General features: G+C 40.2%; 44 protein-coding genes and 1 pseudogene. 14 read left to right on the top strand and 31 right to left on the bottom strand.

The window, feature by feature from the left end; translation table 11 throughout:
- Positions 1-567 (top strand): penicillin-binding transpeptidase domain-containing protein (locus K8S13_RS02600; RefSeq protein ID WP_291460202.1); only part of this gene is annotated, 567 nt, incomplete at its 5' end.
- A 10-nt stretch (positions 568-577) separates the two neighbouring features.
- Here the strand turns inward: K8S13_RS02600 and K8S13_RS02595 are convergent.
- The 7 genes and pseudogenes from K8S13_RS02595 to K8S13_RS02565 form a co-directional block, all read right to left on the bottom strand.
- Positions 578-1,624 (bottom strand): annotated as a pseudogene (locus K8S13_RS02595) (dipeptidase).
- Positions 1,625-1,696: 72 nt separating this feature from the next.
- A complete protein-coding gene (locus tag K8S13_RS02590; RefSeq protein WP_291460200.1) occupies positions 1,697-2,734 on the bottom strand; it encodes an elongator complex protein 3 in 1,038 nt (345 codons plus the stop codon).
- Positions 2,735-2,793: 59 nt separating this feature from the next.
- Positions 2,794-4,356, bottom strand: coding sequence for a ribonuclease III (rnc, locus tag K8S13_RS02585; RefSeq protein WP_291460199.1), 1,563 nt, complete (start codon positions 4,354-4,356; stop codon positions 2,794-2,796).
- A gap of 29 nt (positions 4,357-4,385) precedes the next feature.
- Positions 4,386-4,748: an RNA polymerase-binding protein DksA gene (gene dksA / locus K8S13_RS02580; RefSeq protein WP_291460198.1), complete on the bottom strand. Its 363-nt coding sequence runs from the start codon at positions 4,746-4,748 to the stop codon at positions 4,386-4,388.
- A 138-nt stretch (positions 4,749-4,886) separates the two neighbouring features.
- Positions 4,887-6,053, bottom strand: a complete 1,167-nt coding sequence (hemA, locus tag K8S13_RS02575; RefSeq protein ID WP_367172513.1) for a glutamyl-tRNA reductase — start codon at positions 6,051-6,053, stop codon at positions 4,887-4,889.
- A 133-nt stretch (positions 6,054-6,186) separates the two neighbouring features.
- Complete coding sequence (gene ccsB / locus K8S13_RS02570) at positions 6,187-7,020, bottom strand: c-type cytochrome biogenesis protein CcsB (protein WP_291460196.1); 834 nt, start codon at positions 7,018-7,020, stop codon at positions 6,187-6,189.
- Positions 7,017-7,685, bottom strand: coding sequence for a bifunctional precorrin-2 dehydrogenase/sirohydrochlorin ferrochelatase (locus K8S13_RS02565; protein ID WP_291460194.1), 669 nt, complete (start codon positions 7,683-7,685; stop codon positions 7,017-7,019). The genes ccsB and K8S13_RS02565 overlap by 4 nt, the downstream gene beginning before the upstream one ends.
- Before the next feature lie 97 nt (positions 7,686-7,782).
- Here K8S13_RS02565 and K8S13_RS02560 point away from each other — a divergent pair, with 97 nt between their 5' ends.
- Entirely contained in the window at positions 7,783-8,622 is an 840-nt protein-coding gene (locus tag K8S13_RS02560; protein WP_291460192.1) for an amidohydrolase family protein, read from the top strand.
- A 163-nt stretch (positions 8,623-8,785) separates the two neighbouring features.
- Here K8S13_RS02560 and K8S13_RS02555 read toward each other — a convergent pair whose 3' ends face one another.
- From K8S13_RS02555 to K8S13_RS02475, 17 genes are all read right to left on the bottom strand, one after another.
- Positions 8,786-9,907 (bottom strand): ATP-binding protein, encoded by a 1,122-nt coding sequence (locus tag K8S13_RS02555; RefSeq protein WP_291460191.1) that lies wholly within the window; start codon positions 9,905-9,907, stop codon positions 8,786-8,788.
- A 142-nt stretch (positions 9,908-10,049) separates the two neighbouring features.
- Positions 10,050-11,222 (bottom strand): HAMP domain-containing sensor histidine kinase, encoded by a 1,173-nt coding sequence (locus K8S13_RS02550; RefSeq protein ID WP_291460190.1) that lies wholly within the window; start codon positions 11,220-11,222, stop codon positions 10,050-10,052.
- Positions 11,223-11,278: 56 nt separating this feature from the next.
- Positions 11,279-11,857 (bottom strand): hypothetical protein, encoded by a 579-nt coding sequence (locus K8S13_RS02545; protein WP_291460189.1) that lies wholly within the window; start codon positions 11,855-11,857, stop codon positions 11,279-11,281.
- 5 nt (positions 11,858-11,862) lie between these two features.
- Entirely contained in the window at positions 11,863-12,552 is a 690-nt protein-coding gene (locus K8S13_RS02540; RefSeq protein ID WP_291460188.1) for a response regulator, read from the bottom strand.
- An 86-nt stretch (positions 12,553-12,638) separates the two neighbouring features.
- Entirely contained in the window at positions 12,639-13,286 is a 648-nt protein-coding gene (gene phoU, locus K8S13_RS02535) for a phosphate signaling complex protein PhoU (RefSeq protein WP_291460186.1), read from the bottom strand.
- 12 nt (positions 13,287-13,298) lie between these two features.
- Complete coding sequence (pstB, locus tag K8S13_RS02530; protein WP_291460185.1) at positions 13,299-14,060, bottom strand: phosphate ABC transporter ATP-binding protein PstB; 762 nt, start codon at positions 14,058-14,060, stop codon at positions 13,299-13,301.
- Between the two features lie 4 nt (positions 14,061-14,064).
- Positions 14,065-14,922 (bottom strand): phosphate ABC transporter permease PstA, encoded by an 858-nt coding sequence (gene pstA, locus K8S13_RS02525; protein ID WP_291460184.1) that lies wholly within the window; start codon positions 14,920-14,922, stop codon positions 14,065-14,067.
- A complete protein-coding gene (gene pstC / locus K8S13_RS02520; protein WP_291460182.1) occupies positions 14,922-15,809 on the bottom strand; it encodes a phosphate ABC transporter permease subunit PstC in 888 nt (295 codons plus the stop codon). The genes pstA and pstC overlap by 1 nt, the downstream gene beginning before the upstream one ends.
- A gap of 18 nt (positions 15,810-15,827) precedes the next feature.
- Entirely contained in the window at positions 15,828-16,643 is an 816-nt protein-coding gene (locus K8S13_RS02515; RefSeq protein WP_291460180.1) for a PstS family phosphate ABC transporter substrate-binding protein, read from the bottom strand.
- A 139-nt stretch (positions 16,644-16,782) separates the two neighbouring features.
- Positions 16,783-17,934, bottom strand: a complete 1,152-nt coding sequence (locus K8S13_RS02510; RefSeq protein WP_291460178.1) for a YibE/F family protein — start codon at positions 17,932-17,934, stop codon at positions 16,783-16,785.
- Between the two features lie 146 nt (positions 17,935-18,080).
- On the bottom strand, positions 18,081-19,598 hold the full coding sequence (locus tag K8S13_RS02505; RefSeq protein WP_291460176.1) for an alkaline phosphatase: 1,518 nt from the start codon (positions 19,596-19,598) through the stop codon (positions 18,081-18,083).
- Between the two features lie 112 nt (positions 19,599-19,710).
- Positions 19,711-20,433 carry an MBL fold metallo-hydrolase gene (locus K8S13_RS02500; protein WP_291460173.1) on the bottom strand — a complete coding sequence of 241 codons (723 nt, stop codon included), beginning with the start codon at positions 20,431-20,433 and terminating at the stop codon, positions 19,711-19,713.
- A complete protein-coding gene (locus K8S13_RS02495) occupies positions 20,420-20,776 on the bottom strand; it encodes a hypothetical protein (protein ID WP_291460171.1) in 357 nt (118 codons plus the stop codon). Before K8S13_RS02495 ends, K8S13_RS02500 begins: the two co-directional genes overlap by 14 nt.
- 68 nt (positions 20,777-20,844) lie before the next feature.
- On the bottom strand, positions 20,845-21,051 hold the full coding sequence (locus K8S13_RS02490) for a hypothetical protein (RefSeq protein ID WP_291460169.1): 207 nt from the start codon (positions 21,049-21,051) through the stop codon (positions 20,845-20,847).
- Positions 21,052-21,293: 242 nt separating this feature from the next.
- Positions 21,294-21,743 (bottom strand): ATP-binding protein, encoded by a 450-nt coding sequence (locus K8S13_RS02485; protein WP_291460167.1) that lies wholly within the window; start codon positions 21,741-21,743, stop codon positions 21,294-21,296.
- A gap of 4 nt (positions 21,744-21,747) precedes the next feature.
- On the bottom strand, positions 21,748-22,869 hold the full coding sequence (locus tag K8S13_RS02480; RefSeq protein ID WP_291460166.1) for a PP2C family protein-serine/threonine phosphatase: 1,122 nt from the start codon (positions 22,867-22,869) through the stop codon (positions 21,748-21,750).
- A 27-nt stretch (positions 22,870-22,896) separates the two neighbouring features.
- A complete protein-coding gene (locus K8S13_RS02475) occupies positions 22,897-23,205 on the bottom strand; it encodes an Hpt domain-containing protein (RefSeq protein WP_291460164.1) in 309 nt (102 codons plus the stop codon).
- A gap of 178 nt (positions 23,206-23,383) precedes the next feature.
- Between K8S13_RS02475 and K8S13_RS02470 the strand changes: the two genes are divergently transcribed.
- The 4 genes from K8S13_RS02470 to K8S13_RS02455 all read left to right on the top strand — a co-directional run bounded on the left by K8S13_RS02470 (position 23,384) and on the right by K8S13_RS02455 (position 26,353).
- Positions 23,384-23,629, top strand: coding sequence for a cytoplasmic protein (locus K8S13_RS02470; protein ID WP_291460162.1), 246 nt, complete (start codon positions 23,384-23,386; stop codon positions 23,627-23,629).
- Between the two features lie 146 nt (positions 23,630-23,775).
- On the top strand, positions 23,776-24,606 hold the full coding sequence (locus K8S13_RS02465; RefSeq protein ID WP_291460161.1) for a substrate-binding domain-containing protein: 831 nt from the start codon (positions 23,776-23,778) through the stop codon (positions 24,604-24,606).
- An 8-nt stretch (positions 24,607-24,614) separates the two neighbouring features.
- Positions 24,615-25,301 (top strand): ABC transporter permease, encoded by a 687-nt coding sequence (locus tag K8S13_RS02460; protein WP_291460159.1) that lies wholly within the window; start codon positions 24,615-24,617, stop codon positions 25,299-25,301.
- Positions 25,298-26,353 carry an energy-coupling factor ABC transporter ATP-binding protein gene (locus K8S13_RS02455; protein ID WP_291460157.1) on the top strand — a complete coding sequence of 352 codons (1,056 nt, stop codon included), beginning with the start codon at positions 25,298-25,300 and terminating at the stop codon, positions 26,351-26,353. The genes K8S13_RS02460 and K8S13_RS02455 overlap by 4 nt, the downstream gene beginning before the upstream one ends.
- 61 nt (positions 26,354-26,414) lie before the next feature.
- Here K8S13_RS02455 and K8S13_RS02450 read toward each other — a convergent pair whose 3' ends face one another.
- Both K8S13_RS02450 and K8S13_RS02445 read right to left on the bottom strand, forming a co-directional pair.
- Positions 26,415-27,419: an SWIM zinc finger family protein gene (locus K8S13_RS02450; RefSeq protein ID WP_291460155.1), complete on the bottom strand. Its 1,005-nt coding sequence runs from the start codon at positions 27,417-27,419 to the stop codon at positions 26,415-26,417.
- Positions 27,420-27,435: 16 nt separating this feature from the next.
- The gene (locus tag K8S13_RS02445) at positions 27,436-30,078 is read right to left on the bottom strand and encodes a DEAD/DEAH box helicase (RefSeq protein ID WP_291460153.1); all 2,643 of its coding nucleotides are present in this window, start codon (positions 30,076-30,078) and stop codon (positions 27,436-27,438) included.
- Between the two features lie 248 nt (positions 30,079-30,326).
- Between K8S13_RS02445 and K8S13_RS02440 the strand changes: the two genes are divergently transcribed.
- A complete protein-coding gene (locus K8S13_RS02440) occupies positions 30,327-31,640 on the top strand; it encodes an AAA family ATPase (RefSeq protein WP_291460152.1) in 1,314 nt (437 codons plus the stop codon).
- A gap of 116 nt (positions 31,641-31,756) precedes the next feature.
- On the opposite strand, the gene K8S13_RS02435 is transcribed toward K8S13_RS02440, so the two are convergent.
- The 5 genes from K8S13_RS02435 to K8S13_RS02415 are packed head-to-tail and all read right to left on the bottom strand — an operon-like array spanning position 31,757 to position 35,634.
- Positions 31,757-32,974 (bottom strand): MltA domain-containing protein, encoded by a 1,218-nt coding sequence (locus K8S13_RS02435; protein WP_291460150.1) that lies wholly within the window; start codon positions 32,972-32,974, stop codon positions 31,757-31,759.
- Positions 32,964-34,139, bottom strand: coding sequence for a DNA recombination protein RmuC (locus K8S13_RS02430; protein ID WP_291460148.1), 1,176 nt, complete (start codon positions 34,137-34,139; stop codon positions 32,964-32,966). Before K8S13_RS02430 ends, K8S13_RS02435 begins: the two co-directional genes overlap by 11 nt.
- 4 nt (positions 34,140-34,143) lie before the next feature.
- The gene (gene moaC, locus K8S13_RS02425; RefSeq protein WP_291460147.1) at positions 34,144-34,626 is read right to left on the bottom strand and encodes a cyclic pyranopterin monophosphate synthase MoaC; all 483 of its coding nucleotides are present in this window, start codon (positions 34,624-34,626) and stop codon (positions 34,144-34,146) included.
- Between the two features lie 12 nt (positions 34,627-34,638).
- Positions 34,639-35,007, bottom strand: coding sequence for a molybdenum cofactor biosynthesis protein MoaE (locus K8S13_RS02420; RefSeq protein ID WP_291460146.1), 369 nt, complete (start codon positions 35,005-35,007; stop codon positions 34,639-34,641).
- Positions 35,008-35,025: 18 nt separating this feature from the next.
- On the bottom strand, positions 35,026-35,634 hold the full coding sequence (locus tag K8S13_RS02415; RefSeq protein WP_291460144.1) for a molybdenum cofactor guanylyltransferase: 609 nt from the start codon (positions 35,632-35,634) through the stop codon (positions 35,026-35,028).
- A gap of 200 nt (positions 35,635-35,834) precedes the next feature.
- On the opposite strand from K8S13_RS02415, the gene K8S13_RS02410 reads away from it, so the two are divergent.
- The 7 genes from K8S13_RS02410 (at position 35,835) to K8S13_RS02380 (ending at position 40,906) form a co-directional block, all read left to right on the top strand.
- Positions 35,835-36,338, top strand: coding sequence for a MogA/MoaB family molybdenum cofactor biosynthesis protein (locus K8S13_RS02410; protein ID WP_291460143.1), 504 nt, complete (start codon positions 35,835-35,837; stop codon positions 36,336-36,338).
- 3 nt (positions 36,339-36,341) lie between these two features.
- On the top strand, positions 36,342-36,746 hold the full coding sequence (locus tag K8S13_RS02405) for a hypothetical protein (protein ID WP_291460142.1): 405 nt from the start codon (positions 36,342-36,344) through the stop codon (positions 36,744-36,746).
- A 128-nt stretch (positions 36,747-36,874) separates the two neighbouring features.
- A complete protein-coding gene (locus K8S13_RS02400; RefSeq protein WP_291460141.1) occupies positions 36,875-38,581 on the top strand; it encodes a bifunctional sulfate adenylyltransferase/adenylylsulfate kinase in 1,707 nt (568 codons plus the stop codon).
- Between the two features lie 3 nt (positions 38,582-38,584).
- A complete protein-coding gene (gene rfbA, locus K8S13_RS02395) occupies positions 38,585-39,451 on the top strand; it encodes a glucose-1-phosphate thymidylyltransferase RfbA (RefSeq protein WP_291460139.1) in 867 nt (288 codons plus the stop codon).
- Positions 39,452-39,498: 47 nt separating this feature from the next.
- On the top strand, positions 39,499-40,065 hold the full coding sequence (gene rfbC / locus K8S13_RS02390; RefSeq protein WP_291460137.1) for a dTDP-4-dehydrorhamnose 3,5-epimerase: 567 nt from the start codon (positions 39,499-39,501) through the stop codon (positions 40,063-40,065).
- The gene (locus K8S13_RS02385) at positions 40,062-40,646 is read left to right on the top strand and encodes a sugar nucleotide-binding protein (RefSeq protein WP_291460135.1); all 585 of its coding nucleotides are present in this window, start codon (positions 40,062-40,064) and stop codon (positions 40,644-40,646) included. Before rfbC ends, K8S13_RS02385 begins: the two co-directional genes overlap by 4 nt.
- Entirely contained in the window at positions 40,646-40,906 is a 261-nt protein-coding gene (locus K8S13_RS02380) for a sugar nucleotide-binding protein (protein ID WP_291460133.1), read from the top strand. Before K8S13_RS02385 ends, K8S13_RS02380 begins: the two co-directional genes overlap by 1 nt.
- The last annotated feature ends 156 nt before the right edge of the window (positions 40,907-41,062 follow it).

The following is a 41,062-nucleotide window of genomic DNA, read 5'->3' as shown; positions in this document are numbered from 1 at the left end:
AACCTGGGCTACCTGATTGAGCCTGTATTTATAACAAAAATTTATGACCGTGACGGGAACATGCTGGAAACCTCCAAGTTGATACGAAAAAAAGTCATTGATATGAGTACGGCCTATATCATGACCAATATTTTGGAAAGCGTTGTAAAATCAGGAACAGGCTGGAGGATCAAAGCTCTTAAACGCCCTGTTGCAGGGAAAACCGGAACAACAAACAACCTTTTTGATGCCTGGTTCATGGGATATACACCCAGATACACCACCGGCGTCTGGGTCGGACTCGACCAGGAGGCACCTCTAGGAAAAGGAGAGACAGGATCCCGGGCTGCCAGTCCCATCTGGCTCGAATTTATGAAAAATACATTGGAAGGAAAACCTGCCAGGACCTTTAATGTTCCTGAGGGCATTGTTTTTGCCAAAATTGATGCCAAAACAGGACTGCTTCCCATCGAAGAATCTGAAAAGACAATCTTTGAGTGCTTTAAGGAAGGCACCATGCCAACTGAATATACATCAAAATCGGATACGGCTTCTGATTCCGAAGATCTCTTTAAAGAAGGAATTTAGCTTGCCAGCGCTATTTTAATATATCCTGAAAGTATTGATAGGCGTTTTCATAGCAGATTTTATCGATTATTCGGGATGAAATCCCTTGTTTTTCCATTTCCCGGATCAGGTTAGGAAGAGATTGAACCCCTGATATGGTTTGGGGAAGGCTGTCAACACCGTCAAAATCGCTTCCTAATCCCAGGCAGTTTTCACCACCGACATTCAGGATGTGCCTGGCATGATCAACCAAAAGAGAAAGGGAAGCATCCGTTAAGTTTGACAAAGCTTTACGGCTTATTTTTCGGGCATCCTGGAGTGTGATGGTCCTGTCCTTGAGACCTTTAAGAATTCTGTCCCGGTTCACTTTTTCATGTTTATAATATTCCGGGCTGATGAATCCAGACCCGTAAGTGAGGCCAATAATTCCTCCCCTGTCTGCAATCACTCTGATCATATCATCACTGAGGTTCCGGTCATTCGGACAAACTTGTCTGGCATTTGAGTGACTTGCCGCAAAAGGAATTTTTGTCATTGACGCAATGTCATAAAATGCCATGTCAGATGCATGGGACACATCGACAATAACACCCAGGTCATTGCAATACCGGATGAGTTGTTCTCCAGGTTTTGTCAGACCGCCTTTATTTCCAAACACTGTCCCGCAAAATTCATTATCATCCCAGGCAATGGTAAGAAGCCTTACACCACGCTGATAAAAATGCTCAAGCATTTCGGGTTTCCCCTTTAATGGTGTTGCTCCTTCAATAGCAATGATTGCAGCTGTTTTCCCTTTTGATTCTATGGCTTAAGCAAGATGTTGGAAAGACGTGGCCGGGACAAAGCGGTCTTTATGGGTTGCGATCAAGGTTTCAATAGCATCAATATAGGCATTGCAAACTTCAAAAGCCTGATTTGGATGATGGGTCTCCAAAATAAAACAGGCAAAGACCTGTGCAATGGTATTGGATGAAATAATTCCCGGCAAATTGACGTGAAGTTCACCAGATGTTGCAAAATCATGATCTTCTTCAACTATTTTTTGTATTGTATCACAGTGGAGATCAAAAAATTTCATATCCGATTTCTTTTATTACTCATTAGTGGTTGAATGAAAAATTGGCGGTTTTCGATCGGGCACTCATTAATTTCATTGGATGATGCCTACCTCATCAACTGACAGTGTTGCATCCAATCGAATTGAAAACTTTAAGGATGGATATCGCCGACCAAGCCTTTTTAAATTAGTGTTTTTGTCTCCTCGCAGTCGCGAGTCTGATCTTGGATGAACAATCAAGGCAAGCCTCTCTGATTTTAGCAGGTCAGGTGACCGGTCTATCTTATTGCAAACTCTATCATAAAAGAGCTCAGAGAAAACAAGATGACCAAAAGCCGGATGCCAGGGACCGGCCAACACCATTGATTCATCTTCCATCATGTCGGAAGCCTGTAGTCCCATGCGGATCACATCGACCTTAGCCGCTTTAAATATTTGAACCATTCCTTTAACAAGCCGGATACTCTCTTCCAGGCTTAACGGCTGATATCTGCCCTGGTTATACCATTGTTCCATAAGGCTGCTTTTCAAGACCATTAATGGATAAATTCTGGCAAAATCAGGGGTAAGTTTTACCAATTTTTTTGTACTTTTAAACAATGAATCCTCATGGTCACCCGGCAATCCCACCATAACCTGAACACCGATTTTAAATGGATATCCTTTCAGCAAATCTATGGCTTTTATTGTATCCATACTGGTATGACCCCTTCTTGATTTTAATAAAACCTCATCGTTCATGGACTGGACACCCAGTTCAATGGCAGATATTTTGTAGGGTTGGACGAGATCAAGCGTCTGTTGGGTAATGGTATCCGGTCGGGTAGAGAACCGTATGCCGTCAATTTTTTTTGTATGGATATAGGGCTGGACCATATCAAGCAATTGGATGATGGTTTCATGTGCCAGTCCCAAAAAATTCCCTCCGAAAAAAGCAAGTTCCACGTATTTTCGAAGGCCTTTATACTGTAAATACTGTGTCACAATTTGATGAAGGGCTGTTTTGCCCGGCAACTTTGGCAAGCTTGATTTTTGATTAGTAATAATGGATTGATTACAGAATGCACATTGATGAGGACACCCTGAATGGGGAATAAATACCGGTATAACAAGAGGTTTTGTCTGATCCATAAATGAAGCCGCCTTCCAGATTTTATTTTCCCGGGTTTTATTTTTCCAGATTTTATTTTTCAGGACTTTATTTTTTTAAGAATCTTCAAGGCTTTTTTAGCAGAATCCTGCTCTGCTGCTTTTTTTGTTTTCCCAAGACCTTTGGACTCGATATTAAAAAGATTTAAACTGATCTCAAAAATTTTATCATGATCAGGGCCGGTCTCATTGAGAACCACATATTGAGGTGTTATTGCACCCTGTTCCTGAACAAATTCCTGCAACATGCTCTTATAATCAACAATCTTTTCATTTGACAGAATTTTCTCAAGGGTTTCGCTGAAAAGATCATGAATCAGCCGGTATACTGTATCAAATCCTGCATCCAGATAAACCGCTGCAATAACGGCTTCAAAGGTATCCGACAGTATGGAATTTTTATCAAATCCCCTGGAAAGTGTTTCTCCTTTTCCAAGCCTGATAAATCTGCCAAGGTCAATAAGCCTCGCCATATCGGCAAGGGCAGGTTCACTGACAAGATTGGATCTTAGCTTTGAAAGCTCTCCTTCCTTTTTTAACGGACTCTTTTCCATTAATACATGTCCGATGCATAGCCCTAAAACAGCATCCCCTAAAAACTCAAGCCGCTCATTATCAGAAGCGCATGAATTCTGATTCTCATTTAAATAAGACCTGTGACACATTGCATTATTCAACAATGATTGGTTTTTAAATGAATATCCAATATTATTTTCAAGAATGGTTAAATTTGTATATTTTTCTTTGCTTTCTTCCAAACGTACATTTAAAGCCTGAAATAAAGAATAGTCAATATTGAGATTATCTTTACCCGAACCAAGGCAAACACCTTCATTAAACACTCCATGGAAATCCGAACCGCCTGTCATTATCAGGTCCTTTTGGTTTGCAAGCTTTTGATAAAAAGATGTCATTGAAACGTCATGGTCGGTATAATAAACCTCCATGCCGACAAGACCATAGGTGATAAGCGTATCAAGAAAATTTTCAATCTGATGACTTTTATTAAACGCCAACAGCCCGGGATGCGCCAGCACCGGGAGACCACCCGCTTCAAGAATCGTTTGAATTGCCTGTTGGCAGGATACCTTATATTTCTCCACGTAAGCCGGCTTGTCTTTGCCAAGATACTTTTCAAACGCTTCTTTGAAAGTTTGTATATATCCCAGTTCTTTCATGAGTTCAGCAATGTGAGGGCGACCGGTCTGGTCCGCACTAAAGCGCTCTTTAACCTGTTCAATACTGATGTTGAATCCAAGGCTGTTTAATTTTTCAATTATTTTCGGATTTCTTTGGGCCCTGGCCTTTTTTGCATTATCAAGAATAGCATTAAGATTTTTATCATAAACACTGAACCCATATCCCAGCAGATGAATACTACCCATATCTTTGAATCCAGATGGCGGATCGCAACTGATTTCAACTCCGGTAATAACTTCCGGACAAGTTGTCAGGGGATGTTTTAAAATTTCCTTGATACCGTTTATGGTATCATGATCTGTTATGGAAATGGCTTTGATTCCGACCTTTTTCGCCAGAGTCATAATTTCTAAAGGAGAAAATGAACCATCCGAAGCTGTAGAATGTACATGAAGATCAATCAACGAACTATCCTGACACTATCTTGCGCCGGCTAAACACCAAGAGCTTTCTCCATATCCTCTTCACGTGTTTTACAATCAATGCACTGGGTGGTAACCGGTCGTGCCTTAAGCCGTTTAATGGAAATATTTTCCTCACAACCCTCACATATTCCAAATGTTTTGTTTTCAACACGGATAAGCGCTTTTTTAATTTTCTTGATCAATTTGTGTTCACGGTCTCGGATACGAAGTTCAAAATTCCTCTCCGCTTCATGGGAAGCCCGGTCCGTTGGATCGGCAAAATTCTCTTTTGGTTTGGTCATACCGGTTACAGTATTGTCAGCATGCGAAAGCAGCTCCTGAAGCCTGTCTTCTAAAAGATTTTTAAAAAATTCCAAATCTTCTTTTTTCATTATGTTTGCCCTTTACCTTAATTTACAAAAACATTCGAACTAAAATAGTATACCAAATTTTAATAAAATGTAAAGAATTAAATGGCACGACCATGACATGATCCGACCTGATTATAAAGTAAATAACAATATCTTTGGCTATTGTTTTTCAGGTATGTCTATATTAAATAATTGGCGGGTGACATTAAGATAAAGGGAATCATCTCTATGGTCACCGGTATTGCGTAAAAAAAGGATGGGGTCATGAATGGTTCTGCTTGCAATGGCCTGTGTCATACGTTTAATTGCCTGGATATCTTCTGGTGAAAGATGCTTTAAATTAGAAAGGGTTTTATTAAATTCAATGTCAACTATGGAAGATATTTTATCGTTCAAAGCCTTGATAGTCGGCACAATGGCAAGGCCTTCCAGCCATTTGCGAAATTTTAATACGGCTTCTTCGATAAATCTTTGGGCCTTAACCGTCTCTTTTCCCCGCTGTTCAATATTTGACTCGACAATATTTTTCAAATCATCAATATCATAGACATAGGCATTGGAAATTGTGTTAATTTTCGGGTCAATATCCCGTGGAACGGCGATATCAATGAAAAAAAGCGTATGATGATGTCTTTTTTTCATGGCCCGCTTGACCTGGGCCTGGGTCAACACATAATCTGTTGCACCGGTTGAGCTGATAATAATATCAACCTCTTTTAATGCATCTTCCCTTTCTTCAAACTTGACAGCCTGTCCATTAAATTTTTGGGCAAGATCCACTGCATTTTTAAAGGTTCGATTCGCCACTATAATATCTTTAACTTTATTGGATATCAGATGCTCCACAGCCAGTTCCGCCATTTCACCGGCACCCAGCAGCATGACGGTCTTTTGGGATAAATCCGAAAATATTTTATTGGCAAGTTCAATGGCCGCATAGCTGATGGAAACCGCATTATCCCCTATCCCTGTTTCTTTTCTGACTTTTTTTGCAACACTAAAAGCCTTGTGCATCAGTCGATTCAGCAGCACGCCCGAGGCATTGTTTTCCACGGCAACCCTGTAGGCCTGCTTTATCTGACCTAAAATCTGTGGTTCCCCCACCACCATTGAATCCAGGCTTGACGCGACCCTGAACAAATGCCGAATCGCATCATCTTCTTTATAAATATATAAAGAACTTTTAAACTCGGAACTGTCAATTTTTCTTTGATGTGAAATAAACTCAATGATTTTATCAACCTGATCATTGGTCTGGTCACCGGCCTGGGGGATATATAAAACTTCTGTCCGGTTGCAGGTGGAAAATATAAGGCTTTCTTTAATGTCTTTGTCCTGTTTTTAAAATTCAAGTGCGACGATTGCCTTTTCACCTGAAAATGAGAGTTTTTCCCTGAGTTCAACCGGTGCGGTTTTATGATTTATACCAATTAAAATAATTTTTGACATTGTTCTTTCTTTATTTTGTAAAGGCCTGGTGATGCCCGCCTAACAGCATATTGACCCCAAGAAACGTAAATATGATAATAAAAAAACCGATAATGGTCATTATGGCTGATTTTCTGCCACGCCATCCCGAATAAAGACGTAGATGCAGTAAGGCCGCATAAACCATCCAGGTTCCCACAGAGAATACTTCTTTGGGGTCCCAGCTCCAGAATCTGCCCCAGATAGTTTTTGCATAGATAAACCCTGTGACAAGTCCGATGGTAAGCAAGGCAAACCCTGTGGTCAAACAGGTATACCCGACATTATCCAGAAAATCCAATGATGGCAGCCGTTTGAAAAAAAAACCGGGACTTTTAGTCTTAATCCCTTTTTCCTGCAACAGGTATAAGATCCCTGCCCCGCATGCGAGAGCCAGGGCAGCCTCTCCTGTAAATACCAGAAGGATGTGGGAATAAAACCAAAATCCCCTTAATATGGCATTCTTCTCAACTGGTGCATCCGGAATCATCACTACTGCCAGCATGATGGCAGATAACAAAACCGAAACAAATACTCCGAGAATTTTGAGATTAAATTTGTATTGGAAAAATAAAAACATGCTGCCCAGGGCAAATGCCGCAAGTGATAAACTCTGGGATAAATTCTGTATGGGCACATGCCCGCTTGCTATCGTGTAAATCACCATACTGATAAAATGAAATACAATGGCTGTTGTAATCAAGTAAAAGGCAGTTTTTTGACAGGCCGATTTCTGATTAAATAAAAACAGCAAGTACCCTGTCATGCTTGTAAAATAGAGCACAGTTGTTAGCACTAACACCATGTCGGCTGTTTGAAGATTCATTCATCACTCCTCGAAGAAACAAGATCTTGATACGAATATTTCCTTCCAAGAACATCACATAAGACCGCGTTTATGTTTATTTCATCATTTGCTTTAATCAGTTCAAGAATCCCCTTCTCAATGAGGGTATGAAAGATTGCTTTGTTTTCATTTGAGGCTTGCCCGGATGATAAAAGCTTTTTACGTATATTTCCCATCAAACCTAACAATTGTGCGTACTCAGGCCCAAAATAATTTTCAAGATCCTGCCGGATTTTCTTTGCCATTGCAGGACTTGATCCCGAGGTTGAAACAGCCACGATCAGATCCCCCCTGTCCACTATCGAAGGAAGTAGAAAATCACTATTATCAGGTGCATCGGCCACATTACAAAGGATATTGAGCATTGAAGCATCGTTTTTTATCTGCTGGTTCAAATCAGCATTATTGGTGGCGGCAAAAACAAGAAACATCCCTTTCACATCTTGTTTCTCATATTCTTTTTTTTCAAGACAAATAGTTGTTTTTTTTAAATCATCAAACCTGGGCGAAAACCGATCACTGATCACTTTTACATTTGCACCGCATTTTTCAAGGGTTGCAGCCTTTCTTGCACCAACACTTCCGCCCCCCACAACAAGACAATCCTTGCCTTTTAACTCAAGAAATATAGGGTAATATTTCATTGTTATCCTTTATTCAACCCTTGTTTGCATAAAACAATTAATATATATTGCCCTAGCATATTTTTCAATATCTAACTATTATTTAGGGATAATTAACATGATTATTGATTCACACGTACATATTTTCCCGGAAAAGATCAAACAGGACCGTTCCGGATATTTTGATAATGAACCTGAATTCAAACTGCTTTATAATTCACCAAAAGCTAAAATCAGCACTATTAATGATTTAATAGAATCAATGGACGAATATCAGGTTGATATCTCCATCATCTGTGGTTTCCCCTGGCGAAACCCGGAGTTTACAAAACAAAACAATGACATCATCATTGAATCCGTCCAAAAACATCCGGACAGAATCAAGGGTCTTGCCTGTTTTGATGCAGCCTGGGACGGCGCGCCCCATGAAACCCGAAGATGTATCGAGGCAGGTCTTTGCGGTGCAGGGGAACTGGCATTCTACCTTTCCGGAATTGACAAAAAGGCCTTGTCATGCCTTGATCCTGTCATGGCTGTTTTAAGGGACAAAGGCAACCTGCCCTGCATGATCCACACAAATGAACCGGTGGGACACAAATATCCCGGTAAAACTCCCATTACCCTGGAACAGATATATAGGCTTGCCAAAACTTTTCCTGACAATAGAATTATTCTGGCCCACTGGGGAGGAGGAATCTTTTTTTACAACATCATGAAAAAAGAGACAAAAACCACCTTAAAAAACATCTGGTATGACACAGCAGCCTCCCCGTTTTTATATGATTCACAAATCTATGACATTGCCGTTAATGCAGGAGTAGCAGATAAGGTTCTTTTTGGAACTGATTTTCCATTACTGCCACCTGGCAGGTATTACAAAGATATTGATAATTCAAATATCAATTCCCTTCAAAAGGAACAGATACTGGGTAAAAATGCTGCCTTATTGTATGCCTAAAGTGCCATGGCATTATGAAAATCTGCTTTCACATGATCCAAATCTGTTTTTTGTTTACCGTTTAGTCTTTGGTTGGCGGATCATGCAAAATAAGGTGTAGAGCAAACGGCTTGCCCGGTTTTAACTCAATAGACGACCAGAATTCTCAAATAGATTTGTTTTGTTACGCATTCAGGGCGAGCCACTTTTTTAAAAACAAATCTTGAATTACATATTTTCCATTCTTTACTAATATTTCTTTTTCAAACAGAGTTTTCAAACACCGTGTGACAATGGATGCAGTTTTTATATTTACATCGACTAACGCCTCTGCTGCAAAAAGATTTTGGCCATTATTAATTAATACCAGTTTCAGGGTTTTCTTCTGGTTGATAGACAAATTATCCCACAGGGTTTGATATTCCAGATGTTTTTGGTCAATCATCGCTCTTTCAATCATATTGATTGTTTGATCATTCCAGGAGTTGTGCTGTAATTCCCGCCATAGAAAAAAACAGAACAATTGAATATACATGGGATGATTTTCAAACCGTTCAACGATTCCTTGAATAATCGCTTTTTTAATGGATAAATTTCCGCTGTTAAACAATTTGATCATCCAGGGGATATAGTGTTTTGTTTCGATCTGTTTAAGCGGGTAACTCGCTGCCTGTTGATAAAACGCTCTGTCCTGGGACTGAAACATGGCTGTCAGCAAATGCTGTTGACTTCCGGAAAAAATATAACAGATATTTGACTGTTGCTGGATATAGGATCTTAACTGTTTTTCAAATGAAGTCGCATTGACATATTTTGCCACTTCCTGGAATTCATCCAGAGCAATGACTATTTTTCGTTTCCTGGAAAATTTTTCAAGCAGTTCCATAAGGTTTTTTAAAATCAGGTTCTCATCTGTTGATTTGAATGCGGGTGTAATGGTTGGTGAATTTGTAGCCGGATCCATACTGATTTGAAAAGAAAATTTGTCAATGCTGCTTTTTAACAGCTTTAAAAGCTTGTCTGTATTTGTCTCCAAGATATTCAATTGTTGAAAAATCCGAGTAATAAATTCTTTTTCAGATGTTGTACCGTATAGATCAATGTAAAGCGCTCCAATATCAGGCGATTGCTGTTTGATATTGAGAAACACCTGCTTGATCAGTGAACTTTTTCCGGTTCGTCTGTGGGAATATAGCAAAACATTTTGTGAGGCCCTGATAAATTCCAGCAGATCATCTTGTTCTTTTTTTCTGTTACAAAAACAAGACCCAGTGACAACGTTGCTATAGGTAAATGGATTTTTCATTTTAGCTCCGATATTACACAAAATACTATAATTATACTTGCGTATAAAATATTATGCATTACGTGTAAAGTCAATTAATTTAATGAAAAATATCACTCAACGAACAACTTCAATATTATTTTTTATAATTGTCAGTCAGAGGTTACACAGGAATACTGATCCTGAAGGTGCTGCCTTTATCTTTTTTACTTTGGACATCAATTTTTCCTTTGTGATACTGGATGATATGTTTAACAATGGCAAGACCAAGCCCGGTACCGCCTTCATGCCGGCTTCTTGCCTTGTCCACCCGGTAAAACCGGTTAAAAATATTTGATAAATGCTCTTTAGCAATTCCACAGCCTTTATCTTTAATCTCAATATCTATGAAATCATCCTGCCTTGTTACTGTTATGGTAACAGGTTTATCCTCACGACTATATTTTACGGCATTGTCCACAAGATTGATAAAGGCCTGTTCCATAAGAATGGGGTCAACCATGGCTGTGAGATCCTCGGGGCAGTCAATGCTGACAGCGATATTTTTTGCCTGGATGCCGGCATGGCAGGAATTTACCGCTCCATGGATTAATGTTGCCATATCCTGGCTTTCAAGCTGAATATCGGTTCCCTGCAGCCGTTCAAGTCTTGACAGGGCTAAAAGATCGTTGATCAGATCGATCATCCGGTTTACATTTTTTTCAATAATTTTTAAAAAACTTTCACTCTTACCGGTGTCATTAGTGTTCAACATTTCCTGCAGGGTTTCAATAAATCCTTTTATCGAAGTCAGAGGAGTTTTTAACTCATGGGACACATTGGCGGCAAAGTCTTTATGCATTCTTTCAAGCCTTCTCACCCTGGTGATATTATGAAAAATAATCAGGGTTCCCATGCGTCTTTCACCTGTATCATAAAGGGCTGTAGAATGAATATTTAAAATCAGATCCTCATCCCTTGTGATCACAATATCATCCTCGACAGGTTCAGGGGTTGCCAATGCCCGTTGAATGAATTTTTGAAACTCAAAATTTCTTACAACCTCTAAAATATATCTGGCTTTAAGTTTAGATAGAGGAAAATCAAATATTTTTGCGGCAGCAGCATTAATCGTAATAATTCTTTCATCTTTATCTATGGCAATGACACCTTCCTGCATGCTTGCATGAACGGCTTCAAGTTCCATGCTCCGAGTTTTAAAATCCTTGATTTTCTCATCCAGATTTTCAGCCATCCGGTTCATGGTGACAGCAAGTTCAGACAATTCTTCAGAGGCAGGTATCGCAAGTCTATCACTCAAATCCCCCTGGGCAAATTTAGCCGCTCCTTTTTTCATTTGCTCAATGGGGTGTGTGATTCTTCGGGATAGATACAAACTTACAATGGCAGCAATTAAGATTGTGAAAAACAATGCAATAAGAATATATTTCTTATTGATTTAATTTTGTTATCAATGGCAGAAACGGACACGGACGTTCGTACAACAGCTGTCACTGCCTTGTCATGTATCACGGGAAGAGCAATATACATCATATTCTTATCAAGCGTTGAACTATATCTTATGGAAATTCCTGTTTTTCTTTTCAGGGCTTCCTTAATTTCAGGCCGCTTCATGTGGTTTTCCATCATCTTTATATCACCGAAAGAGTCACCGACTACAACACCGGAAGGAAGAATAATTGTTACCCTTGTTCCTGTCTTTTCGCCTATATCCTTACAATACTCATCAATATTGCGGATTCGATCCTGATCACCATTTATAATATCACAGGGTGTGATATCATCTGAAAGAATATCACCAAAATTTATTTGCAGCAGTTTTGCCCTGACTATTAACTCTTTTTCACAATTTTTAAGAAAAAACTTCTTAAAATAACTGGCTGAATAAGATGTAACCGATGCAAGAGAAAGAAAGATAATAATCAAAAATGATGGAAAAATCTGCCAAATCAATTTCTTTTTCTTATCCATATTCTTTATCCTTTAAACCGGTAACCAACGCCCCTGACTGTTTCAATGAAGGAAGCATAATTTTTCAGTTTTTTACGCAATCCAACAATAATGACATCAATACTTCTTTGGGTCACTGCATAGTCTTCACCATGAATGGCATCAACGATCTGCCCCCTGGTAAATACCCAGCCTTTTTTATCTGCAAGAAAAGAGAGCAGTTCAAATTCCGACAGGGTCAGCTCCAGCTCATTTCCTTCAATCGTGACCATGTGCCGGGCTCGGTCAATGATCATATCCCCCTCCTGCTTTATCCTGTCCGGGGTATCTGCAAAGTTCTTTTTGCGCCGCCGTAAAATCGCCCGGATTCTTGCCACCAAAACCTTTGGGCTGAACGGTTTTGATATGTAATCATTTGCTCCCAGTTCAAGCCCTGTAACAATATCAGACTCTTCTCCTTTTGCCGTCAGCATGATAATAGGGATATCTTGGGTTTGCTCATTACTTTTCAAGTATTTTGTTACTTCCAGGCCATCAATACCCGGGAGCATCAAATCCAGAACCATCAGGTCGGGTTGGGATAGTTTAGCTATTTTAATAGCCTGTTCTCCGGTCTGGGCTGTCAATATTAAGTATCCCTCATTTTTCAAATTGTATTTGATCAGTTCGATGATGTCTTGTTCATCATCCACAATTAAGATGGTCTCTTTTGCCATTTTTTCTTCCTGTTTTTTTTAATTTTCAACCATTTGTTTGAGTTTTATAAACTGATGGATATTTGTCAAATATAATATCTCACATTTCACCTATGCCTGATAATTTCACCTTCTATAAGGTAAATCACTTCTTCTGCAATATTGGTGGTATGATCCCCGATCCTTTCCAAATGCCTTGAAATCAGATACATGTTGATGATTTCACCCACCATTTCCGGATGTTTTTGAATATCTTTTTTCATTGAATCATAGGCATCATTTCTCATGATATTCACATCTTTATCCATCTCCATGACGTTGTATGCCATATCTACATCCATCCGCACCAGGGCATCCAGGCTCATTCTCAGCATTTTTGCAGCCTGATCCGCCATTGATGTGTAATCATACTTGAATTTATTGGGATCCTGTGAAGAGGTGATAAATCTTCGTGAAATATTTGCTGCATAGTCTGCAATTCTTTCCAGATCATTGTTAATTTTTATCACCACCACAAAAAACCGCAGATCCATGGCAACCGGTTGATAAAGTGCCAGTACTTTCAGGCATTCTTCTTCCACTTCGATTTCACGTTCATCGATTTGAAAATCTGTATCTATAATTTTTTGGGCAAGTTCCAAATCCCCTGTTTTCACTGCATAAATTGCCTTTTGAAACCGATCTTCCACCATTGCCCCAAGGGATAGTATTTCTTTTTTTATTTTCTCTATTTCTCTTTGCAGATGGCCTGTCATGGTTCTGTCTCCTTAACCAAATCTTCCGGTAATATAATCTTCTGTCTGCTTTAGTTCGGGTTTTGTAAATAAGGTATCCGTATCATTGACTTCTATGAGTTTGCCCATATAAAAAAATGCAGTCCTGTCGGAAACTCTGGCAGCCTGCTGCATATTATGGGTCACGATGATAATGGTGAGTTTTAAAGAAAGTTCGGTAATCAATTCTTCAATCTTTTGTGTGGCAATGGGGTCAAGGGCCGAAGCCGGCTCATCCATCAATAACACTTCAGGGCCTACGGCAAGGGCACGGGCAATGCACAGGCGCTGTTGCTGCCCCCCGGAAAGTCCTAAAGCAGATTCATTCAGCCTGTCCTTTACCTCATCCCATATGGCTGCCTGTTTTAAACTTTTCTCAACAATTCGGGTGATTTTCGCCTTATCTTTCACCCCATTTACTTTCAAACCATAAGCAATATTTTCAAAAACAGATTTTGGAAATGGATTGGGTTTTTGAAAAACCATACCCACCTGCCTTCGTAAGGTTACAACGTCGATGGAAGGGTCATAAATATCATTATCATCCAGCATGGCCCGGCCCTTCACCCTGATTCCGGAAATCAAATCATTCATTCGGTTCAAACATCTCAAATAGGTACTTTTTCCGCATCCGGAGGGGCCGATAAGTGCCGTTACCCTGTTTTCAATAAAATCAATTGAAATTTGATCAAGCGCCTGGAAATCTCCATAAAAAAAATCCAGATTTTTGGTATGCATTTTAATATGAGTCTGCATATAGCTATATCCTTAACTTTTTTCTTATTTTAGACCGCAGTATAATTGCCGAAAGATTCATTCCAAATACCAGAACAATCAACACCAGAGCCGTCCCGTATTGAAGATGACGTGTGGCTTCAATCTGGGTTCCGGCAGTGGCCAGCACATAAATGTGATACGGCAATGCCATGACCTCATCCAGGATGGATGCCGGAAGATCAGGTGTGAAAAAGACAGCTCCCGTATACATGATTGGGGCGGTTTCTCCGGCAGCCCGGCTTATCCCCAATATTGAACCTGTAATAATACCGGGGAATGCCACAGGCAAAACAACTTTTCTAATGGTCTGCCACTTAGTTGCTCCCATGGCAAGGGATGCTTCCCGATAGGTATTGGGAACAGACTTTAAGGCCTCTTCTGAAGCACCGATGATAACCGGCAGGGTCATGATTCCCAATGTCAATCCTCCGGAAGCAGCGGATACTCCCATCTTTAACACAATACAAAAAAAGGCAAGTCCGAACAATCCAAATACAATGGACGGAACACCGGCAAGATTATTGATTCCCAGCCGGATGAACCGGACAAGCTTTCCCTGACTCGCATACTCATTAAGATAAATAGCTGAGGCCACACCAATGGGCAAGGCTACAAATATGGTTACAAGACACAAAGCCATGGTTCCCACAATACAGGGGAGGATACCACCTGCAGTCATGGAATCCTTTGGTGCCTGGGATAAAAATTCCCATGAAATAGCCCGCCAGCCACGGGATAGCATAAAACATACAATCAATGCCAGAGCCGCACCATTAAGCAAGGCAGCTATTCTTAAAAATGAAAAGCATAATTTTTGTATGATTAATCGTTGTTTTATCATTATAAGGAAGCCTCTCCCACCTGCCGGAACTTATAAGAAATATAATCAGCAATCAAATTAAAAATAAACGTAAATACAAACAGAACAATACCAATGGCAAAAAGTGCATGATAGTGCTCACCGCCAAAAGGTGCTTCCGCCATTTCTGCTGCAATGCTTGCCGGCAAGGGGCGGACAGGGTCAAAAATAGACCCGGGTATCATGGCCGCTCCGCCTGCTGCCATCAGCACCACCATGGTTTCTCCAATGGCCCTGGAAAGGCCCAGGATAACCGCTGTACAAATTCCCGAAAGTGATGCTGGAATAATGACCCTTACAATGGTTTCAAAATGGGTGGCTCCCAGGGCAAATGACGCCTCTTTTAAAGCCACAGGGACAGAGAAAATTGCATCCTCTGAGATACTGCAAATGGTCGGAATCGCCATAAAGGCCAGCATCAAGGATGCATTAAACATGTTCAATCCCACGGGAATATTAAAAAGCTGCTGGATAAATGGCGCCACCACTACCATGCCGAAAAATCCAATCACCACCGATGGCATGGAGGCCATAAGTTCTACAATGGGTTTTACAATTTCAGCCACTTTAGGTGAGGCGATTTCTGCAAGGTATACAGCCGTCATAATTCCCAAAGGAATTGCCATTATGCCTGAAAGAAGAGTGACGCAGATGGAACCCAGTATTAATGAAAGAATCCCGAAATCTGCAGGATCATCCGTGGGGTACCAGTATTTACCAAAGACAAACTCTTTTATACTGACATGATCTAAAATGGGTATTCCTTCAATAAAAAGGAAGACCACAATCAAAAACAAGGCTGTTATGGAAAAGAGTGCAATCAGTAAAAACCCCGAATGCACTCCTCTATCAATATGTTGACGTTTCAACGATCAGCTCCCGATAGATTAGAATAAGGGAATTGAACCGGCTTCTTTTACAAGTTCCTGGCCTTTTTTAGAGAGGATAAAGGATATAAAACCCATGGTTTCACCCTTTGGCCAGCCTTTTGTGAACATGAAAAGCCCTCTGGATATCGGATATGATCCGTTTAAGGTATTTTCTTCTGTTCCTTCAATACCCTCAACTTTTACAGCCTTTATCTTGCTGTTAAGATAACCCAGACCAACGTATCCAATTGCTCCCGGAGTCGTTGCGACTGCCTGTACAATACCGCCATTGGAAGGTACGGTCAGGGCACCGGGAATAACGCGTTCTTTTTTCATGACAAGATTTTTCCATACCCCGAATGTCCCGGAAGAGCTGTCTCTTGAAATAACAACTATTTTACCCGGGGTTCCGCCAAGTTCTTTCCAGTCTTTTATTTTACCCAGATAAATGTCTTTTAACTGGGCCATGGTAAGATCAGCCACATCATTCTTATTGTTGACAACAGGAACAATGGCATCCAGAGCAATCCTGAAAGGTACTGGATAAACACCATTTGTATTAGCCAGGTTAACTTCTTTTTGTTTGATGAATCTTGAAGCATTGCCAATATCTGCTGTTCCATCAATAATTGCCTTGATCCCGTTTCCCGAACCACCACCAGAAAGGGAAATCTTTACATTTGGATTCTCTGCCATATAGGCTTCGGCAGCCTTTTGGGCAATGGGAAGAACTGTTGTGGACCCCTTAATAACAAGTTTGCCTGCAAATACCGGCGATGATGCAATAAGCAAAGAGACAGTTAACACCAGAATTACTTTAATAAATTTGTTCATGATTTTCTCCTATGTAAGATTAAATAAATAAATGCTTTTATCAAGCATGATTACTTGAGAATAAATTCTACAATTTAAAGGTTAGAATTGTATTAGAGTTGTGTTAAGGCTAAATTAAATTTTAGGGGAAATATCTTTTTCAAGGGATAAGATATTGTTGATTTCCTCGTTTTGTATAGATCAGAGCCCCGGTTATGGCGGTAAATGGCGCTACAGTAACCAGACCAAAGCTTCCTACAATGGTGTTCAGGATTTCTGCAGCGACATAGTTAAGGTTAAAAAAATTAGCCAAGGGCACGCCCTGGGCCATAAAAACCATCATTAAAGTTATGTAGCCTCCAGAGTAGGCAAAAAGCAACGTGGTCGTCATCGTTCCCACAACGGCTCTACCAACACGAAAACCGGATCGCATAGCCTCTGTGAAGGAAATATCCGGTTTTTTGAGCACCACCTCATACATACTGGCTGCCACATCCATGGCCACATCCATGACAGCGCCTGCTGAGGCCATGAAAATACCGGCCAGAAAAATTCTCGTCAGATTGAGATGGGGAAAACCGGAATAGAGAAGTGTTTCGGAAAACGGTTTGATTGCTCCGTGCAAATGAAAGCCCCTGGAAAAAGTTAACGCAAGCACGCATGTTGTTATAATACCGAAAAAAGCGCCCAAAAAGGCAACCAGACCGCGTCGAGTTAATCCACCTACCATGAATATAATCGCTGCTGTTAAAGCTGTGACCACGGCCAGTGACACCATGATGGGATCAACATTTCTCAGAAACAAGGGAATCAGGATTTTCCAGATAGCCAAAGCAGAAAAGATGAATGATAATATAGCCTTGACACCGGTCCACCCTGCAAAGGAAACAAGGAGAAGAGCGAAACAAATCAACAAAACCAGTTCGGTATGGAGACGGTAGTGGTCCTGGGCATTGGCATAAAAAACCTCACCTTCCTTGAGAGACAACACCATCAGTGCTGTATCCTTTACCTTGAAAATCTTGTCCAACTCCAGCTTGCCGATAATCTCATTATCAGCGCATACTTTTTTGCCGGCAAATGGGCCGTCCAGAACCTGAACAATAAGATCCTGGGTTCCAATTTTGACGATGCCGAACTGTTTAACCTCAGAATTGTCCACGCCTAAGATGCGCCCGCGACATCGAACGGAATTGTTTGGCTGGCGATCCTCAAAACCGGTGGGGACAAAACATAGAATAAGTGTAAGAACGGAAAATACCACTGCAAGAGCAACATCCCGTTTCCATAGAGAGTATGGTCGTTTCATCATTAAAATCCGTGATAAATATTTAGAAGGGATTGGGCAAGGCCGTATGTCAAATCATAGGCCTTGCCATGAAAAAGAAAACTCACAAAAAAGATGTCTCCCTGTTCAGCAAACAATTTTCTATTGGGCTGGTTTCCAAAAGATCTTTACTAATTTGCGACCAGCTTCATCTCACCAAACACTCCCATGACAGCCATGATCTTTTTTGCCACATCGGTGTTGTCGTAGTAACCATTAAAGGTCTTGGCCCCCACCCCGATGGCTGATGTAAGCACCGGCACCCCTGTATGAGAGTATGATGTCCAGGCCAGACCCGCCTTGCGATTCAGGATATGGGTAATTTTTACGGTAAAAGGATCGTATCCGCCGTATAGAAGATAGTCAGCAGTTCCCTTGTTGATTTTTACTCCGGCCATACTTTGGATAAAAGCCTTCCTGATCTCGGCAAGCTCATAGTCCTTGAGAACCAATTGCCCTTCGCCTTTTGTTTCCAGTCCGAAATATTTTTTTAAAAGGGGAATCATATCTTCAAACTGAGCCTTTCCAGCGGAAGTTTTTTTATATTCAGCCATTATTTTGTTTGTAAACACCTTAAAGGAGCCTTTCTGGTGCTTAAGTATATCAAAATGCGATGCATACGCGGTGCCGGCAAATCCAATGGTCAAACCGCCACATTCATGGTCACCCGTAACGATAATCAGTGTTTCTTCTGGATGCTTCTCATAGAAGTCATATGCCACTTTAATTGCCTCATCAAACGCCAGAGTGTCTTTTATAGAGGCGACTGCATCATTTGCGTGGCAGGCCCAATCGATCTTTCCACCCTCGATCATCATGAAAAAACCTTTTGAATTATCCAGCAGCTCAACTCCCTTTTTAGTGAATTCCGCAAGGGCAATGTCTTCAGAGGTGTTATCCATGTGATATGGAAGAGCCTGGCCATCTGGAAGGTTTTTGTTAAAGGCAATAACTTTGCCCGATTCTTTTGTCAGAGCCATAAATTGACGTTTGTTATCCACAATTTTATAGCCATTTTCTTTTGCAAGTCGCAGAACATCGCCAAGGGGCTTTTTGGATTTCTTGCCTGCAGGGTCTTTAAGGCCACCGCCTGCAAAATAGTCAAAACCACTTCTGACAAGGTCCATGCCGATCTCATGGTACATTTTGCGAGTAGGTTGGTGTGCATAGAAACAGGCTGGTGTTGCATGGTCGATGGAAACGCTTGAAACGATTCCCACCTTCATACCCTTTTCTTTTGCCATCTCGGCCATTGTTTTCACCGGCTGAAAATCAGGATTTACACCAATATAGTTGATATTAGTCTTAACCCCGCAGGCGAGAGCTGTGCCCGCGGCTGCCGAACCTGTAATGAACCTGTCGTTGGCATACGTAGTGGTCATGCCTTGTGCCGGGAATTGATTCATAAGCAGCAAAGCTCTTTCTGACCCTTCTTTTTTGGACGACATATACATTTCTGCGGCTGTCCGCTGGGACATGGCCATACCGTCACCGATAAAAAAGAAAGTGTACTTGGCTGGAGAGCCTTCATAAAGAGCAGTCTCAGCCCAAACAGGATAAATATGTACACTGAATAACAATGCGGCTGTGAGGAAACACGCCGCAACCGTTTTAACCATAAAACTTTTGAAAATAGTTTTTCGCATCATTTTTTACTCCTTAAATTATTTATTCAAAAATAAAATTTATTCCAGACTGCAATTCAATTTACTTTGTTTTTGTTATGATTTTAGTATCATCAGGTTAGAATTTTATTAAAATTTATGGTATCTCCCGAAAATCGGTAATTTCTACTTTCTCCTCATCCCTTAAAAGCGCCCTGGCATTTAAAATAGCTTTTTGCATATCCTCTTCCGGACTCCTTGAGATCTTCCCGTGTCCCGGATAGAATTCATTTATTTTTCTGGTTGCAAGGTGGTTGATGGAATCAATATAATCGCCCACACTTCCTGATTCACCGATATATGAAAGTGTTCCCCCTGCAAAAACAGTATCCCCGGTAAAAAGAATTTTTTGAACAGGCTCATAGATACATATTGATCCTGAGGTATGTCCCGGGGTATGTATAATATTAAGACTGTAGTTGCCCAGATTGAATCGACTCTTACTTTCCAGCCATAGATGGACTTTCAGGGACGGCTCGTTGAGATCGCCGGATTTATACATGGTAACGTATCTATCTTCTACTGTAATCTTGGTAGCAGCAAAGCGATGGGCGGCAATCAGGGCATAATCCTGAAAATAACGATTGGCTCCAATATGATCAAAGTGCTCGTGAGTATTGATTATTATATCAACATCCCTGATTTTGAGTCCCAGAATAAGTAAGGATTTTTGCAATTTTGAAAAATTTTTATCCACTCCTGAATCAATCAGGACATTTTTGTAGTCACCCCTGATCAAGTAGCTGTGGCTGCTGGAACCCTCTCCCTTAAGCTGGAAAATGTTGGACCGCAATTCTATTATCCGGTCATCTTTTGCCATAATTCTTCCATTCACTCTTTTTTGCACTTTCTTCGTCCTCATAAATATTAAAAAACTGATCCATACGATTTTCCTTGAAATAATTTAGTGTCTCCAGCTTTAAGGAACATAACTTCAGACATCCTCCTAAAAGGTCAATCTCCTTTCTCATACCGTTTAAAACCCCCAGAAGTGTAATTGGTTCAAACTTTTTTAACTCCTTAAGATCCATAATTACTCTAATGCCTCTTTTCTTTAGATAGGAGGAAAGAATACTTTTAACCTGAAGGGCCTCATTCTTTTTGGGTTGACCTGATATTTTTATAATAATAAATTCATTGTTCTTTGCTATATGATATTTCATGACTTGTTTGTTTTATTCTATTCTCCTCTTTTGAATGTGAAAACTTCTACTTTTGAATTTCCATTTTTCTATAATCTCTCGTTTGCCTGATTTTCAGATGGGTCGCGTGGAATATCCATTAGAAATGATGGCACCATTTCTTTCTTACAAAACGGACAGAAGGCTGCTGCAAGATTGTTGTTATCCATAATGGCTTCTGACGTAAATTTCATCTCAAACCGAGTTTCTCCCGGAAAATTGCAGCTATGATTTATGCACTGGTATTGAAGTCCCATGGTATTCTCCTTTAAAAAAAGTTGTGGACAACTTGCTGAAAACAGCAGTTGACCTTATGTGTTTATTATATACCTAATCTATATTTCATCCGTGTTCGGAAGTGATTAGTATTTAATTTTTGTTTTGCTTTTGTGGCAATACTTAAAACCTGCTTTTCGCTTATTAGACTGGCAACTCACCAAATGCGCCATGTCAGGCACACGCTTGGATCATCAGTAAAGCTGAGGGTTTAATTTATTAATTAAATTTTTGAAAAGATATCTTTCTCAAGATATAAGATATTGCCTTTATCATTGTAGGAATAGTGGCTGAAATAGGCTTTCATAATCATGATGCCGCGGCCATGATCATTATTTTCAGGTAGATCTAAATTCTGTAATTTCCTCCAGTCAAACCCGCCTCCCTGATCCTCAATCATCAGATGAATGGATTCATTTTCTGTGATGGTTAACAGAAATCTGACAATTTTCTCAGGATCACTTTTGTTACCATGCCGGACCGCATTGGTAAGGCCCTCTCTGATAACAAGATTGATGGAAAACAAATGCGCTTCAATGCCTTTTATCTTTGATTGAATATAGTTTGTTGTCCGTTCACAGACATCATCAATATTTCCCATGGTTGAAGAAAAGGTGAAGCTAATTGAACCTGCTGTCTGCAGAACATCAAAAATAAGTTTTTTAAAAGACATATGCTTATACCTTTATACATAAGACAACGATATCATCCTCGGGCAAGGCATCATGGCCAAAAAGATGATTCACCAGCGCTATCGGTGCCTTGTCATAGGGCACCTGTGCGATTTGTTTATACACCGGAAGAAGGCTGTCGGCTCCGCTTGCCCATGTAATCTTGTTTTGTGCCGATTCAACAAGCCCGTCAGAATAAATAAAAAATTTATCACCCTCTGACACGTCAATATTTTGAGTTCCAAACTGAGCATCCTTAAACATACCAAGGACATCACCCGTCATTTTAATAAGATATGGCTCACCATCTACAGGCAGACAAACCACCGGCGGGTGGCCGGCATTGATAATCGTCATTTTTTTTGTGGTTCGATTGAGATGCATATAACTGGCGGTGAGGTATTTACCATCAGACAAAATCTCCACCAGAACATCATTGATCATTTTCATGCTTTCAGCAGGAGAGTAAACAGGGGTGCAATTCTGGGCCAGCAAGGCCTTAACCGAGGCCGTCCCATAGCTTGTTTTAATATCATGCCCTGAAAAATCCGCTACAAAATAACCGGTTATTTTATCTGAAATATTTAAGATATCGTAAAAATCGCCCCCCGCCTCTTCAAGGGCCTTATAGTAGACACCAAATAATGCATCAGGGTTATCTTCAGGTGTTGGCAGCATGGCTACCTGTGCTTCGGTTATCTGCCGAAGCTTGCTTGCCTGGTCTGCAATCAATGAATTGGTGGCGATTGAAAGCTTAAGATGAATCCTCACCCTTGCCAGCACCTCAAGGGGATGAAAGGGTTTTATAATGTAATCCACTGCACCCAGATCAAAGCCTTTTAATTTTGAATCCACTTCACTGACGCCGGTAAGAAATATCACCGGGATAGCATTTGTTTCCGGGCTGTCCTTTAGCTTTTTTATAACATCAAACCCATTTTCTCCAGGCATTTCAATATCCAACAAGATAAGGTCCGGGTTTTCCTTAAGAGCAATTGCCCTGGCATCCGGGCCGTTATCCGCAGAAAACATTTTGTAGCCTTCTTTGGATAAGGATTTTTCTATGAGTTTTAAATTCAATAGATTATCATCGACTGCCAGAACCGTATAGGATGATTTATTTCCCATAACAAAAGACCTTTTTCCTGTCAAAAACTATATATTGTTGAGGGCATTCACCCTGTTTTCAAGATCCGTGATATACGCTGCAAAATTATCCAGACTTCCCTGCCTGGCCTGCATTTCCATGTCTTTGGCAAGGGTAAACATATCATCAAACCCAAGATTGCCGGAGGCACCTTTAATAGAATTAGATGCTGCCGCAGCATCCTGACTATTGCCTTGTCGGACACTTTTTTTGATTTTATCGATATCAGATAAAGTAGTGGTTATAAAAAGTTCGACAAGCTCTTTAAAATCATCTTCATCAAATCCCAGTCTTGACGCAAGATCTTTAAAATCCATAAGGACTCCTGTCTTGAATAAAAAGATAAGAAATATTTAGTTAAAAATTATAAATAAATATTACCCCATTGTAAACCTTGAAAAAAAAAATAAAGGAAGCATTTTTTAGGAATCAAATAAAAAAAATGGGTTGGCCCGGAAGATTGACCCAGAAGATTAATTTGGAGGATTTATTCATATGAAAAAAGATACGCACAAATTTATTCAGGAATATAAAGGCCTGGGGGCTTTGGGCCTTGACCGGGCAACAGATGAAGAAACCATTATGTTTTATCTTCAAAAATTTTCCGAGGACTCTTTTTTAAGAACATTTATTCCAAGACTGTCAGACCGGGAACTTAAAGAGATCTACCTGTTTATCAATGACAAGTTAAAACAGCATCTTTCTGAAAATGAATATCATACTCTTTTCTTAAAAGATTAATAAAATTGTAACAATTAGTCAATATCAGTAGGTATTTTCCTTTTTTATTAACACTTCCCAAAATTTTATTGACTCTCCCCTAATATTAACATACTCCAACTTTATTTCGACAGACAAATATTAAACACTTTATTGGAGACTTGAAAATGAGCAGAAAGAAAATTTTAACCGGTATTTTAGCATTTGTCTTTACAATGATCCTGGCCATTGGTGCACAGGCCCAAACCAAAAGCCTGATGATGGCAACCACCACCAGTACCGACAACACAGGTCTTCTGGACTATCTCATCCCCCACTTTGAAAAAGAAACCGGCATTCCCTTAAAATGGACTGCAACAGGGACCGGCAAAGCCTTAAAGCTTGGCCAGAACTGTGATGTTGATGTCCTGCTGGTTCATGCCCCGCCCGCAGAGAAAAAATATATTGCAAGCGGATACGGGAAAGACAGAAGAGAAATTATGTATAACGACTTTATTATCATCGGGCCAAAAAATGATCCGGCAGGTATAAAAGGCAAGAATATATCTGATGCCCTCAATGCTGTTAAAAGCAAACAGGCCGTATTCATGAGTCGTGGTGATGATTCGGGTACCAACAAAAAGGAAAAGCTCTTATGGAAAAATGCCGGTATCCAGCAGCCTGACAAAGAGAAATGGTATGTACAGACAGGCCAGGGAATGCTTGCAACCATCAATGTCGCCCAGGAAAGAAATGGTTACACCATGACGGACAGGGGCACCTATATCAAATACCAGTCCACAAAAGGCGGCAATGCACCATTAAAAATCCTGGTTGAGGGTGACGACATCCTTTTAAATCAATACAGCGTATTAACACTTGATCCAAAAAACTGCCCCAATGCCAAATACGATCTGGCACTTAAATTCTCAGACTGGATGGCTTCACAAAATGCCCAGAATTTGATAAAAGACTTCAGGCTTCTTGGACAAAAGCTGTTTATACCCAACGCTGAATAAAGGATTATATGGATTTTATTGTTGCAGGCTTTATCAAAGCCATTGAGCTTCTGATAGGCGGCGACGCTTCAACCTGGACGGCTGTCTGGGCAACCTTAAAAGTATCCACCTGCTCCATGCTCTTAAGCATTGGAGCAGGGTTGCCGTGTGGGTTTCTTCTCGGATACTTTGACTTTAAAGGGAAAAAGCATTTAAGAACAATTCTGGATACCATGCTTGCCCTTCCAACTGTTTTCATCGGTCTTATGGTTTATGCCTTTATTTCCCGGCAGGGACCCATGGGCGAGCTGGGATTACTTTTCACCCTGACAGGGATTGCAATAGGCCAGACGATCCTTGCCTTCCCAATAGTAACAGCTATCACTGCCTCTACCATTGAAAATATTGATCATGACCTCAAGATAACCCTTGTCACCCTTGGCGCAGGAAAACGCCATATCATTGCCACCTGTCTCTGGGAAGTCAGGTTCGGCATTCTGGCAGCAGCGGTCACAGCCTATGGCCGGGTGTTAACCGAAGTCGGCATATCAATGATGGTCGGCGGCAATATTAAGTACCATACCAGAACAATTACCACAGCCATTGCCCTTGAAACAAACAAGGGCCTGTTTGCAGATGGTATTGCCCTGGGTCTTGTTTTGATCATGATTGCCTTTATTGTAAACCTGTCTCTGTCTTTTTTAAGGAAACAATGACCAAAAAAGAAATTATATACCACTTAAAGGATATCCAACACTATTATGGAAACACAAAAGTGCTGGATATTGCTGACCTTAAAATCGAAAGAGGATCAATTACAGGTCTTATCGGGCCAAACGGCAGCGGGAAAAGCACACTTTTAAAACTGTTAGCCTTTGCCCAAAAACCAACCCGGGGCCACATCTTTTATAAAGGGCGAATAGAGCTTCCCTTTTCACCGACCATCCGGTCAAAGGTGACCCTTCTCACCCAAAAACCCTATCTATTAAAACGAACAGTTTTTGAAAATATTGCCTATGGTCTGAAAATCAGGAAAGATAAAACCCTTCTTAACGAAAGGGTAAAAAAAGCACTTTTAACTGTCGGACTTGATGATCAAAAATTTGCTGTAAGAAAATGGCATGAATTGTCAGGTGGAGAAGCCCAAAGGGTTGCCATGGCTGCCAGGCTGATCTTAAAACCCGAAGTCCTGCTCCTTGACGAACCCATTGCAAGTGTTGACACTGAAAGTGCCGGACTGATCCGTAAGGCATCTTTAAAAGCCAGGGATAATTGGGGTGCCACCCTTGTCATTGCAAGCCATGATTTGCAATGGCTTTACTCCATCAGTGACAGACAGCTTTCCATCTTTAAAGGGAATATCTTTTCCACAGGCCTGGAAAATATTATCACAGGGCCCTTTATAAAATCGGGTGTAAAATCGGGTATAAATTTGGATGGAAAAACCTTTGTAAAAAAACTTGATGACGGACAGATCATCACTCTAAAAGCCCTAGGTAAAAAGACATGCACCACCGCCGTTATCAGAAAAAAAAATATCTCTATTTCCCTTGAAAAACAACCGGATAACGGCCTTCTTAACCAATTGTCCGGTCATATCGTTTCCATGCTTTTAGAAAAGAAAAAAGGAATAATCATGGCGACCATTTCTGTCCACAATCTTGCTTTTATTCTCAGGCTTACTACTGATCAAATCAGCAACAATAATCTCTATCCAGGTAAAAAAGTCATCCTCAAGTTTCACTCAAATAATGTTGAATGGATTTAGGGTTTTAAAATATAAAATTCTACTTTAACTATTATTGAAGAACTTCGCTTGTTGACCAACGTCAGGATGGATTCCTTTGATCCTTAATATATAAACCACGGCCTTTATTCTTGATCGCCCCCCTTTTTTTTGCTCGTGCTATAATATTTCTTATTAAGATATCATCAAATTCGGTTCTTTTTTTTATCTCTTTGAAATCAATTGGATTGACTGTTCTTCTTGAAATTATTCGGACAATAGTTTCATATGAGGTCATGTCTGGTTTAGTGGAATTTTTGGGTGATCGTTTTTTCATGGGAACCAAAGGTTTGGTGATAGCAGACATGGGAGAGTCGTCAAAATCAATTCCGAATGTTGATGAAAGATCTGCGTCGGAGATAATTCTTTTGGATTTTTTAATTTTAGATTTTTGAATGAGTTGATCTGTTTCTTTTTGGATAGCCATGGAGACCAGATTATCCATATTAACGCCCCGCAGAGTAAAAAACAGGGCCGGAGTTTTGTCAAGCCGGGTTCCGACACCATAGAGAGTTGCAGCAATATGTTTGCACATGTATGCCCAGTCAGGACATGAACAGTTAAATTCTATTTCGTCCGGGGAAGGAAAGATCCCTTCGTCCTTACTGGTCAGAATATTTATCATTGATTCAGGCAGTTTGCCGTCAAGAAGGGCATTCAAGGAGTTTATCTTTCCCTGGCATTTTTTAATTATATTTTTCCAGGTGAATTTTTTGATTTTTTTGATTGTAATCTCAATAGTATATGGCTTTGAAACAGCACCCTGAACAAGAGATATGATTTTCCCCGGTTTTATTTTAAGGTCAAGCACAGCACCATGGCGAACATAAGAACGGCCTCTTCCAATCCGATTACTGTAATCTGCATAGCTTTCAAGATTTTTATTCCAGGAAATACCCCACCATGATTCTGCAAGTTTATTGCCTTTTACATAAATCGGCGAGATGGCTGGGTTCTTTTTTTTGAGCTGTTTAATTTTTTTTTCAGCTTTTGCTTTTTTTTCAGCTACACTGACATATTTTGGAAATCTATAAGAGTAACGACCCATATTGCCTCATCAATTGTCATATTTTAAGTTTAAACATATCCATTAACTGGTTGTTATCCATTTCCGTTATTAAGGTGGCCTGTGAATCTGGAATTATTTTTTCAGAAAGTTCTTTTTTGTTTTCAATCATCATATCGATTTTATCTTCTATTGTCCCTTTTGTTATAAATTTGTGTACCAGAACATTTTTTTTCTGACCAATACGAAAAACCCTGTCCGTGGCCTGGTCTTCAACAGCAGGATTCCACCATCTGTCAAAGTGTATTACATGGTTTGCACGGGTAAGATTCAAACCTACACCTCCAGCTTTAATCGAGAGCACTATAAAAGGAACATAATCTTTTTTCTGAAATCGTTCAATCTCTTGTTTTCTTTTTTTAACAGTAAGACTGCCGTGAATAATGCATCCTTTGTGATGAAAAACAGTTTCAAGAAAATTAAAAATGGGGTCTATCATCTCCTTGAACTGAGTAAATACCAGCACTCTTTCCCTTTTTGCATAGATGGTTTCGCACAACTCACCTAGGCGAATAAATTTTCCGCTTTCTTCAGGATTAAACCCTTCGGTTCCAAGATATTGGTCAGGGTGGTTGCAGATTTGTTTAAATTTTATCAAAGATGAAAGGATAAGTCCTTTTCTTTGAATGCCCTGTTCCGCTTCAACAAGACGATCTTTTAATTCTTCAACAAAATCTGTGTACAAAACCACTTGTTTTTTACTAAGTTCCGGAAAAGTTTTCATCTCAACTTTTTCTGGAAGATCAGGGGCAATTGCTTTGTCGGTTTTCATCCGTCTGAGGATAAAAGGGGCAATAATTTTTTTTAAATTTTTGTATCCTGAAGGTTCTTTTTTTAATCGGGATGAAAAGCTCTTAAATTCTCTGGCAGTTCCTAAAAGACCGGGATTAAGAAAATCAAACAGAGACCATAGATCAACTAAGCTGTTTTCTATAGGAGTGCCCGTCATGGTTATCTTTGTGTCTGCTTTAAGTTTTTTTACATGTTTTGATTGCCGGGTACCCGGATTTTTAATGGCTTGAGCTTCGTCCAGGATCAGGCACCTCCAGGTGATTTTTTCCATCCATTTGTGACGCTGCACCATTGCATAGGTTGTAATAACAAGATTGAAATTTTTCAGATCAGGGTTTTTATCTGCATTTTTTTTGGTGTATCCGGGATGGGCTATATAATATTTTAGATTGGGAAGGAATCGTTTTATCTCGTTTTCCCAATTTGAAATAAGTGATGCAGGAAGAATGAGCAAAGATATTTTATCAGGGTCTTTAAGTTTTAAAATGCTTAAAAATCCAAGAACCTGGATTGTTTTGCCAAGGCCCATGTCATCTGCAAGGCATGCACCAAATCCAAGAGAATCGAGAAATAACAGCCAGTTTAGTCCTTTTCTCTGATATTTTCTGAGAATTGCTAAAAAACCTTCAGCAGGATCTGTACAGATTACAAGCTCGGGTTTGTTCAATTTTTTAATAATGCTTTCAAACCATTTTCCGTTTGATATTTCCAAATCTGTTTCATATTCGGGAGATGACAGTTTTTCAGGATGAAGCTGTAATTGAAGTGCTTCTTTGATAGTAAGGCCGGTATTATTTTTCATGCCCATAGCCTTTTCATAGGCTTTAAGAATATTTTGAAGTCTATCTTTATCAACTTCGATCCAACGGTTTTTAATCCTTGCAAGACCGCTACTCTGGGCAAGGAGTTTTTGAGCCTCTTCTAAAGAAATAGGATCATCACCAAAAAAAATATCAGCCTGAAAATCAAGCAGGGAATTCATCCCGACAAAGGATGGTTTTTTGGTTCCAAGTTTGATTTTAACTACAGGCTTGGACCCGCTTTTTTTCCACCAGTCAGGAATACGGCAGATGATGCCGCAATACTCAAACGTATGGAGTTGTTGTAAAAACTCATAGGCCTCTTCCGTATCCCAGGCAAGGTGATGAAATAATTCACCTGTATCAAGAAGTCCTTTTAAAAGTTCACTGTTTTTTGCAGCAGAGTGGACTGTGGTGAGTAACTCCAATAACTGATCCTGCTTTCCTTTGTATTCTTCCAGTGCATATTGAAGAGGCCGATGCTTTAGAGAGCCTTTTGATTTTGCGGCATAAGTTGCAAGAAACTGAAATGGAAAATTTTCATCCTTATTTTCCACAAGATGAAAATAGACCCTGCCAGCCAGATGGATATGGGGGCTGTATTCATGAAAAAAATTCTTTACATCTCCGGAAAATAGTTTGATTTTTTGAGAAAAAAGTTGATTCAGATCTTTCCACACCTCAGTTAAAAGATCCATACAAAGGTATTCCATCCCGGTCATAAGAGGGGCGGCATCAATGAGACTAACTAATTCTTCAGCAAAAAAAGTGACTTTTACTTTGTGTCGAACCGTTTCAATGTCAGAATATTTTTTGAGTTTCTCAATAAATGTTTGTGCCAGAGCCCTCCAGAAGTTAAAAGAAGGGGACAGGGGTATTTTATTGTCGGAACAACCCAGAAAAAAAAGCCAGTTTTTATCGCTTTCATTATATTGATTATAGATTTCCCGATTTAATGCCAGCTGCTTTTTCCCCAGCCGTTCTCCTGAGTTTTCCCAAGTTAATATAAGATCATGAGAAGGCATGATATCAACTACAAGCTCTTTCATCGTTTCCCTATTTATAAGTCAATTCGCAGGTTTGCAAATCACCTTTTTGTCTTGTATCCATAAAGTTTTCTTTATCAGACAAGGAATAGTATGATCAAGTATTATCCTTGGAGATACAGTAGTTTGGATTCACTCAGATTTGATTTTTTGTCAAAATTGAATTTTTCAGGCTTGTATTTTTGTCAAAATATGGTATTCTCAGGCTTGTATTTTTGTTAACTCAATAAAACAGCATTACTGGAAAGCAAATGAAAAGACAAATCAATAAAGAACTGCAAAAATGGAAAAAAACCGATAAAAGAAAAATTCTGCTGATCCGGGGCGCACGCCAAATTGGAAAAACCTATTCTATAAGAAAGTTAGGCAAAGAGTTTGATTTTTTTCTTGAAGTCAATTTTGAAGAAGAGCCTGATATTTCATCAGTGTTTGAAAAATCTCTTAATCCAATTGGTATCTGTGAAAAATTATCTATTTATTATAATATTGATATTATTCCAGGTAAAACTCTTTTATTTTTTGATGAAATTCAGTCCTGCCTGAACGCCATAAGATCCCTGAGGTTTTTCCATGAAAAAATGCCAGAGCTGCATGTTGTTGCAGCAGGTTCACTTATTGAATTTGCACTTTCTCAGATTCCTTCATTTGGTGTTGGCAGAATTAAATCTCTTTTTATGTATCCAATGTCGTTTATTGAATTCTTGTCAGCTTCGGGCGAAGACAGGGTTGTGAACTTAATATCTTCTTCTTCAGGACCTCTGGATTCAGTTCTTCATGATAAAATTCTTGAAAAACTCAAGATTTTCCAGATTATAGGAGGAATGCCGGAAGTTGTAAATAATTATATTGATAAAAAGAATCTGAAAAGATGCCAGGAGTTGATTGATGTTCTTATTACTTCATTAAACGATGATTTTGCAAAGTATAATAAAAAAGCGCCTGTGATTTTATTAAAAGAAGTCTTCCATTCCATTGCCATGCAGGCGGGAATGAAATTTAAATATTCGAACATAGAATCAGGAGAAAATCATAAAAAATGCAAACTCGCCCTTGACCTTTTAGTGCAGGCAGGACTTGCCTATAAAATCTTTCACACTTCAGCCCGGGGAGTACCTCTAGGAGCCCAGATAAATATAAAAAAATTTAAAGTGCTCATGTTTGATTCAGGAGTATATCAAAGGCTTCAGGGACTTAGTTTGTCTGACCATATTATTGCTGATTTTCAATCTATTATTAATAAAGGAAACCTTGCTGAAATAGTTGCAGGACTTGAAATCATCCGGTCATGGCCATCATATTCAACACCTGAATTATATTATTGGCACAGGGAAAGTCGTTCAAGCAATGCTGAAATAGATTATGTAATTTCTAAAAATAATACAATAATTCCCATTGAAGTAAAAGCTGGAACAAGGGGTCAGATGCAAAGTCTGCATATATTCATGAAAGAAAGAAATATCAAGCGCGGGCTCAGGGTATCCCATGAAAATTTTGCAGATTATGAAAAAATATCAACTCTACCCCTGTATGCCGCAGGGTTTATCTATAACCAGTTTTCAATTTAGTATTGATACATTAACTACTTCATCAATATCCAGACGATGTTGAATGGGTTGAGATATTGTTTGCTAAAAGATTGCTGTATTGAAAATTATTAAATGAAAATGATTTTTTTTGGCGGCTATAGCTTTAAAACAAGGAAAAATAATTTTCCATATTTATTCATATGACCTGCGGTAAATTGGGCATAATTATTGTTCCCACAAAAAAGATCCGCTCTTGCAAGCCCCTTAATGGCACCGCCTGTATCCTGGTTCAATACAAAGAAAGAGGCGTTTTCCCACTCCTTTAAAGGATTAATATTTACTTTATCCGGCAATTGGGCCTGGATATAACACAGAGCTCCTTTAGGGAACAATCTTGAGTCCGTGGCAATGGAACGCAGGGCCGTAACTTCAACGCCAAGGCTGCCATAAGGACCGCCTTCTTCCTCCTGAAAAAAGACAAAACTCTCATTATAGTGCAGAACTTCATCCACTCTTTGAGGATGCAGTTCAAGCCATGTTCTGATGGCCTGCATGGACATATTTTCTTTTAAGATCTCATTTTTATCGATCAGATATCGCCCAATGGATCGGTAGGCGTTCCCGTTGCTTGCCGCATAGTGAACCCGTAATATTTCCCCTTTGCCCAAGTCAATTCTTCCCGACCCCTGGATTTCAAGGAAAAAACGGTCTACCCGGCTTTTCAGCCATACAACAGGTTCTGATCGTATGAGAAAATCTTTGGCAGCATTAATTTGTTCTCGTGAATAATATGGCACCACCCTCTTTGTTGAATCATTAACTCTGGCCTTCAACCGTTTGTGACCTTTATACTCATCTGAAAACACTGACAAATTAATTTCCAGCAAATCATCTGGCTTGGAATAAACCGGATACGGGTATGCACTCGTCTTTTTAAAGCTGCCCTCATAGGTCGGTTCAAAATACCCGGTAAACAGCACGTCGCCATCATCATTTCCTTCTGCCTCATAAACAATAAAACCGGATTTGATAAATTCGTTCAATGCTTTTGTGGAAGGTTCTTTTTCCAAAAATGACCTAAAGGTTTCCAAAGAGGTAATCATATGGGCAGCAGTGTATATCTCTTTTCCATAATGATATTTTCTTTCCAAAGGCACCTTTTTAAAATACTCAAGGCTGTGATCAATAGAAATAGTCAGACCTTGAATATCCAGATTATCAATAAATAAAGGATGTTTTTTAGATTTCAGTTTTTTCAAGGAACTAAATTGTGTAATTTCTTCTCTGATCTTTGGTTGGCATCCGCAAAAAAAACAGACCATGATTACAAAGGACAAAACCCAAATATATTTCAATGACATTTTATTTTTCATCTTGATACCGTTTGTTAAATTCTTTGGTAAATCTTTTTGAATAATCTATTTCATGTAAATCATCCATGGTTTGGGAAGAAACCTCCAGGCTGTCCAGTTTTTTAGCCGTGGACATGACCCTTGTCTCCATTCCACCCACTGTCCTGTTATAGGTTGTTACACATTTTTCAATATCTTTTCCAAGAAGGTTGATATTATCGGTCATGCTGCAAAGCCTGGAAAATAACTCCACCCCGAGATTCCTAATCTCTTCTGCGTTTTCATAACTTTTCTTTTGTTTCCAGGAATAAGAAACCGCCTTTAAAAGTGCTATCAGCGTGGTGGGAGTGGCAAGAATCACTCCCTTTTCTATCCCTTTTTCAATCAAATCCGGATAATAGGTCAGGGCTGCACTGAAAAAATTCTCTCCGGGAATGAACAGCACCACAAATTCAGGGGTGGGAGAAAAATGTTTAAAATAATTTTTTGACGACAAATTCGAGATATGCATCAAAACCTGTCGTCCATGATCTTTCATCCGTTCTTCTTTTTGTTTATCTCCTTGTGCTTCCAAAGCATCCAGATAGGCCATTAAAGGAACCTTTGAGTCAATAATGATTTTTCGGTTCTCGGGCAGGGTGACCACCATATCCGGCCTGATGGACCCTTTACCGGAACCGGCTGAAAGCTGTTCTTGAAAATCGCAATACTCGGACATCCCGGCCAGTTCCGCAACCCTTTTTAAGGTGATTTCCCCCCAACGCCCCCTGACATGGGGAACCCTTAATGCCTTAACAAGATTTCCGGTTTCAATGTGCAGAAGATTCTGGTGCCTCCCCATTTCCAGAAGCTTTTCCGTGATGGAGCCATAGGCATTTTCTCTGTCTTTTTCCATGATATTCAGATGGGTTTCATATTTATCAAGGGTCTTTCTCACGGGATCAATTGTTCTTAAAATTTCATTTCCCTTAATATCAAAGTCTTTCCTGGCTTCTTTCACATAGGAAGAAAAATACTTATCCGCAAGTTCCATGAATCTGGCAGAATTATCAAACAGCGCCTCATTGGAAAGGGTTTTCAACTTTTTTGAAAAAAGAAGAACCCCTGACTTTGCCAAAATGACACAGACCAGCACCCCTGCACCAAAGCCTATCCCAAGATACGCCATGTTTTCAAGGGTGACCACACTGCTAGTTATTTTTTGCAGTATATATTCCGCTTTTGCCTCCTGATTTAGATTTGAGATATATATTGGATATTCTCATGGCCCTGTCATAGGATTTGCACATGTCATATATAGTTAAGCCTGCAACACATACCGCAGTCAATGCCTCCATTTCCACACCGGTCCTGCCTGTCAGTGAAGTTTGGGCTTCAATATCAATGGCATGGTTTTCTTTATCAAAAGAAAAATCAACCCTGGCATAGGTAATATTTAACGGATGACACATGGGGATCAGATCCGATGTTTTCTTTGCTGCCATAACGCCTGCAATTCTTGCTGCTTCAAGAACATTCCCCTTTTTCACTTTTTCATCCATGATCCTGTCAAGGGTATCGGGTTCCATAAAAATTCTACCCACAGCAACAGCAACCCGCTTGGTTTGGGCCTTGTCTCCCACATCCACCATTCTCACCCTGCCTTCTTTATCAAGATGTGTAAAATCAGTCATTTTTTTTGCCTATTATTTTTCATTCTTGAAATATTGTTTTTTGCTTGTTGCCTCGGCCTTAACTAAATTCAATGTATCCTTCAATGATTCAAGCACATTATCCCGGATATCCCCTGCAACCACCAAAAACATCACATCATCACCAACAGCAAGTTCTTTTTTCTCGTTGATATGAATCAGGATATCAATAATCCCCGGTCGTTTCTTTTGTTCTTCAAGGATCTGATCCAGTCTGTCATGATCCACCACAACTTCAAGTCCGGTCACTTCATCACCTTCCCGGGATGTGGCTCTAACGACGCCATTATGACATAAAATCATTCCTGCCTTATGGTAATCAGGATGTTGTTTTATCTGCTCCACCATTGTTGTAATATCCATATTTATCTCCTTTTTTTTTTACTGCCTTATTTTATTTACAATTGTTTTGGCTTTTTCAAGATCTTCGGGTGTATTTACATTAAAAATAAACTCCATTTCCGGGTCCAGCATTTTTAATTGCTCCACTGGAATCTCTTTTACTTTTTTTTTCCTGAAAAACTTTTTAATCATGAAAATATTTTTTTTAAGATTATTCTCAATCAAAGGAATACAATCCTTTGAATACGCGGCAGACAAGGCTTCAATCCCGTCATCCGTACTGGGAATGATCACTTCATAGCCTGGCTCAATCTGTCCCACGATATATTCAACAACCGATTGCTTGACAAAAGGGGTATCACAGGCTGTTACATACGCATATGGAAAGGACGCATAAAAAAGCCCTGCATGAAGACCTGCAAGCGCACACTGTGAAGAAATGATATCCGTCACCACTGTCATGTCCCAGCCGGCAAACTCTTCGGGCTCGTTTACCACTATAATGACTTCCTTAAACAGATTTGAGAATAATTCATAAATGCTTTCAAGAATCATCAAATCCCCAACTTTTTGAAATGTCTTCTTTTTTCCCGGCAGCCTGCTGTTTTTTCCGCCAGCCAGTATCACACCTGTACAGTCAAATTTCATTCACACCATTCCTGCTCAAAAGTAAAATTTTATCCTACACTGATTATAGCAACTCAAAGTTAAAATCAAGGTGTTGCCCGCCATAAAAAAAAATGATACAAATCCTAAAGCACATAAACACCGGACATCAGGATATGATCATTGTCCTGGTCGTCGAACATGACAAACAGGATATTGTTTACATGGAACAGGATTAAAACATGAGTACACTATTACACAAAAAAAATGTACCGGATGATATTAAAATTGCCGTGATTTCAGTCTCAACAACAAGAAGTCTGTCTGAAGACAAATCCGGTGCATGGATAAAAAAACAAGCAAAAAAGGAAGGGTTTGAAGTGGTGATTCATCAAATAGTAACCGATGATATTACCGCCATCATGGAATTAACAAAACATATAACAGAAAAAATCTGCCCGGATGCCATTATCATGACAGGCGGCACCGGCATCAGCCCGAAAGATGTGACCATTGAAGCAGTCAAGCCCCTGTTTGAAAAAGAACTCACCGCCTTTGGCCCTCTTTTTACCCAGTTAAGTTTTGAAGAGATTGATTCGGCAGCCATCCTATCCCGGGCCACAGCCGGAATCATCAGACAGACCATTGTCTTTTGCATGCCGGGCAGCATCAAGGCCTGCAAGCTGGCCTGCAATGCCCTGATATTTCCTGAACTTGGACATCTTTTAAAACATATTAAGGAATAAAAAATGAAAGAACTTGAAAATTTTATTAATACCTGGATTGAAACCGACTCAAAAACAAAACAGGCGTTTACAGAAATTTATGACCACTTGAAAACTCTTGAAGACACCACTCTGGACTTTAATGCCCGACCCAAAGTGAGCTATTCTCTTCGCCCCAGGCACAACAACCAGAAAAACCGTTCCCTTTTTGCCATGGTGGATGTCATAGATGATGATCCCGAGGAAAGATGGCTGTCTGTCTGCTTTTACGGAGAAATGATAACCGATCCCGAAGAAACCGGTGATCTTATCCCCGAAGGCCTTCTTGGTGAAGACGGGTATTGCTTTGACCTGTATGAATATGACAAGGATGAAATGAAATACCTGAAACAAAGACTTTCCCAGGCACACGAGAATGCAAAAAAATAGCTTTTTCAAGAAATAAATATTTTTAAAATATTGAACTGAATTTAGTTCATATTTATTCTTTATGATAGAAACTTCAATTGTTATTGGTACATGCAAATTGTAACCGACAGAGCGGAGCTATAACCACAATGAAACCAAAACCATCTGAAAAAAATCCACTGGTGAACCTCCTTGTCAATGAAGAACAGCACATCCTGTTAAAAAAACTAAGTGCGTCAATGCCGGATGTCATTCTAAATAACCGACAGATCTGTGATTTTGAGCTGCTGACCACAGGGGTTTTCTCCCCCTTAAAAGGATTCATGAAACAAATTGATTATGAATCTGTCCTGGATCGCATGCGCCTTGAATCAGGACAACTCTGGCCGGTTCCCATCTGCCTGGATATCCCACAAAGCCTTGCAGCTACCCTTGAAACCGGTCAGTCCGTCACCTTAAGAGACCAGGAAGGCTTTCTTATCGGGGTCATGAATATCGAAGATATCTGGCCTTTGGAAATAAAAAAAGAAGCCCAGGCCGTATATAATACCCTGGACAAATCTCACCCCGGTGTAGATTATCTTTATAATAAGTCCGGCAAATATTATATCGGCGGAGAAATCCAGGCCCTGAATCTTCCCATTCATCCTGATTTCAAACAGATCCGGAACACACCCGCCGAAGTTCGAAACATATTCTCCAAACTTGGATGGAAACGCATTGTCGGTTTCCAAACCCGGCAGCCCATCCACCGGCCCCAGTTTGAGATGACCATCCAGGCCATGAGAAAGGCAAAGGCAAATCTTCTACTTTTGCCCATTGCCGGTGTAACAAAACCAGGAGACTTTGATCATTTTACACGTGTGCGCTGCTACCAGAAAGTAGCTGCTCACTATCCACCCGACTCTTACGTCCTCAACCTGCTGCCCATGGCCATGAGAATGGCAGGCCCCAGGGAGGCCATCCTCCACATGATCATTGGCAAAAACTTTGGCTGCACCCATTTTGTTATCGGCCATGACCATGGCTCCCCTGGCAATGACGCCGGCAATCGACCTTTTTACAAATATGATGAAGCAACTAAGCTTGCCCATAATGCCATCAAAGAACTGGGCGTTGAGACCATCATATTTGAAGAGATGGTCTATCTTCCCTTTGAAGATGAATACAAAATTGCAAGCCAGGTTCCGGAAAACATAGACACCATTTCTTTTACAGGAACCGACATCCAGAAAAGAATCCGTGCCGGCAAGAAAGTACCTGACTGGGCCACATTCCCGGAAGTAATCAAGGAACTTCAAAAATCCTATCCCCCGCCATCAAAACAGGGAGTTACCATATTTTGCACAGGATTATCAGGAGCCGGCAAATCCACCATAGCCAAGATCCTTTATTCAAAATTTCTTGAAATCGGGACAAGACCCGTCACCCTTCTGGACGGAGACATTGTCAGAAGAAACCTCTCCTCGGAACTGAACTTTTCCAAGGAGCACCGTGACATCAATGTAAAACGAATCGGATTTGTAGCAGCTGAAATAACCAAAAATAGAGGCATTGCCATCTGCGCCCCCATTGCACCCTATGAAAAAACAAGGGTCCGGATCAGGGAATCCATTGAAGCCCATGGCGGTTTTTTTGAAGTCCATGTTTCAACCCCCATCATTGAATGTGAAAAAAGGGATAGAAAAGGCATGTATGCCAAGGCAAGGGCAGGTCTTTTAAAAGGTTTTACCGGTGTGGATGATCCATATGAAGACCCGTCCAACCCGGAACTTAGAATCGACACCACAAGCCTGACACCGGACGAAGCCGCCCAGGAAGTCATGCTCTACATCAGCCAGAAAGGGTTTATTTAAACTATGCGTAAAGGAATCATATTAGCTGGCGGATCAGGAACCCGGCTGTATCCACTGACATATTCAGTCAGCAAACAGCTCATGCCGGTGTATGACAAGCCCATGATTTACTATCCCCTGTCCACACTGATGCTTTCAGGGATTACTCATATACTGATCATCACAACACCCCATGACCATGACAGCTTCAAGCATCTGCTGGGTGACGGTTCTCAATGGGGCCTCTCCCTGGAATATGCAATCCAACCCTCCCCTGATGGGCTTGCCCAGGCATTTATCCTTGGAGAAGATTTTATAAAAAATGACCCGGTCACACTGATTCTGGGCGATAATATTTTCTATGGGGAAGGCTTGTCAGATCGCCTGCAAACGATCGCAAAAAGAGACAAAGGTGCAACCATATTTGGATATTATGTCAAAGATCCACAATGGTATGGAGTTGTAAGCTTTAACAGCAACGGCCATGTAACCGGCATCGAAGAAAAACCAGAGATTCCAAAATCAAGCTATGCTGTTACCGGACTTTATTTCTACGATAATGATGTGATCCAAATTGCAAAACAGATTAAGCCTTCTGCCCGGGGAGAGCTTGAGATAACAGATGTCAACAATGCATACCTGAAGCAGGGCAATTTAAACGTAGAGCTGTTCAGCCGGGGAACCGCCTGGTTAGACACTGGAACCCATGAATCCCTTCTGGATGCGGCAAACTTTATTAAAGTTGTATCAGACCGCCAGGGATTAAAAATTGCCTGTCCTGAAGAAATTGCCTTTAGAATGAAACTCATCAATGCAGGACAATTGGGAAAATTAGCAGAATCCATGAAAAAAAATGGCTATGGCCAGTACTTGTTAGATCTTTTAACCTAAAGGTCACACGTAACCTGAAGGTCACACGTAAACGAATCGAATAGAAAATGAAATATACTCAACTGGATATCCCGGACATTATCTTAATCCAACCACAGGTTTTTGGGGACCACCGGGGATTCTTCATGGAAACCTTTCGTGATGATGAGTTTAACCTGAAGGTCACACATAAAAAAAATATCTCCAGCGTAACCTTTGTCCAGGATAATCACAGCAAATCCAGCCAGGGCATCTTAAGAGGACTTCATTACCAGATAAAAAAACCCCAGGGCAAACTTGTCCGGGTAATCTCAGGTGAAGTCTTTGATGTGGCCGTTGACATAAGAAAGTCTTCCCCTTTCTTTGGGAAATGGACAGGTGCAACCCTTTCGGCAGAAAACAAAAAAATGCTCTGGATTCCACCCGGCTTTGCCCATGGGTTTTATGTGTTAAGTCAGGACGCAGAATTTACATATAAATGCACAGACTATTATGCGCCTGAACACGAACGGCACATTTTATGGAATGATCCTTCCATCGCAATTGACTGGCCCATCATCCCTGGCACATCTCCAATATTATCACAAAAGGACGAACACGGATCAACCTTGGGAAATGCAGAGGTGTTTGCATGAAAGTCCTTTTATTAGGATCAAACGGCCAGCTTGGATGGGAACTGCAGCGCACACGCCCGGACAATATTACACTTACAACCTCCGATTTTCCAAAAATAAATTTCTGTAACACCGGCAGTATCAATCAGTGTATAAACTCAACCAGACCTGACTGCATAATCAACGCAGCCGCTTACACAGCTGTAGACAAAGCAGAACAGGAAAAGGATTTAGCTTACAGAATAAATCATAAAGCTGTCCTTGAAATTGCAGAACTTTGCAGAAAAAATACAATTTCCCTGATTCATATCTCCACCGATTTTATTTTTAACGGCCGGAACTTCAAACCCTATCAGCCCGATGATACCCCAGACCCGGAATCAGTTTACGGCAAATCAAAACTTAAAGGAGAACAGGCAGTCCGCAAAATTTTGGATGATCAAGCATTGATCATAAGAACAGCCTGGCTCTATTCCGCCCATGGAAATAATTTTGTAAAAACCATGCTCAAACTCATGAAGGAAAAACAAAACCTGAGCATCATTGACGAGCGGCACATGGCCTTGCCAAAGCCATATGGACAGCTCTTAAAAAAAACATAATGGGAACCTTTCACTGGACTGATGCGGGTGTTGCCTCGTGGTATGATTTTGCCGTGGCTATCCAGGAAGAAGGGCTGCAGGCAGGTCTTCTTGACAAATCCATACCCATTTTATCCGTCCCGTCTTACCTATTTCCAACTCCTGCAAAAAGACCTATGTACAGTGTCCTTGATAAAACATCCTTTTGGCAGGCAGCAGATATAAAACCCGTTCACTGGCGCATTCAACTTCGATCCATGCTAAGAGAATTTAATCAATGAAAAATATTCTTGTTACAGGTAACAATCATCAATAGAGCACCAGGAGAAAAGCAAGGCTTTTTTTAAACATTTTTCGAGGCCATACTCCACCTATCCGATTTTATCGGTTTTTTTAAATTACATAAAACCGATTTTATCTCTAAAATCATAGATTTT

Source organism: Desulfobacula sp. (assembly GCF_021107415.1).
Note: the sequence above shows the minus strand (reverse complement) of the source record. Positions and strands in the feature narration are given on the sequence as shown.

Excerpts from the sequence above, each read along its gene's own strand:
- K8S13_RS02420 (WP_291460146.1), bottom strand. The coding sequence starts at position 35,007 with ATGGATATTACAACAATGGTGGAGCAGATAAAACAACATCCTGATTAC.
- K8S13_RS02500 (WP_291460173.1), bottom strand. The coding sequence starts at position 20,433 with ATGGCAAAAGATGACCGGATAATAGAATTGCGGTCCAACATTTTCCAG.
- K8S13_RS02385 (WP_291460135.1), top strand. The coding sequence starts at position 40,062 with ATGAAAGTCCTTTTATTAGGATCAAACGGCCAGCTTGGATGGGAACTG.
- K8S13_RS02470 (WP_291460162.1), top strand. The coding sequence starts at position 23,384 with ATGAAAAAAGATACGCACAAATTTATTCAGGAATATAAAGGCCTGGGG.
- K8S13_RS02515 (WP_291460180.1), bottom strand. The coding sequence starts at position 16,643 with ATGAACAAATTTATTAAAGTAATTCTGGTGTTAACTGTCTCTTTGCTT.
- K8S13_RS02380 (WP_291460133.1), top strand. The coding sequence starts at position 40,646 with ATGGGAACCTTTCACTGGACTGATGCGGGTGTTGCCTCGTGGTATGAT.
- K8S13_RS02400 (WP_291460141.1), top strand. The coding sequence starts at position 36,875 with ATGAAACCAAAACCATCTGAAAAAAATCCACTGGTGAACCTCCTTGTC.
- phoU (WP_291460186.1), bottom strand. The coding sequence starts at position 13,286 with ATGACAGGCCATCTGCAAAGAGAAATAGAGAAAATAAAAAAAGAAATA.
- K8S13_RS02480 (WP_291460166.1), bottom strand. The coding sequence starts at position 22,869 with ATGGGAAATAAATCATCCTATACGGTTCTGGCAGTCGATGATAATCTA.
- K8S13_RS02505 (WP_291460176.1), bottom strand. The coding sequence starts at position 19,598 with ATGATGCGAAAAACTATTTTCAAAAGTTTTATGGTTAAAACGGTTGCG.
- K8S13_RS02495 (WP_291460171.1), bottom strand. The coding sequence starts at position 20,776 with ATGAAATATCATATAGCAAAGAACAATGAATTTATTATTATAAAAATA.
- K8S13_RS02455 (WP_291460157.1), top strand. The coding sequence starts at position 25,298 with ATGACCAAAAAAGAAATTATATACCACTTAAAGGATATCCAACACTAT.
- K8S13_RS02415 (WP_291460144.1), bottom strand. The coding sequence starts at position 35,634 with ATGAAATTTGACTGTACAGGTGTGATACTGGCTGGCGGAAAAAACAGC.
- K8S13_RS02490 (WP_291460169.1), bottom strand. The coding sequence starts at position 21,051 with ATGGGACTTCAATACCAGTGCATAAATCATAGCTGCAATTTTCCGGGA.
- pstA (WP_291460184.1), bottom strand. The coding sequence starts at position 14,922 with ATGATAAAACAACGATTAATCATACAAAAATTATGCTTTTCATTTTTA.
- rfbA (WP_291460139.1), top strand. The coding sequence starts at position 38,585 with ATGCGTAAAGGAATCATATTAGCTGGCGGATCAGGAACCCGGCTGTAT.
- K8S13_RS02445 (WP_291460153.1), bottom strand. The coding sequence starts at position 30,078 with ATGAAAGAGCTTGTAGTTGATATCATGCCTTCTCATGATCTTATATTA.
- K8S13_RS02405 (WP_291460142.1), top strand. The coding sequence starts at position 36,342 with ATGAAAGAACTTGAAAATTTTATTAATACCTGGATTGAAACCGACTCA.
- K8S13_RS02550 (WP_291460190.1), bottom strand. The coding sequence starts at position 11,222 with ATGAAAAAAGGAGCGGCTAAATTTGCCCAGGGGGATTTGAGTGATAGA.
- K8S13_RS02440 (WP_291460152.1), top strand. The coding sequence starts at position 30,327 with ATGAAAAGACAAATCAATAAAGAACTGCAAAAATGGAAAAAAACCGAT.
- K8S13_RS02565 (WP_291460194.1), bottom strand. The coding sequence starts at position 7,685 with ATGAAATATTACCCTATATTTCTTGAGTTAAAAGGCAAGGATTGTCTT.
- K8S13_RS02475 (WP_291460164.1), bottom strand. The coding sequence starts at position 23,205 with ATGGATTTTAAAGATCTTGCGTCAAGACTGGGATTTGATGAAGATGAT.
- K8S13_RS02590 (WP_291460200.1), bottom strand. The coding sequence starts at position 2,734 with ATGGATCAGACAAAACCTCTTGTTATACCGGTATTTATTCCCCATTCA.
- moaC (WP_291460147.1), bottom strand. The coding sequence starts at position 34,626 with ATGACTGATTTTACACATCTTGATAAAGAAGGCAGGGTGAGAATGGTG.
- K8S13_RS02450 (WP_291460155.1), bottom strand. The coding sequence starts at position 27,419 with ATGGGTCGTTACTCTTATAGATTTCCAAAATATGTCAGTGTAGCTGAA.
- K8S13_RS02555 (WP_291460191.1), bottom strand. The coding sequence starts at position 9,907 with ATGAAAAATCCATTTACCTATAGCAACGTTGTCACTGGGTCTTGTTTT.
- K8S13_RS02545 (WP_291460189.1), bottom strand. The coding sequence starts at position 11,857 with ATGGATAAGAAAAAGAAATTGATTTGGCAGATTTTTCCATCATTTTTG.
- K8S13_RS02540 (WP_291460188.1), bottom strand. The coding sequence starts at position 12,552 with ATGGCAAAAGAGACCATCTTAATTGTGGATGATGAACAAGACATCATC.
- K8S13_RS02435 (WP_291460150.1), bottom strand. The coding sequence starts at position 32,974 with ATGAAAAATAAAATGTCATTGAAATATATTTGGGTTTTGTCCTTTGTA.
- K8S13_RS02460 (WP_291460159.1), top strand. The coding sequence starts at position 24,615 with ATGGATTTTATTGTTGCAGGCTTTATCAAAGCCATTGAGCTTCTGATA.
- K8S13_RS02510 (WP_291460178.1), bottom strand. The coding sequence starts at position 17,934 with ATGATGAAACGACCATACTCTCTATGGAAACGGGATGTTGCTCTTGCA.
- K8S13_RS02560 (WP_291460192.1), top strand. The coding sequence starts at position 7,783 with ATGATTATTGATTCACACGTACATATTTTCCCGGAAAAGATCAAACAG.
- pstB (WP_291460185.1), bottom strand. The coding sequence starts at position 14,060 with ATGCAGACTCATATTAAAATGCATACCAAAAATCTGGATTTTTTTTAT.
- rfbC (WP_291460137.1), top strand. The coding sequence starts at position 39,499 with ATGAAATATACTCAACTGGATATCCCGGACATTATCTTAATCCAACCA.
- K8S13_RS02465 (WP_291460161.1), top strand. The coding sequence starts at position 23,776 with ATGAGCAGAAAGAAAATTTTAACCGGTATTTTAGCATTTGTCTTTACA.
- ccsB (WP_291460196.1), bottom strand. The coding sequence starts at position 7,020 with ATGAATCTTCAAACAGCCGACATGGTGTTAGTGCTAACAACTGTGCTC.
- dksA (WP_291460198.1), bottom strand. The coding sequence starts at position 4,748 with ATGAAAAAAGAAGATTTGGAATTTTTTAAAAATCTTTTAGAAGACAGG.
- K8S13_RS02410 (WP_291460143.1), top strand. The coding sequence starts at position 35,835 with ATGAGTACACTATTACACAAAAAAAATGTACCGGATGATATTAAAATT.
- K8S13_RS02485 (WP_291460167.1), bottom strand. The coding sequence starts at position 21,743 with ATGTCTTTTAAAAAACTTATTTTTGATGTTCTGCAGACAGCAGGTTCA.